The 57,671-nt window shown below is 54.3% G+C and carries 46 protein-coding genes and 1 pseudogene (1 of these 47 running past the window's edge); 28 read left to right on the top strand and 19 right to left on the bottom strand.

Annotated features, from left to right (window positions below; translation table 11 throughout):
• The 5 genes and pseudogenes from malT to yfiB form a co-directional block, all read left to right on the top strand.
• Positions 1-1,551, top strand: partial view of an HTH-type transcriptional regulator MalT gene (malT, locus tag AC6I77_RS20795; protein WP_497817296.1) — the 3' portion only. 1,152 nt of this gene lie to the left of the window's left edge; only the last 1,551 of its 2,703 coding nucleotides appear in the window; its start codon lies off the left edge, out of view; the stop codon is at positions 1,549-1,551.
• A 153-nt stretch (positions 1,552-1,704) separates the two neighbouring features.
• Positions 1,705-1,847, top strand: a pseudogene (locus tag AC6I77_RS20790) (transcriptional regulator); the annotation flags it as partial.
• 258 nt (positions 1,848-2,105) lie between these two features.
• On the top strand, positions 2,106-2,660 hold the full coding sequence (gene yfiR, locus AC6I77_RS20785) for a regulatory sequestration protein YfiR (protein ID WP_140915928.1): 555 nt from the start codon (positions 2,106-2,108) through the stop codon (positions 2,658-2,660).
• A 1-nt stretch (position 2,661) separates the two neighbouring features.
• Positions 2,662-3,870: a diguanylate cyclase DgcN/YfiN gene (gene dgcN / locus AC6I77_RS20780; protein ID WP_497817295.1), complete on the top strand. Its 1,209-nt coding sequence runs from the start codon at positions 2,662-2,664 to the stop codon at positions 3,868-3,870.
• 24 nt (positions 3,871-3,894) lie between these two features.
• The gene (gene yfiB / locus AC6I77_RS20775) at positions 3,895-4,368 is read left to right on the top strand and encodes an outer membrane lipoprotein YfiB (RefSeq protein WP_008924716.1); all 474 of its coding nucleotides are present in this window, start codon (positions 3,895-3,897) and stop codon (positions 4,366-4,368) included.
• A 108-nt stretch (positions 4,369-4,476) separates the two neighbouring features.
• Here yfiB and iolG read toward each other — a convergent pair whose 3' ends face one another.
• From iolG to AC6I77_RS20755, 4 genes are all read right to left on the bottom strand, one after another.
• Positions 4,477-5,487: a bifunctional inositol 2-dehydrogenase/D-chiro-inositol 1-dehydrogenase gene (iolG, locus tag AC6I77_RS20770; RefSeq protein WP_003851488.1), complete on the bottom strand. Its 1,011-nt coding sequence runs from the start codon at positions 5,485-5,487 to the stop codon at positions 4,477-4,479.
• Positions 5,488-5,497: 10 nt separating this feature from the next.
• Positions 5,498-6,325, bottom strand: coding sequence for a TIM barrel protein (locus tag AC6I77_RS20765; protein WP_008924714.1), 828 nt, complete (start codon positions 6,323-6,325; stop codon positions 5,498-5,500).
• A 94-nt stretch (positions 6,326-6,419) separates the two neighbouring features.
• Entirely contained in the window at positions 6,420-7,862 is a 1,443-nt protein-coding gene (locus AC6I77_RS20760) for a sugar porter family MFS transporter (protein ID WP_039661397.1), read from the bottom strand.
• Between the two features lie 319 nt (positions 7,863-8,181).
• Positions 8,182-9,084 carry a LysR family transcriptional regulator gene (locus AC6I77_RS20755; protein ID WP_008924712.1) on the bottom strand — a complete coding sequence of 301 codons (903 nt, stop codon included), beginning with the start codon at positions 9,082-9,084 and terminating at the stop codon, positions 8,182-8,184.
• Between the two features lie 100 nt (positions 9,085-9,184).
• On the opposite strand from AC6I77_RS20755, the gene AC6I77_RS20750 reads away from it, so the two are divergent.
• Together AC6I77_RS20750 and AC6I77_RS20745 are read left to right on the top strand one after the other, a co-directional pair.
• On the top strand, positions 9,185-10,252 hold the full coding sequence (locus AC6I77_RS20750) for an SDR family oxidoreductase (protein WP_140033859.1): 1,068 nt from the start codon (positions 9,185-9,187) through the stop codon (positions 10,250-10,252).
• Positions 10,253-10,338: 86 nt separating this feature from the next.
• Positions 10,339-10,995: an SDR family oxidoreductase gene (locus AC6I77_RS20745; protein ID WP_192378033.1), complete on the top strand. Its 657-nt coding sequence runs from the start codon at positions 10,339-10,341 to the stop codon at positions 10,993-10,995.
• 226 nt (positions 10,996-11,221) lie between these two features.
• Here the strand turns inward: AC6I77_RS20745 and fumA are convergent, their stop codons facing one another.
• Positions 11,222-12,868 carry a class I fumarate hydratase FumA gene (fumA, locus tag AC6I77_RS20740; RefSeq protein ID WP_497817294.1) on the bottom strand — a complete coding sequence of 549 codons (1,647 nt, stop codon included), beginning with the start codon at positions 12,866-12,868 and terminating at the stop codon, positions 11,222-11,224.
• A 156-nt stretch (positions 12,869-13,024) separates the two neighbouring features.
• Positions 13,025-14,533: a DASS family sodium-coupled anion symporter gene (locus AC6I77_RS20735; protein WP_003851475.1), complete on the bottom strand. Its 1,509-nt coding sequence runs from the start codon at positions 14,531-14,533 to the stop codon at positions 13,025-13,027.
• A gap of 589 nt (positions 14,534-15,122) precedes the next feature.
• Between AC6I77_RS20735 and AC6I77_RS20730 the strand changes: the two genes are divergently transcribed.
• Together AC6I77_RS20730 and AC6I77_RS20725 are read left to right on the top strand one after the other, a co-directional pair.
• Complete coding sequence (locus AC6I77_RS20730) at positions 15,123-17,903, top strand: flavocytochrome c (RefSeq protein WP_497817293.1); 2,781 nt, start codon at positions 15,123-15,125, stop codon at positions 17,901-17,903.
• A 63-nt stretch (positions 17,904-17,966) separates the two neighbouring features.
• Positions 17,967-18,929, top strand: a complete 963-nt coding sequence (locus AC6I77_RS20725) for an FAD:protein FMN transferase (protein ID WP_497817292.1) — start codon at positions 17,967-17,969, stop codon at positions 18,927-18,929.
• Here AC6I77_RS20725 and dcuR read toward each other — a convergent pair.
• Both dcuR and AC6I77_RS20715 read right to left on the bottom strand, forming a co-directional pair.
• A complete protein-coding gene (gene dcuR / locus AC6I77_RS20720; RefSeq protein ID WP_003851470.1) occupies positions 18,923-19,642 on the bottom strand; it encodes a two-component system response regulator DcuR in 720 nt (239 codons plus the stop codon). The two genes, AC6I77_RS20725 and dcuR, sit on opposite strands and share 7 nt — an antisense overlap.
• The gene (locus tag AC6I77_RS20715; RefSeq protein WP_497817291.1) at positions 19,639-21,273 is read right to left on the bottom strand and encodes a sensor histidine kinase; all 1,635 of its coding nucleotides are present in this window, start codon (positions 21,271-21,273) and stop codon (positions 19,639-19,641) included. The genes dcuR and AC6I77_RS20715 overlap by 4 nt, the downstream gene beginning before the upstream one ends.
• 306 nt (positions 21,274-21,579) lie before the next feature.
• On the opposite strand from AC6I77_RS20715, the gene mqo reads away from it, so the two are divergent.
• Positions 21,580-23,229 carry a malate dehydrogenase (quinone) gene (gene mqo, locus AC6I77_RS20710; protein ID WP_497817290.1) on the top strand — a complete coding sequence of 550 codons (1,650 nt, stop codon included), beginning with the start codon at positions 21,580-21,582 and terminating at the stop codon, positions 23,227-23,229.
• Positions 23,230-23,300: 71 nt separating this feature from the next.
• Here mqo and AC6I77_RS20705 read toward each other — a convergent pair whose 3' ends face one another.
• A complete protein-coding gene (locus AC6I77_RS20705; RefSeq protein WP_003851462.1) occupies positions 23,301-23,609 on the bottom strand; it encodes a VF530 family protein in 309 nt (102 codons plus the stop codon).
• Positions 23,610-23,816: 207 nt separating this feature from the next.
• Here AC6I77_RS20705 and AC6I77_RS20700 point away from each other — a divergent pair, with 207 nt between their 5' ends.
• Together AC6I77_RS20700 and AC6I77_RS20695 are read left to right on the top strand one after the other, a co-directional pair.
• The gene (locus tag AC6I77_RS20700) at positions 23,817-25,130 is read left to right on the top strand and encodes an MFS transporter (protein WP_497817289.1); all 1,314 of its coding nucleotides are present in this window, start codon (positions 23,817-23,819) and stop codon (positions 25,128-25,130) included.
• 164 nt (positions 25,131-25,294) lie between these two features.
• Positions 25,295-25,444, top strand: coding sequence for a hypothetical protein (locus tag AC6I77_RS20695; protein WP_164913098.1), 150 nt, complete (start codon positions 25,295-25,297; stop codon positions 25,442-25,444).
• Between the two features lie 62 nt (positions 25,445-25,506).
• Here AC6I77_RS20695 and AC6I77_RS20690 read toward each other — a convergent pair whose 3' ends face one another.
• From AC6I77_RS20690 to AC6I77_RS20680, 3 genes are all read right to left on the bottom strand, one after another.
• The gene (locus AC6I77_RS20690; RefSeq protein ID WP_008924702.1) at positions 25,507-26,973 is read right to left on the bottom strand and encodes a pyridoxal phosphate-dependent decarboxylase family protein; all 1,467 of its coding nucleotides are present in this window, start codon (positions 26,971-26,973) and stop codon (positions 25,507-25,509) included.
• Between the two features lie 14 nt (positions 26,974-26,987).
• A complete protein-coding gene (locus tag AC6I77_RS20685) occupies positions 26,988-28,373 on the bottom strand; it encodes a diaminobutyrate--2-oxoglutarate transaminase (protein WP_003851454.1) in 1,386 nt (461 codons plus the stop codon).
• Positions 28,374-28,845: 472 nt separating this feature from the next.
• Positions 28,846-29,421, bottom strand: a complete 576-nt coding sequence (locus AC6I77_RS20680) for a TetR/AcrR family transcriptional regulator (protein WP_110411792.1) — start codon at positions 29,419-29,421, stop codon at positions 28,846-28,848.
• 104 nt (positions 29,422-29,525) lie between these two features.
• Between AC6I77_RS20680 and AC6I77_RS20675 the strand changes: the two genes are divergently transcribed.
• From AC6I77_RS20675 to cspE (AC6I77_RS20660), 4 genes are all read left to right on the top strand, one after another.
• A complete protein-coding gene (locus tag AC6I77_RS20675; RefSeq protein ID WP_110411791.1) occupies positions 29,526-30,419 on the top strand; it encodes an ABC transporter six-transmembrane domain-containing protein in 894 nt (297 codons plus the stop codon).
• A 259-nt stretch (positions 30,420-30,678) separates the two neighbouring features.
• Positions 30,679-31,875 carry an MFS transporter gene (locus AC6I77_RS20670; RefSeq protein WP_003851447.1) on the top strand — a complete coding sequence of 399 codons (1,197 nt, stop codon included), beginning with the start codon at positions 30,679-30,681 and terminating at the stop codon, positions 31,873-31,875.
• A gap of 422 nt (positions 31,876-32,297) precedes the next feature.
• Positions 32,298-32,510, top strand: a complete 213-nt coding sequence (gene cspE, locus AC6I77_RS20665; RefSeq protein WP_003855207.1) for a transcription antiterminator/RNA stability regulator CspE — start codon at positions 32,298-32,300, stop codon at positions 32,508-32,510.
• A gap of 477 nt (positions 32,511-32,987) precedes the next feature.
• The gene (cspE, locus tag AC6I77_RS20660) at positions 32,988-33,200 is read left to right on the top strand and encodes a transcription antiterminator/RNA stability regulator CspE (protein WP_003855207.1); all 213 of its coding nucleotides are present in this window, start codon (positions 32,988-32,990) and stop codon (positions 33,198-33,200) included.
• A 182-nt stretch (positions 33,201-33,382) separates the two neighbouring features.
• On the opposite strand, the gene lplA is transcribed toward cspE (AC6I77_RS20660), so the two are convergent.
• On the bottom strand, positions 33,383-34,399 hold the full coding sequence (gene lplA / locus AC6I77_RS20655) for a lipoate--protein ligase (protein WP_497817288.1): 1,017 nt from the start codon (positions 34,397-34,399) through the stop codon (positions 33,383-33,385).
• 231 nt (positions 34,400-34,630) lie between these two features.
• On the opposite strand from lplA, the gene AC6I77_RS20650 reads away from it, so the two are divergent.
• From AC6I77_RS20650 to AC6I77_RS20630, 5 genes are all read left to right on the top strand, one after another.
• On the top strand, positions 34,631-35,542 hold the full coding sequence (locus AC6I77_RS20650) for a DMT family transporter (protein WP_105099830.1): 912 nt from the start codon (positions 34,631-34,633) through the stop codon (positions 35,540-35,542).
• Positions 35,543-35,688: 146 nt separating this feature from the next.
• Entirely contained in the window at positions 35,689-36,918 is a 1,230-nt protein-coding gene (locus AC6I77_RS20645; protein ID WP_105099716.1) for an MFS transporter, read from the top strand.
• 26 nt (positions 36,919-36,944) lie between these two features.
• Positions 36,945-38,006 (top strand): sugar phosphate isomerase/epimerase family protein, encoded by a 1,062-nt coding sequence (locus tag AC6I77_RS20640; protein ID WP_497817348.1) that lies wholly within the window; start codon positions 36,945-36,947, stop codon positions 38,004-38,006.
• Positions 38,007-38,074: 68 nt separating this feature from the next.
• The gene (locus tag AC6I77_RS20635; protein ID WP_105099717.1) at positions 38,075-39,055 is read left to right on the top strand and encodes a LacI family DNA-binding transcriptional regulator; all 981 of its coding nucleotides are present in this window, start codon (positions 38,075-38,077) and stop codon (positions 39,053-39,055) included.
• Positions 39,056-39,218: 163 nt separating this feature from the next.
• Positions 39,219-39,944: a pirin family protein gene (locus tag AC6I77_RS20630; protein ID WP_003855194.1), complete on the top strand. Its 726-nt coding sequence runs from the start codon at positions 39,219-39,221 to the stop codon at positions 39,942-39,944.
• A 39-nt stretch (positions 39,945-39,983) separates the two neighbouring features.
• Here the strand turns inward: AC6I77_RS20630 and AC6I77_RS20625 are convergent, their stop codons facing one another.
• Genes AC6I77_RS20625 through AC6I77_RS20610 form a run of 4 tightly spaced genes read right to left on the bottom strand, consistent with a single transcriptional unit; the run spans position 39,984 to position 44,771 of the window.
• Positions 39,984-40,805, bottom strand: coding sequence for an alpha/beta fold hydrolase (locus AC6I77_RS20625; protein WP_003855192.1), 822 nt, complete (start codon positions 40,803-40,805; stop codon positions 39,984-39,986).
• A gap of 48 nt (positions 40,806-40,853) precedes the next feature.
• A complete protein-coding gene (locus tag AC6I77_RS20620) occupies positions 40,854-42,482 on the bottom strand; it encodes an MFS transporter (RefSeq protein ID WP_497817287.1) in 1,629 nt (542 codons plus the stop codon).
• On the bottom strand, positions 42,469-42,891 hold the full coding sequence (locus AC6I77_RS20615) for a DoxX family protein (RefSeq protein WP_497817286.1): 423 nt from the start codon (positions 42,889-42,891) through the stop codon (positions 42,469-42,471). Before AC6I77_RS20615 ends, AC6I77_RS20620 begins: the two co-directional genes overlap by 14 nt.
• 2 nt (positions 42,892-42,893) lie before the next feature.
• The gene (locus tag AC6I77_RS20610) at positions 42,894-44,771 is read right to left on the bottom strand and encodes an amidohydrolase (RefSeq protein WP_003855185.1); all 1,878 of its coding nucleotides are present in this window, start codon (positions 44,769-44,771) and stop codon (positions 42,894-42,896) included.
• Positions 44,772-45,057: 286 nt separating this feature from the next.
• Between AC6I77_RS20610 and AC6I77_RS20605 the strand changes: the two genes are divergently transcribed.
• From AC6I77_RS20605 to AC6I77_RS20585, 5 genes are read left to right on the top strand one after another with little or no spacing between them, the layout of a single operon-like run.
• Positions 45,058-45,750: a hydrolase gene (locus tag AC6I77_RS20605; protein ID WP_033742913.1), complete on the top strand. Its 693-nt coding sequence runs from the start codon at positions 45,058-45,060 to the stop codon at positions 45,748-45,750.
• Between the two features lie 60 nt (positions 45,751-45,810).
• The gene (locus tag AC6I77_RS20600) at positions 45,811-46,035 is read left to right on the top strand and encodes a XapX domain-containing protein (RefSeq protein ID WP_105099721.1); all 225 of its coding nucleotides are present in this window, start codon (positions 45,811-45,813) and stop codon (positions 46,033-46,035) included.
• Between the two features lie 2 nt (positions 46,036-46,037).
• Complete coding sequence (locus tag AC6I77_RS20595; RefSeq protein WP_105099722.1) at positions 46,038-46,292, top strand: XapX domain-containing protein; 255 nt, start codon at positions 46,038-46,040, stop codon at positions 46,290-46,292.
• 43 nt (positions 46,293-46,335) lie between these two features.
• Positions 46,336-46,719 carry a response regulator transcription factor gene (locus AC6I77_RS20590; RefSeq protein ID WP_003855179.1) on the top strand — a complete coding sequence of 128 codons (384 nt, stop codon included), beginning with the start codon at positions 46,336-46,338 and terminating at the stop codon, positions 46,717-46,719.
• On the top strand, positions 46,719-52,259 hold the full coding sequence (locus AC6I77_RS20585; RefSeq protein WP_497817285.1) for a trifunctional serine/threonine-protein kinase/ATP-binding protein/sensor histidine kinase: 5,541 nt from the start codon (positions 46,719-46,721) through the stop codon (positions 52,257-52,259). Before AC6I77_RS20590 ends, AC6I77_RS20585 begins: the two co-directional genes overlap by 1 nt.
• A gap of 28 nt (positions 52,260-52,287) precedes the next feature.
• Here the strand turns inward: AC6I77_RS20585 and AC6I77_RS20580 are convergent, their stop codons facing one another.
• Positions 52,288-52,908 (bottom strand): response regulator transcription factor, encoded by a 621-nt coding sequence (locus AC6I77_RS20580; protein ID WP_110411975.1) that lies wholly within the window; start codon positions 52,906-52,908, stop codon positions 52,288-52,290.
• A gap of 833 nt (positions 52,909-53,741) precedes the next feature.
• Between AC6I77_RS20580 and fdhF the strand changes: the two genes are divergently transcribed.
• Together fdhF and AC6I77_RS20570 are read left to right on the top strand one after the other, a co-directional pair.
• Positions 53,742-56,714, top strand: a complete 2,973-nt coding sequence (gene fdhF, locus AC6I77_RS20575; protein ID WP_039661418.1) for a formate dehydrogenase subunit alpha — start codon at positions 53,742-53,744, stop codon at positions 56,712-56,714.
• On the top strand, positions 56,714-57,199 hold the full coding sequence (locus tag AC6I77_RS20570; RefSeq protein ID WP_008924687.1) for a helical membrane plugin domain-containing protein: 486 nt from the start codon (positions 56,714-56,716) through the stop codon (positions 57,197-57,199). The genes fdhF and AC6I77_RS20570 overlap by 1 nt, the downstream gene beginning before the upstream one ends.
• A 16-nt stretch (positions 57,200-57,215) precedes the next feature.
• Here AC6I77_RS20570 and AC6I77_RS20565 read toward each other — a convergent pair whose 3' ends face one another.
• On the bottom strand, positions 57,216-57,626 hold the full coding sequence (locus tag AC6I77_RS20565; protein WP_003855170.1) for a GFA family protein: 411 nt from the start codon (positions 57,624-57,626) through the stop codon (positions 57,216-57,218).
• Positions 57,627-57,671 lie beyond the last annotated feature (45 nt).

The following is a 57,671-nucleotide window of genomic DNA, read 5'->3' as shown; positions in this document are numbered from 1 at the left end:
TTTAATCAGAGCGAACTACCGTTACTGGAGAACTCCCTGAAAGCGCTGCCGTGGGAGATGATGCTGGAGAATCCTATGCTGGTGCTGCTGCAGGCGTGGCTGATGCAGACCCAGCATCGCTTTTCTGAAGTCGATAGTCTGCTGGCACGTTTTGAACAGGCCAGCCGCTGCGAGATTGATGCCGCTCTGCGCGGTGAATTTAATGCGTTGCGCGCCCAGGTGGCGATCAACGATGGCAACACCGACGAAGCGGAGCGGCTGGCGAAAGTGGCGCTCGACACCCTGCCAGCCAGCCGTCACTACAGCCGTATTGTGGCGACCTCAGTACATGGCGAAGTGATGCACTGCAAAGGTGAGTTAGATGATTCACTCAAGCTGATGCGTCAGACCGAACAGATGGCGCGTCGCGATGAGGTTTGGCACTACGCGCTCTGGAGCATGATTCAACAGAGCGAGATTCTGTTTGCTCAGGGCTTTTTGCAGGCCGCCTATGAGATCCAGAGCCGCGCCTTTGTGCTGGTGGAAGAGCAGCATCTGGCGCAGTTCCCGCTGCATGAGTTTCTGCTGCGCATTCGCGCTCAGCTGTTATGGGCCTGGGGCCGACTGGAAGAGGCAGAGCAGGCGGCGCGCGAAGGGATCAACGTGCTGAACGGTTACCAGCCGCAACAGCAGATTCAGTGTCTGGGACTGCTGGTACAGTGCTCACTGGCGCGCGGCAACATTGATAACGCCCGCAGCTACCTGAACCGTCTGGAAAACCTGCTGAACAACGGCAACTGGCACAGTGACTGGATCGCCAATGCCGATAAGGTTCGGGTGATCTACTGGCAGATGACCGGCGACAGCCAGAACGCACGCGACTGGATGCGGCAGACACCCAAACCCGCTTTCGCTAACAACCATTTCCTGCAGGGACAGTGGCGTAACATTGCCCGTGCACAGATCCTGCTGGGTGATGTCAGCCAGGCAGAAGTGGTGCTGGAGGAACTGAATGAGAACGCCCGTGCCCTGCGCCTGATGAGCGATTTAAACCGTAATCTGCTGCTGCTGAATCAGATCTACTGGCAGACTGACCGCAAAGCGGAGGCGCAGCGTGTGCTGATTGAGGCGCTGAAACTGGCACGCAGCACCGGATTTATCAGCCATTTTGTCATTGAAGGCGAGATGATGGCGCAACAACTGCGGCAGCTGATTCAGCTAAATACTCTGAATGAGCTGGACAGTCACCGCGCCCGCCGCATCCTGCTTGAAATTAATAAATATCATCGACATAAGTTTGCCCATTTCGATGAAGGTTTTGTCAGCCGGTTGCTCAACCATCCTGACGTGCCGGAACTGATCCGCACCAGTCCACTGACGCAGCGTGAGTGGCAGGTGCTGGGCCTGATCTATTCAGGATACAGCAACGATCAAATCGCCGGGGAACTGGCGGTGGCATCCACCACCATCAAAACGCATATCCGTAATCTCTACCAAAAACTGGGCGTCTCTCATCGCAGCGAGGCAATGAATCAGGTGCAGGCGCTGTTAAAAATGATGGGCTATGTCTGAGAATAGCGGGCGATTATTCATCGATTGTTGAAAATTGCCCAGGCATAAGGCTGTTCTGATGTAAAACCCGCACAGGAAACCGACGCAGGTTAAAGGCGCCTGACAAGGTCTGGAAGAGTTCTGGAAGAGTAAAGCAGAGCGGGAGTGTGCTGTGGTGAACTGGTTGAAGTGCTTCCCGATCTGCGTCCCGAGCCGCTTAGCGCGTATTTGTGGTCGCGCACCGCCGCAATCTGTCGCGGCGTATCAGGGCTTTTATGCACTGGACAGAAGACATTTTAAAACCCTATTTTGACTGATTACATGCGCGATATTTACGCCAGATACGAAGAGACGAGGCAAAGGAAAAGCTTAATCGTGCAGGTCACGCTGCGCTTTTTCTGATGGTTTGCTTAATCTGATGATAAAATCGCAAATGAGCGTGTAAGCTGAGATAAATATCAGGGCCGCTATAAATTGTAGTGATTGAAGTTTGTTAACATTTGTAACTGCTGCTGTGCTAACATTTCGACGTTTATTCAGGTTTCCTGCCGTGTGTAGTATTACTGGAACGCAGTATGATAGATAAATATCAAACCCATCACGATGTCGCTGTACTGCTTCTGCTACGACACATCTGCACAATCGTCCTGACGTTTCTTCTGCTCATCGTCATTCCTCATTTAGCCTGGGCCGAAATACAGGATGGCAAAGCTAATCGCATTGTCAGTGGTATTATCAGTTTCACCCACTGGCCGGGTGTGAAACGACCAGAATTATGTGTTTTATCTTCAGCGCGACATCTCTCTTTACCGGAAAATACTGCGTCTTCAACCGCGACATTTACTGTTGTGTATCTTGCTTCTGTTAACGACTTCAGTATGCACCGATGCGATGCTGTTTATTTCGGCGATCAGACGCCCCAGCAGCAGGTTGACTCTCTGCAGCATTTTACAGGAAGGGCCGTTCTTAGCCTCGCGGAGAATAATGCGGAGTGTACGGTAGGTGCCGCGTTTTGCATGATTTTTCAGCCTAATCATACGCATTTTTCCGTTAACCTCGATTCCCTTGCCAGAAGCGGTGTCAGGGTGAGTCCTGATGTGCTTTTGCTCTCCCGCGAGGGAGGCGAATAAGATGAAATTTGATAAATTAAGACATGATAAATCGTCCATCCGCAATAAACTGCGGAAGATAAGCACCATCAACGCTGCAGTGATACTCCTGCTGTGCTGGTTATTGCTCTCATCAACGTCGCTGCTGTTTATTAAAAAATATGAGAAACGAAATCTCGAATTAATCGGTTCGACGCTAAGTACTACGCTAACTGCGGCTACCGTTTTTGCCGACAGCTACGACGCACGTAATAAAATCGAACGGCTTGGCAATGAAGGCATGTTCGCTTCCGCGAAGCTGGTTACCCGTGATCACATTGTTCTGGTTCATTGGAATGCACAACAGGAACCGTCGGGTTGGTATTCACGCTTACTGCGCGAGTGGATTTATATCAAACCGCTTAACGTCAATATCATTCATGCTGATGCTGTCGTCGGGACGTTGACGCTGGAAGGCACGGTGACCGGCGCGTTAAACTTCCTTCGTTACTCATTTATGATTCTTAGCAGCGGCATGCTTTGTGTGCTGGTTATCTCGCTTCTGCTGAGTGAATTTCTGCATCGGGGTATGGTTGCAACACTGCGCACCATTACCAGCTCAATTCACTATGTGATTCATTCTGGTGATTTTTCACTGCGAATTCAGGGTGGCCCAATTAAAGAGTTTCAGCTCTTTTCAGACGATCTGAATTCACTGCTTAAGGAAATGCAATCGCTGAAGGCTTCGCTTATGCGTGATAATCGCTCGCTGGCCGCTAAAGCGCTGGAAGACCCGCTGACCGGCCTTGCCAACCGCACTGCATTTTCCGCCCGGCTGACACAACTCCTCGCTCTGCAATCTGCCAATGAGCGCTTTGCGCTGTTATTCCTCGATGGCGATCGTTTTAAGAGCATTAATGATAACTGGGGACATGCCGCCGGGGATGAGGTATTGAAAGCGATAGGAACGCGCCTTTTATCACAGGCATCTGAACAGGATCTGGTTGCCCGATTAGGCGGAGATGAATTTGCCATGCTGGTGAGCAGCCGGACCCGTGATGAGCAATTGCAGCAACTCATGCAGAACATTCATGCTGCGATCAGCGAAGAAATCAGTATTGCAGAAGGTATGCCGATAAAAACCTCAATGACCATCGGATATGCGTGGTCACAACAGGGTGATACGGTTGAATCGATCCTCGAACGTGCTGATATGAATATGTATAAGAATAAGCGAAAAAATAAAGTTTAATGAAGGCCTGAACGAGACGTGAATATGAAAAAGAATATTTCCCTGATGCTCCTGACACTGGCTTTGGTGGGTTGTCAGTCTAAAGAGCATTTTAGTGAGGCACAAATCGCCGCGATGAAAAGTGCTGGATTTACCCGAAATAGTGAAGGCTGGGGGTTGGGATTATCCGATAAAATCCTGTTTGGTGTTAACGAATCAGAACTGACTCCCTCAAGCAAAAGTAATATTCAGGGGATGGCGAAAAACCTGGCATCGACCGGTATTGAGCATGTGCGCATCGATGGACACACTGACAATTATGGCAAACCCGATTATAACCAGCAGCTGTCGTTGAAAAGAGCGAATGCTGTAGCGGCACAGTGGGCGGAAGGTGCGTCGATACCCCGTGGAAATATTGTTACACGTGGATTGGGGATGAGTGCTCCGGTTACCAGCAACAATAGCGCGCAAGGGCGTGCGCAAAACCGCCGCGTGGCCATTGTGATCACTGCACCATGATAAACCAGCAGCCAACGCCTGTTTGTCGGCGGGTTTTCCCGCGCGTGACGCGCCGCTGACTATGGGAAAAGATGAACGCACGGCGGACTCCGCCATGCGTTGTTTTTATCAGCGATAAAACGCCGGTTTAACCGACATCTTAACCGGCACAATCTCGCCAGAGGTTTGTGCCGCGACACAGGCATCGGCCGCGACTGCCGCCGCGTAACCATCCCACGCCGAGGGACCCGTCATCTCACCGCTGATGACGTTGTTGATAAACGCCTGTAGCTCCACGTCATAGGCATCGATAAAGCGTTTTTTCCAGTCGGTCAAAATGGTAGTCGAGAGTTTTGCCGCGCTGCGTGTCTGCACAGAAACGGGCTCCGGCAGGCGGGCAACGCCGCGTTCACCCACCACTTCACACTGAATGTCGTAGCCATATTCACAGTTCACAAAGATTTCGACATCAATACGCGCGCCTTTGGCTGTCTCCAGCAGCACGATTTGTGGATCGCGCAGATGTGACGATGCCTTGCGGGTTTTGCGTGGGAAGATCACCTGTACGCTGGCGTAGTCATCATTCAGCAGCCAGCGCAGCACATCGAGTTCGTGGATAAGCGTATCGGTGATTGCCATGTCGGTGGTGTAACTGTCACCCACTTCCGGATTACGGTGTGCGCAATGCAGCATCAGCGGTTCACCAATCTCACCGCTGTCGATGACCGCTTTTAGCGCACGGTAGCCGCTATCATAAGGGCGCATAAAGCCGACCTGCACCAGCTGCCGTCCCGCCTGAATCTCCGCTTCAACAATATTCATACAGCCCTGAGCGGTGACCGCCAGCGGTTTTTCGCAGAACACCGCTTTGCCCGCTTCGATACAGGCCAGCACAAAGGCTTCATGTGTCGGACCCCAGGAGGTGACCAGCACCGCATTCACCAGCGGATCGTTAATGAGATCCAACGCATTGTCATAAATGCGTGCTTCCGGCGTCAGCTCATTCACAATCTGCTGGCAGTTGTCGCGGTTGATGTCGTTGAGCGCCACCACGCGCGCATTCTGTAACACTGTGCTGCAACGACGGATATGTTCGCGGCCGATTGCGCCGGTGCCGATAACACCAATGTTAATTGTCATGATGATTCCCTTAAGCTGAGTGATTTAACAAACGAATGCTGTCGCGTATTTCGCGGGTGATGTCCGCTTCCTGCCAGCTGTTCATTACCGACGAGAAAGGTTCAAAAGCGTAAAGGCCGCTGTAGCCCATCTTCTCCAGCCGCTCAACCTGTTGCTTACTGTGCAGGCGGTCGTCCGCGCTGAGCATGATGCGCTCTTCGTCGGTGAGCTGGCTGACCGGGCGCGGGTCAGTGACGCCGGAGAGGTGAACCAGCCCGATCTGACCGATATCGATTTCCTGTTCAAAGGTCTTTTCCGCATCCTCAAACAGATGATGATGGAAGGTATCGATCAGTAATCTGAACGGCACGCCTGCTTCATGAATCAGTGTCTGCGCCTGAGTTGCCGAACGTAGTGAGCTCTGAGGAAAGCCCAGCGGTTCTACCAGTCCCTGAATACCTGCGTCGGCGAACAGCGGTGCCAGGGTTTTCAGTGCAGCGACGGTATCGGCTGCGCTGATGGGCGTACCGTCATTGAGCGGACAGAGCACCAGCGATTCCGCGCCAACTGCCTGTGCATCGCTTAATAACTGACGGGCGCGCTGTAGTACCTCTTCATTCAGCTGGTTAAACGGATAGAGCGCATTGATGGTGACAATACGAATACCTGACTCACGCGCCAGGGCCCTGACGTCGTCACCGCTGAGATCGTCGGTAACGCGTCCGCTGGGCATATCATTACGCAGCTCGACATTATGAATACCCAGTTGGCTGACGAGGTTAAAAAATTGCGGAAGGGTGAGGCTGGGCGCTATTTTACGGTTGATGCAAAAGCGCGCGTTGGGAATATTCAGGCTCATAACAATTTCCTTGAACGTAGGGTGTCGGTGTTAATAGCAATCGGGTCGTCAGCGTCATGACGCGGGCCGTTATTTTTTTACTGCGCAGCAGGCACTATTTTTTGCCGTTATAAAGCGCATAGAAATAGTGCTCAACCTGCTCAAGACTTCTTCCCCGGGTCTCGGGAATAAACTTCACAACAAAAACAGAACCGCCGATGCCGATGGCCGCGAATATGAAGAAGGCACCAGCCAGACCAAATGCGGCTAATAACAGCGGGAAGGCCATAGAGATGGCAAAATTAGCGATCCACAGTGAGAAGACCGCGCCGCCCATACAGATGCCGCGCATCCTGGCGGGGAAGATTTCTGACAGCAGTAACCAGGTCACCGGTGACAACGCGCCCTGCTGAAAGCACAGAAACATCAGCATGCCCGCCAGCACCAGATACGCCCGCAGCAGATTGACGGTGCCATTGAGGTATTCCGGCATCAGCCAGCAGACCAGCCCGATAAAGAAAAGGCAGCAGGTGCAGCCCATCTGTCCAATTAACACCAGAGGGCGACGGCCCACTTTGCCGATTAACCAGATACCGACCAGCGTCATCACCACCGAAATCACGCCATTGGCGATGGTGGCAAACAGCGCCGCATCATTGCTCAGTCCGGCAGCGGTCAGCATGGTCGGCGCGTAATACATGATGGTATTGACGCCGGTCAGCTGCTGAATGGCGGCGATGCCCACGCCCAGCAGGAAAATTTTCATCAGCCAGGGCGTCGCAAGATCGCGCAGGCGGCCTTTGCCACGCTGGCGGTTCTCTTCGATGGTTTCCTCAATCTCCTCCAGTTCCCACTCAACATCTTCAGCGGCGCGGGTCTTTTCCAGCACCTCACGGGCGGCCTGACTGCGGCCTTTCATCACGTGCCAGCGTGGGGTTTCTGGCATAAATATCATGCCGATCCAGAGCAGAACGGCGGGAACAATCGATAGCGCGAGCATCCAGCGCCAGGTGTTTTCACCGCCCCAGATGTCGTTAAACGTGGCGTTTGAGATGTAGGCCAGCAACTGACCGCTGACAATCATCAGCTCCTGCAGGGTAACCAGCTGGCCGCGTTTGTTAGCGGGTGCGATTTCCGCGATGTAGACCGGCACGGTGGCTGCCGCGCCGCCCACGGCAAAGCCCAGGAACAGACGCGAGGCGATCATCCAGGTGACGTCCGGTGCCAGGGCTGATCCCACCGCACCCAGAGCAAAAATCAGCGCCAGTGCGATGATAATGCGTCGTCTGCCCAGGCCATCTGCCAGATGGCCGGCCGCCAGTGCGCCGAAGGCCGCGCCAAACAGCAGGGAGCTGGTCACCAGTCCCGTTGTAAACGGTGTGAGATGCAGATCGCCACGCATAAATAGCAGCGCACCCGAGACCACACCGGTGTCATAACCAAATAGCAACCCACCTAAAGTGGCAACCAACGCAATAATCTTCACAAAAGGCTCGGTGCGGGTGGCGCTATTGGGACCGGAGGCCGGGTTCGACGAAATATAAAGTTCTTTTTCCATGAATACTCCTGGTCATTACGGCAAAGACAAAACGTCAGAACATGAAGAAGCCATCACCCTACTGATATTTTTATTTCGGGTTAAATTATATTTGAAACTTAGTTTTCATTATGTGAGCTCAACCCTTTCGCCTTTTTTATTTTGATTGGATTCCATCAGGGCGTAATAAAAATCGTTAGATTAAAGAGGGTTAATATTCACGTTAATAAAAAAGCGATGTTTTTGTCAGGGCGAAATGGGAATAATTTCGGGAAAGCAGAGTGTGACGAATCAGGGTCAGGATGAAATATCCTGACCAGAAGAAAGGGGAATGTTGAGGTTAGCGGATGGTGAGTGCATTTAATGCGGATAACAGCGCGTCTACTTTTGGCAGAAACTGTTTACGCCGTGGCCATACCACGCTTAGCGTCAGCCCGTCAGGTTGTAACTGCGGCAGGATAATCTCCAGTTCGCCGGCTGCTACGGCGCGCTGAATCAGCCATGAAGGCATCTGGGCCACACCCAGTCCGGCGATGACCGCCTGCAGTTGCGCATCAACGTCGCCCACTGCCAGCCTGAACGGCACCTCGCGCCAGTGTGGCTGACCATCTTCAGTGGTGAACAGCCAGGGTTTGGTCGAGCCATCCACGCGCTCATAAAGGATGGCGGGATGATTCAGCAGCGCCGCCTCATTCTCCGGACGACCTTCACGGTCCAGATAAGCAGGAGAGGCACAGAACTGCATCTGCTCGCGGCCCATATTGCGCCATCCCAGGGACGCAGGGAGGTCAGGCGCACCGCCGATCCGTACTGCCACATCCACGCCTTCCTCAAACAGGTCCACAAAGCGATCGGACAAACTCAGGCTCAGCGCCAGTTCCGGGTGCTGCTGGCAAAATGGCATCAAGAGCGGCATGACGTTGAGACGGCCATAGGTCGTGGGCACCGCCAGACGCAGACGACCGGACGGAATGATGCGCTGCGCCGCCAGCACTGCCTCGGCTTCGGCCAGATCCTCCAGGATGCGCAGGCAGGTCTGATAATAGGCGCTGCCCGCGTCGGTGAGGTGCAGGCTTCGCGTGGTGCGTTCCAGCAGCCGCGAGCCCAGTCGCGTCTCCAGGCGGCTGACGCTTTTACTGACTGCCGAACCGGTCACATGCAGCCGCTCAGCCGCGGCGGTAAAGCTGCCGCACTCGACGCTGGCAACAAACGGCAGAATATCTTTGAGGCGATGATCGTGCATTGATTGATGAACTCAGGTTAAGAATGCTATGAATAAATGCCAGAGATAAGAACTGAATTCTCTATTAGGCTTAGAATTACGCAAAACGAGGAGAAATCAAATGAAAAAGCACGCTTTGATTGTTGGCATCAGCGGTGTCATTGGTCGCGCACTGGCAGAGAAATTACAAACAGAAGGCTGGCAGGTCACCGGTCTTTCACGCGGACGCGGTGCGGTTCCTGAAGGCGCAGCCAGTCTGACAGCCGATCTGACCGACGCTGACGCCGTTCGTGACGCACTGAAAGAGGTAAAACCGGATGCGCTTTTCTTCAGCGTCTGGGCGCGTCAGGAAAATGAGAAAGAGAACATCCGTGTTAATGGCGGCATGGTGCGCAATGTGATTGAAGCACTCGGCGATCGCCTCAAGGGTTCACATGTGGCACTGGTCACCGGACTGAAGCATTACCTGGGCCCGTTTGAAGCTTACGGCAAAGGGGCGGTGCCGGTGACGCCGTTCCGCGAAGAGCAGGGTCGTCAGCCAGTCGATAACTTCTATTACGCGCAGGAAGATGAAGTGTTCGCGGGCGCTGAGAAGTATGACTATCGCTGGAGCGTTCACCGTCCGCATACCATCATCGGTCATGCCGTAGGTAACGCGATGAATATGGGGCAGACGCTGGCGGTTTACGCGACGTTGTGCAAAGAGAAGGGCTGGCCCTTTATCTTCCCAGGCTCGCCTGAGCAGTGGAGCGGTATTGTGGATATGACCGATGCGGGCCTGCTGGCTGAGCAGCTGCACTGGGCTGCCACTTCACCAAATGGCGCAAATGAGGATTTCAATGCCGTAAACGGCGACGTCTTCCGCTGGAACTGGATGTGGCCAAAACTGGCAGACTATTTCGGTATTGAAGCTGCGGAGTACCCGGCGCAGATGATGCCGCTGGAAAATCGTATGCAGGAAGCCGCCAGTGCATGGCAGGCGATTGCAGAGCAGAATCAGTTGCGTGAGGCAGATGTGACTAAGCTGGCTTCATGGTGGCACACCGATGCAGACCTGGGCCGTCCGATGGAAGCTTTTACTGATATGAGTAAGAGCCGCAAAGCGGGCTTTACCGGCTATCGCAGCACGCTCGACTCTTTTACTCAGCTGTTTGATAAGCTGAAAGCGGAAAAAGTGATTCCGGACTAACCCAGCAGGCGCCGCATCAGGCGCCTGTTTCGTTTCTGGCAGAGACTATACTCAGGCACTGAATCAGTGAATGGAGGAGCAGATCGATGACAACATGTTTCATTATCGGGGCGGCGGGCAAGGTTGGCCAAAAGCTGACGCGTCAACTGAGCAGCAGAAACCATGCGGTCACGGCGCTGCACCGTAAACCGGAACAGGCTGAAACTCTTCAGGCCGCAGGCGCGAAGCCTGTTGCGGGTGATATTCAGCAACTCAGCGTGACGGCACTGTCCGGTTTAATGACGGGTCACGAAGTGGTTGTTTTCACCGCGGGTGCCGGCGGTGCCGGGATCGAGTTGACCAATGCTATTGACGGTGAAGGGTTGAAGCTGGCGGTAGCCGCAGCAGAGCAGGCGGGTGTCTCGCGCTTCCTGCTGGTCTCGGCGTTTCCGGATGCAGGCCGTGGTAAAACGCCATCAGAGGGTTTTGAGAATTACATGCGGGTGAAACGTCTGGCGGATGCCGTGCTGGTGGCGAGCAAGCTGGAGTGGGTGATCCTGCGGCCGGGAACGCTGACCGATGAAGCCGGGACAGGGCGGGTGCATGCTGATCTCGCTATTCCGTATGGGGAAATCCCGCGTGAAGATGTGGCGGCGACGCTGGTCGGGTTGATTGAGAATCCGGCGATTAAATATCAGATAATCGAACTCACCCAGGGTGATGTGCAGATTGATGTGGCGTTGCAGCGGTTGCAGCGGGTATAGAAAGGTAGGGTTGTTGCTGGATCGAGCCTGCTCAGGGAACGCGGTCAGTTTGGAAAGACGCAAAAGCCGTCATCCATGACACCCTCGGTCCGCACCGTCCCTGGTAAGGGATGCTTTCCTCCTCTGACCGTGCTCCCTGCGCAGACTCTCTGACAGCCAATAGCCCTTACTTTAATCAACAAAAAAGCCCCGAATCAGGGGGCTTTTTGCTTAGCTGACGCAGGTATTACTTCACGCATTTAGCGCAGTGCGCACGCTCAATGTGCTGGAAGAAGTCATTACCTTTATCATCGACCAGGATAAAGGCAGGGAAATTCTCCACCTCGATTTTCCAGATCGCTTCCATTCCCAGCTCAGGATACTCCACGCATTCCAGACTCTTGATGCTCTGCTGCGCCAGCACCGCGGCCGGACCACCGATGCTGCCCAGGTAAAAGCCGCCATGTTTATGGCAGGCATCCGTCACCTGCTGACTGCGGTTACCTTTTGCCAGCATGATTTTGCTGCCGCCGTGGGCTTGCAGCAAGTCCACATAGGAATCCATGCGTCCGGCTGTCGTCGGTCCGAGTGAACCGGACGCGTAACCTTCAGGCGTTTTAGCCGGACCGGCGTAATAGACCGGGTGATCTTTGATGTACTGCGGCAATCCTTCGCCATTATCGATGCGCTCTTTGAGTTTGGCATGTGCGATATCACGCGCCACGATAATGGTGCCGGTCAGTGAGAGGCGGGTAGAAACCGGATACGCGGAGAGCTGGGCCAGAATCTCTTCCATTGGACGGTTAAGATTCACCTGCAACACTTCACCTTCGCCCTGCTGACGCAGCGCTTCCGGAATCAGACGGCCTGGATTTGATTCCAGCTTCTCAATCCAGATACCTTCGCGGTTAATCTTCGCTTTGATATTGCGGTCAGCCGAGCAGGAAACGCCCATGCCGATCGGGCAGGACGCGCCGTGACGCGGCAGACGCACCACGCGGATGTCGTGCGCGAAGTACTTGCCACCAAACTGCGCACCAAGGCCAAGGTCCTGCGCTGCTTTCAGCAGTTCCTGCTCGAGCTGCACATCACGAAATGCCTGACCATGCTCGTTGCCTTCGGTCGGTAAGCCATCGTAGTAGTGCGTTGAGGCGAGCTTCACGGTTTTCAGCGTGCTCTCTGCCGAGGTGCCGCCGATAACAAACGCGATATGGTATGGCGGGCAGGCAGCGGTGCCGAGGGTACGCATTTTGTCCACCAGGTAATTTTTCAGTTTGCCTGGGCTCAGCAGCGCTTTGGTTTCCTGATAGAGATAAGTTTTGTTGGCGGAGCCGCCGCCTTTAGCGATACAGAGGAACTTGTACTCATCGCCATCAACGCTGTAGAGGTCGATCTGCGCAGGAAGGTTAGTGCCGGTATTCACCTCTTTATACATATCCAGCGCGGCATTCTGGGAATAGCGCAGGTTATCTTCAATATAAGTGTTGTAGATACCCAGTGACAGCGCGGCTTCATCGCCACCGCCGGTCCAGACGCGCTGGCCCTTTTTGCCCATGATGATCGCGGTGCCGGTATCCTGACAGGTAGGCAGCACGCCTTTGGCAGCAATTTCAGAGTTTCTTAAAAACTGCAGAGCCACATATTTGTCATTGTCGCTGGCATCCGGGTCATAAAGGATGGAGGCAACCTGCTGCTGGTGGGCCGGACGCAGCATGAAAGAAGCGTCGTGGAAGGCCTGCTGACTCAGCAGCGTCAGTGCCTGCGGGTCAACTTTCAGGATCTCCTGACCCTCAAACTCGGCGACGGAGACATGCTCGCGACTCAGCAAATAGTATTCAGTATCTTCGTGGGACAGCGGAAAAGGGTTCTGATAGACAAAAGGTTTGTTCGACATTTTTTCTCACTTAATGACCGGCTGAACCTCCGCGTGCAGGCTGCGGGGCACAACATCATAGGCGAATTAATCGTTTATTATGCTTCCTCACCGTGGGTGCGGTGAGGAAGTGCTGGAATGGTATCTTATAACGCGTTGATCTGCATGTTGTATCCGTCAGAACATCCACACCATCCACGGATAAGCAATCAGCATCATCGAACCTAAGAAGATGGCACCGAAGATAGTACCCAGACGCCAGTAATCTTTGGTAGGCAGATAGCCGCTACCGTAGTAAATCGGACTTGGGCCAGTGCCGTATGGCGTGATGATGCCCATCACACCCAAAGAGGTACACAGCATCAGGCAGAATACGGGCATATTGATGCCTGGGATTGACGCTGCGATGGTCAGCATGGCCGGTAACAGCGCGGTAGTGTGCGCGGTGGTGCTGGCAAAGAGGTAGTGCAGCAGGAAGAAGGCGATTAACAGCACCACGGCTGAAACCTGCGGGTCATAACCCTGCAGTAGCATGCCACCCTCTTTACCTAACCAGGTGATGAATCCGACACGGGCCAGGCCATCTGCCAGCGCGACCAGGGTTGCGAACCAGGCAAAGGTGTTCCAGGCCGGTTTATTACTGGTGATGTCGTTCCAGTTCAGGACGCCGGTCCACAGCATCAGCACGACAACCAGTAACGCCGCCATCGCGGGCTCAATCCACGAAGTGGCGAAAATCCACATCAGCAGGGCACAGACCACAAACACCAGCAGCAGGATTTCGTTGCGCGTCAGTCGGCCCAGTTTTTCCAGTTCAGCAATAGCCCATTTTGGCACTTCATCGTTGATTTTGACTTCAGGTGGGTAGAACCAGTAAGCCAGTAGCGGCATGGTCAGAATCAGCAGCAAGCCCAGTGGCAGGAAGGCCAGGAACCACATGCCCCATGAAATATCAAAACCGATGATGCTTTTCACCAGCGCCAGCGCCAGCAGGTTAGGAGCCAGTGCAGAGAGGAACATTGAGCTGGTGATACAGGCTGCGGTAATCGCGACCCACATCAGGTAAGAGCCGATTTTACGGGCGCTCGGGTCATTAGGCTTAGAACCATACAGCGGCGGCAGGTTAGCAATAATCGGGTAAATCGTGCCGCCACTGCGCGCGGTGTTTGACGGGGTAAAGGGTGCCAGTAACAGGTCAGCAAAGGTGATGGCATAACCCAGCGTCAGGCTCCGGCGACCCAGATATTTCACCAGAATCAGCGCAAGGCGACGCCCGAACTGCGTTTTGTCATAACCTGCGGCGAACATAAAGGCACCGAAGATGAGCCAGACTGTAGAGTTGCCAAAACCGCTGACCGCCCACTTAAAGGACTCACTGGCGACTTTAAATTTCGGATTAGCCAGTTCAGCCGGGCTGAAGAGCAGAAACTGGCTGAATAGCGCGATGACCACCACGCCAGTCAGACCGATCACGGCACCTGGCAGGGGCTCAAAAATCAACCCGACAATCACGCCCACGAAAATGGCGAAAAAGTGCCAGGCGTAGGGTTCGAGTCCGGCTGGGGTGGGAACAAGCAACAGCAGTACGGCAACGATTACCGGCAGCGCCAGCATGATAGCTTTCTTTTTACCCGCCGCCACAGGATCGGCTTTTGGGGGTTCAGTAACAGCTGAGAGTGTTTTCATAGTGTTTTATCTGCAAGTTAATAAGAATGCGATTTGCGCCCCGGACCTTCACTGATGACTTTCTTTTATATTCTTAATAGTGTGAATAAACCGCGATGCACTGATTTTTTTAATCTGCTGCTGTGATAATGAGCAGCGCTTTTAAATCCATGTAAATATAATGCGATTTCCAGAAATAAGAATTTTGATCCAGATCAAAGAAATTAATTCATTATTCCCGTTTTTTAACATTTATTATTAATTTATTTTTACTGCGTCAGGGATTTGACGACTCTGTGAAGCTGATCAACAACAAAATGACTCTGTAAAGCAAACGTTTTTTCCATAAAGCTATGATTTTAATTGACTTATTTGTTGTGTAAATGAATGGTTGATTTTTGGTAACTGATAGTTAACAATTAATATAACTTCGTTTTACTCTCCCGGCAAATAAAAAATAAAAATCGTTTAAAAGTTATAAAAGTAAAGTTATCGCTTAAGAAAGCAAAGAAAAGAGTATATTAACGTTATGACATCGGACCACTTAATTAAGCGATAATTTGCGTCCGCTAAAAATTTCCAGACTTTATAAATTTTGGAGTTTATCGCAATGAAATCTCTCACTCCCATTCTTAATCCACTTACCCTGCCCAATGGCGCTGTTTTAAAAAACCGGCTGGTCATGGCTCCGATGACCACCTGTACCGGTTTTTACGACGGCACGGTCACCAGCGAGCTGGTCGAGTACTATCGCGCCCGCGCGGGCAGCATCGGTACGGTGATTGTAGAGTGCTGTTTTATTGATAACCGTGGCCCGGCATTTCCGGGTGCCATTGCTATCGACAGCGACAATAAAATTCCCGGACTCAAACGTATTGCGGACGCAATTAAATCTGAAGGCTCAACCGCCATTCTGCAGATCTATCACGGCGGCCGTATGGTTGAGCCAGAACTGATTGGCGGAAAAACACCGGTTGCGCCCAGCGCCATCGCGGCGCCTCGTGAAGGGGCAACGCAGCCTCTCGCGCTGAGCGCTGAAGAGGTCGATACCATGATCACCAAATTTGGTGACGCAGTAAACCGCGCCATCAAGGCCGGTTTCGACGGTGTCGAAATTCATGGTGCCAACACTTACCTGATTCAGCAGTTCTATTCACCCAACTCTAACCAGCGCGATGACAAGTGGGGCGGCAGCCGCGATAACCGCGCGCGTTTCCCGCTGGAAGTGCTGGAAATCACCCATAAGATGGCGGAGCGCTTCGCTCATAACTCGTTCATTATCGGCTATCGCTTCTCGCCGGAAGAGATCGAAGTCCCCGGCATCCGTTTTGATGACACGCTTTATCTGCTGGAAAAACTGGCCGCGCGTGGACTCGATTACGTTCACTTCTCTGTCGGCCAGCTGCTGCGTCCGTCGATTGTCGATACTCAGGACCCGACGCCGCTGATTGAGAAATTCGTCGCGATGCGCTCACCTGAGCTGGCAAAAGTGCCGGTAATCGGTGTCGGCGGCGTGGTGAACAAAGCGGATGCGGAGCTGGCGCTGGAGAAGGGTTACGATCTGGTCGCGATTGGTAAAGCCTGTATCGCCTATCCGAACTGGACCGATCGCATCATCAACAATGAACACCTTAAGCTCTACATCGACAGCAACAAACGCGAAGAGCTGCAGATCCCTGAACCGCTGTGGCGCTTCTCGCTGGTCGATGCGATGATCCGCGACACCAGCGAATCAGGCCGTAAATACAAAGCGGGCGTCTATCAGGAAAAAGTTGAAGCCGAAGCGCTGAAGCTGAAAATCAACGTCACGCTGGATACCGACCGTATCACCGACATCTCGCTGGTGCCGGATGACACGCTGGATGTGGACTTCACCACCACCTTTGAAAGCCTGCGTAGCCGCATTCTGGTGGCGAACAGCCCACACGTTGATGCGATTACCGGTGCAACCACTCAGAGTGAGGCGCTTAAAAAAGCGGTTTCACGCGCGATGACCACCTCCAGTAAGGAACACGTGATCGAGGAAGGCGGTAACCCTAACGCACCACAGAATTATGATGTGGTGATTGTGGGTAGCGGCGGTGCCGGTCTGGCGGCGGCGATTCAGGCGCACGATGAAGGCGCACGCGTGGTGATCATCGAGAAGATGCCGACCATTGGCGGCAACACAATTAAAGCGTCAGTAGGCATGAACGCCGCTGAAACCCGCTTCCAGAAACTCAAAGGCATTGAAGACAGCAAAGAGTTGTTCTATGAAGAGACGCTGAAAGGCGGTCAGTTCAAAAACAATCCGGTGCTGTTGCGTGAGTTTGTTGACCTGGCACCTGAAGCAATTGAGTGGCTGGCGGATAAAGGCATTGAGCTTAACGACATCACTATTACCGGCGGGATGAGCATCGACCGTACGCACCGTCCGGCTGACCGCTCAGCGGTGGGTGGGTTCCTGATTAGCGGCCTGGTAAAAAATATCAACAGCCGCAACATTGAAGTCCTGCTGGAAACCTCCGTCGCCGAGATCCTCTATGAGAATGGGGCAGTCGCGGGAGTGAAAGTGGTTGATGAGTACAACGACAGCCGTATTCTGAACGCCAAAAGCGTGATTGTGGCGACCGGTGGATTCAGTGCGAACCGTGAGCTGGTGGTGAAATACCGTCCTGAACTTGATGGCTTCGTGACGACCAATCATAAAGGCGCCACCGGCAGCGGTATTGCGATGCTGGAAAAAATTGGTGCCGGCACCGTGGATATGGGCGAAATCCAGATTCACCCAACGGTTGAGCAGACCACCTCTTATCTTGTCTCCGAATCCATTCGCGGCGGCGGCGCCATCCTGGTCAGCCAGGCGGGCGAGCGTTTCTACAACGAAATGGAAACCCGCGACAAAGTTTCCGCTCAGATTATCGCGCTGCCAGAAAAGAGTGCCTGGATTGTGTTTGATGAGCAGGTGCGTATGAAAAACAAAGCGGCTGATGAATACATCGCCAAAGGCTTTGTCATCAGCGCGCCAACCGTGGCGGAACTGGCGGTGAAACTCAACATGAGTGAGCATCACACCCTGGAAGCAACGCTGGCCCGTTACAACAACTTCGTCATTATGCAGAAGGATGAAGACTTTGGTCGTCAGACCGCGCTGCGTCATCCGCTGAGTGAAGCGCCGTTCTACGCGATTCGTGTTGCTCCGGGTGTTCACCACACTATGGGTGGCGTAACTATCGACACCACAACAGCAGTGCTGAACAGCCAGAAACAGGTAATCAACGGTGCCTGGGCGTGTGGTGAAGTGGTTGGCGGCATCCACGGTGCGAACCGTATCGGCGGTAACGCTGTCGCGGATATCATCATCTTTGGTATTCTGGCGGGTGGTAACGCCGCCGCTTACGCCCGACGTTAACGGCAGTCTCCGGCATCCGCACCTGCGGGTGCCGGTTTTTTCCTATTCAAAGCAGAGTCGCCTATGTTAACTGATGCGCGTGTCTATGCTTACTCCGCTGTTTTAATGGGTTCGCCCATTCTGCTGAAGCTCTTCGAAGACAACCAGACGCTGGCCGCTCAGGTTTTCCGTCTGATCAAACAGCAGGAGAACCTTTTCACGGTAAATCGTGCGGCGTCTGAAGTGATGGCCGTTAATGACGCGGCCGGTCAGCATCCTGTGGTCGTCAGCCAGCCAGTCTTTGATTTGATCGCCTGCGCACATGCCGTCAGCCTGCTGCCGGACAGCCTGTTTAATCTTGCTATCGGGCCGCTGGTGAAGTGCTGGAATATCGGTTTTCAGGGACACAGCGTCCCGTCAGAAACCGACCTTCAGATGCGCATGGCGCTGACGAATCCCCATGACGTCATCCTCAATGCCGCAAGTCGCAGTGTCATGCTGGCCCGGCCGGGAATGGAGATTGATCTGGGCGCCATCGCCAAGGGCTACATCGCCGACGTAGTACAGGCGTTTTTGCGCCAGCAGCAGGTTAGCAGTGCGCTGATTAATCTGGGCGGGAACGTGCAGACGGTGGGCGCGCCGCCCGAAGAGGCGGGCTGGGCAATTGGCCTGAAAAAACCTTTTGGTGAGGCCGATGAGCTGATTGGCGTGATTGGCGTGAACAACCGCTCGGTGGTGACGTCGGGTGTCTATGAGCGCTATTTCGAGCTGGATGGCATCTGTTATCACCACATCCTCAATCCGCACAGCGGATATCCACTGGATACCGACCTGATGAGCGTCACGGTGATCTCTGATCGATCACTGGATGGTGACATCTACACGACACTGCTCTATGGCTTAGGTGTCGAAAAGGGCATGGCCTGCCTGGCAGATAAACCGGGCATTGAAGCGATCTTTGTGACCCGTGACAGGCAGGTCATCTGCTCGTCACAACGTCACTTTTCGTTTCAGTTACTGGACCCCGGGTACCGGCTGGTTCACTGACAGTACTGTTTGAGTAAGGTGTGATACTCCGGCTGCAGGCGGTAGCGGTAAACCGGACGGCCCGTGACACCATAGTGAATACTGGTGAACAGAATATTAATCTGCGCCAGCCAAATCAGGTATTTGCGGCAGGAGACGCGAGAGATATTCACTTCCGTTGCCAGCTCATCGGTAGAGAACTCGGTGCCAGGATGCGAATCGATCCACAGACAGAGTGTGCGCAGCGTCTGCGGCGTTAATCCTTTCGGCAGGCGTTTCTGCTCGCTGGCACCTGGCGGATTTCCATGCAACAGCTGATCAACGTCTGACTGCTGATAGAACTGGTGGTTATCCATCAGCGATTTTTTCTGTCGCCAGCCGGTCAGCGCCTCTTCAAAGCGGGCAAACTGAAACGGCTTGATCAGATAATCCACTACGCCATAGTTGAGCGAGGTTTTGATGGTGGCGGCATCGGCGGCTGACGAGATGATAATCACATCGACCGGACGTCCGGCACTGCGCAGTTCCGGGAGCAGGTCGAGCCCGTTTTCCTGCTGCATATAAATATCCAGCAGGATTAAATCAACCTGTGGCTCCTCCTGAGCCAGCCGCTCTTTTGCCTGCTGTAAGGTCGAGGCGGTGCCGCAGCACATGAAGCCTGGGATCTGCCCGATATAGCAGCGATTAAGTTCGGCTACCATCGCATCATCGTCGACAACTAACACATTGATCATTGGGTAATCATTCCTCTCTCCCACGGAAGTTGTACCAAGAATTGGGTAAATACACCCGGTTCCGATTCGACACTGACGTTGCCGCCCAGGCTTTCGGTCTGCTGCTTAAGCAGAAATAATCCGACACCACGATCGTCGCCTTTTGATGAAACACCGCGCTCAAAAATGGTACTGAGCTGGTTGCCGTCAATGCCCGGCCCATCATCACTCACTTCGCAGGCCAGCCAGCCGTTCTGATAGTGCAACATGAGGTGAATTTCCCCTTCAGTTTCCGGGTCCAGCGCCTCAAGCGAGTTTTCAATTAAATTGCCCAATACGGTAATCAGAACCGCGTTCTGCTCCTCGCTGCCGCAGTCAGGCAGAAAACTCGCTTCATCAATAATCAGCTGATGGCCTTCATCGGTCACCCGGTTGATTTTACTGAGCAGGAAGCCGGCAATGATCGGCGACTTAATCTTTTGCAGCAGTGAACCGATTTCAGTCTGATAGGCGTTAGCCGTTTTCAGGATGTACTCTTCCATCTGCGCATAATTTTTCATATGCAGCAGGCCCAGAATCACATGCAGCTTGTTCATGAACTCATGGGACCGTTCACGTAATGCATCCACATAGTTTACCATGCCGTCCAGCCGCTGCATCAGCTGGCTGATCTCCGTCTTATCCCTGAAGGTGGTCACCGCGCCAATTATGCGGTCGCGACTGCGAACAGGCACGGTGTTGCTGATCAGGATTCGGTTACCCAGCGTCAACTCCTGGTCGTACCAGGCTTTACCTGCATGCAGTGCATCCTGCTGATGACGATGCATCACACTCTCTTCTGCAATCAAATCGCCGCTTGACGGCATCTTGCGGGTCGTCTCATGTAACAATTGCTGAGCCGCGTGGTTGATCAGGCTGACGCGCGACTGATCGTCTACTGCAATCACACCCTCTTTAATGGAATTCAGAATGGCCTGACGCTGCTCAAACAGGCTGGAAATTTCGTGCGGCTCCAGCCCCAGTAAGATGGTTTTTAGCCGCCTGACCAGAATAAGCATACCCAGCAGGCCTGCCAGACCACCAAACAGGACGGTCCAGACGATATTCCAGCGGCTTTTAGCAATCTGGGCCGCCACATCATTCAGTGCGATGCCGATCGCCACGACACCAATCTGCTGATGCTGTGCGTTATAAACGGGCGTAAATACCCGCAGTGCCTCCACCAGTACGCCGTGATTGACGGCGACATTTTCCCGACCACCCAGCGTGGGATAGATATCATTGCCGACAAAGTGTTTGCCAATCACCGCCGCATTGGGATGTGAAAAGCGAATACCCTGCATATCCGTGACCACCACGAACAGGAGACCGTTACGCTTGCGGGCCGCTTCAGCCAGCGGCTGAATCTGACTGCTGCCGTCCGGCAACAACAAACCACGCTGAACTTCAGGCGTGTCTGCCAGCGTGCGAGCCACTGCCATCGCCTTGTCTTTGAGATGCGACTGAGCAAAGTTATCAATCTGAACGAAATAGAGCACATGGACAGCGATCAATACAGTGATGATAACGGCGGTCATCATCAGGGTGGTCAGAGTACTGAGTTTCATTGGTCGTTTCGGCACGGCATATCGATTCTGTGTTTGGCTTTTCATGAATGTCCAGCACGGATGGGAGATCGCCAGGAAACATACGCTAACTCACCGCATCAGTACAGTTTTAGCGGCCTGCGCGCGGGCAGTCGCACTCAAACAATATTTGTGTTAGGGGATTGTATAATTCAAAGGACACCCTTAATGTGTGGTTAAAATATGTGAGCAATTCAGTAAGCCTTTTGTAATTAAAATAAGGCTAAATTGCTATTTTTAATTTTATAACTATTTTCACATTAACTCACAAATAACATTATTTTAAACTTTGAGGACTTTTTTTAACCAGTACCGTCTGAGCTGTAGATTAAAATGATGAATTCAAAGAAAGTTATTCCCACTCTTTCCCTCGCGGCCTTGTTAGTTTCTTCAGCCCTTCACGCTGAAACCTCACCAGAAAAAACTGACGTCCTGTTAATTGGCGGCGGCATTATGAGCGCCTCAATGGGCACCATGCTGGAAGAGCTGCAGCCTGGCTGGAAACAGATCATGGTTGAGAAGCTGGATGGCGTGGCACTGGAATCCTCTAACGGCTGGAACAATGCCGGTACAGGTCACTCTGCCAACATGGAACTGAACTATACGCCTGAGCGTAAAGACGGTTCTATCGACGTCTCTAAAGCGCTGGAAATTAACGAAGCGTTCATGATTTCTCGCCAGTTCTGGAGCTCACAGGTTAAAGAGGGCGTAATGCACGATCCGCGCTCTTTCATTAACTCAACGCCACACATGAGCTTCGTCTGGGGCGACAACGTCGACTTCCTGACCAAACGCTATGCGGCGTTGCAGAAAACGGCGCTGTTCCAGGGCATGAAGTTCTCTACCGATCACAAGCAGATCGAGCAGTGGGCACCACTGGTCATGGAAGGTCGCGATCCACAGCAGAAAGTGGCCGCAACCTGGACGCCAGTTGGCACCGATGTTAACTATGGTGAAATTACCCGTCAGTTGATCGGCAGCCTGAAAAAGAACGATAACTTCCGTCTTGAAACCTCTTCTGAAGTTACCGACTTCAAACGTAACGGCGACAACTCCTGGCACGTCACCATTAAAGACGCTAAAAACGGCAACGAACGTGCTGTTGACGCGAAATATGTCTTTATCGGTGCGGGTGGTGGTGCGCTGAAATTACTGCAGAAGACCGGTATCCCGGAAGCGGATAACTATGCGGGCTTCCCGGTAGGCGGATCATTCCTGGTGACTGAAAACAATGCGATTGCCGATCGTCACCTGGCGAAAGTCTATGGTCAGGCGTCAACCGGTGCACCGCCGATGTCGGTTCCGCATCTGGATACCCGTTATCTGGACGGCAAACGCGTCGTGCTGTTTGGACCGTTTGCGACCTTCTCCACCAAGTTCCTGAAAAACGGTTCGCTGTTTGATCTGCTGAGCACTACCACGACTCATAACATCGTGCCGATGACCGATGTGGGTATGGATAACTTCGACCTGGTGAAATACCTGATCGGACAGGTCATGCTGAGTGATGAAGATCGCTTTAAAGCACTGCAGGAATACTATCCGGACGCGAAGAAAGAGGACTGGAAACTGATTCAGGCCGGTCAGCGTGTGCAGATCATCAAGAAAGATGCTGATAAAGGTGGCGTGCTGAAACTGGGTACAGAAATTGTGACCGATCAGCAGAAAACCGTGGCGGCACTGTTGGGTGCATCTCCTGGTGCCTCAACCGCAGCGCCTATCTCCCTGAGCGTGATGCAGAAACTGTTCCCGGAAGAGTTCAAGTCACCGGAATGGCAGGCGAAGATCCACAAGATGATCCCAGGATACGGTCAGAAACTGAATGACAACGTGCCGTTGCTGCAGCAGGTCTGGAATGAGACCGCTCAGACTCTGCAACTGACCACGCCGCCCGTGATCAACATGGAAGGCAAAACCACAGATGCGCCGGCCGCACAGCCTGAGAAGGCTGCGCCTTCAGCGAAACACGATATGGCGCTGTAACAGCGACCTGACGTAAAAAAAGCCCGCACAGGTTAACCTGTGCGGGCTTTTTTATTGCCGCCTGATCGGTATTACTCCGGCGTTTTGTCGCGCCAGTTTCCCCAGGGATCTTCAGCAGGGGCCTGATCCGCGTCTGACGGTTCTTCACGCGCTGCCGGTTGCGCACTTAACGAGTCGAGATAAAGCGCTTCGACTTCAGCCCGCGCCCAGGGGGTACGACGTAAAAACTTCAGGCTCGATTTAACGCTGGGATCGCTTTTAAAGCAGTTAATGTTGATCCGTTTTCCCAGCTCCTCCCAGCCATACTGCGCGACTAAACTGTTAATCTGCATCTCCAGCGTTACGCCATGCAGAGGATCTTTTGAGGTGTGTGCGTTCATCGTCTATCCGCCTGATTCAGTCAATGCCGCACATCCTGACAATCGTAAAGCGGTTGTGCAAGGACTGAAGGTGAAAAAGCTCACCCGCGGCGCATCATCGCTGCTTTTATGTGTTCGGGTTAACGTGACGGGCAGAAGAGCGCGCAGGCATGCAGTGATTGTGCTAATCATAAGCAACTGATGATGCTCTAGAAAGGAACGTCGCTCATGTCCGGACCCGTTGGAAATCTGCTCAGCTCTGCCAGCCGTGAACGTGCGCTGCTTGCCGGTTCGGTAGGAAATTTCATTGAATGGTATGAGTTCGCGGTTTATGGCTTTCTGGCTACCGTTATTGCGCAGAACTTCTTCCGGCTGGAAGGGGAATCCGCGCTGACCGGGCTGCTGCTGACCTATGCCTCATTCGCCATCGCTTTTTTCTTCCGTCCGCTGGGTGCGATCATCTTTGGCCGTATGGGCGACCACATCGGGCGCAAACCTGTACTGATCTTTGTGTTGATCATGATGACGCTGGCGACGGCGGCTATTGGTCTGGTTCCCACCTACGCCCGGTTGGGCATCCTGGCGCCGCTGATCGTGACCGGTCTGCGCATCCTGCAGGGGCTATTCGCGGGTGGCGAGTATGGCGGGGCAGTTTCACTGATGACCGAGTTTGCGCCGCGCGGTAAGCGGGGTCTGTATGGCGCATGGCAATCCTTTACCGTGGCGCTGGGTTTGCTGGCAGGCGCGGGCATTGTCGCGCTGCTCTCGGTGCTGCTGACGCCGGAGCAGATGCTGAGCTGGGGCTGGCGCATTCCGTTCTTTGTCGCGCTGCCACTGGGCGTTCTGGCGCTCTGGCTGCGGGTACAGATGGAGGAGACGCCGGCATTTATTCAGCAGCAGGCGCAACCTGTAGCAAAAATCGACGCCAGCCTGGGTGACACACTGAAAACGATTCTGCTGGGTATCTGCCGGCTGATGGTGTGGTCGGCGGCGGGCTATACCTGGCTGGTGATCATGCCGACTTATCTGCAGGCATCGCTGCATACTGGCTTTAACCAGGCGCTGCTGATTGCGGTGATATCCAACCTCGGCTTTGCCGCCACGATTATTCCGGCCGGAATGCTGAGCGACAGGATTGGGCGACGGGCAGTCATGGTCTCGGCGGCGGTACTGCTGCTGGTACTTTCTCTGCCGCTGTTAAACGTGTTGCAGTCAGAGAGCGCCGGATTGCTGCTAAAAGCGCTGGTGGTGTTTATCGCGGGCGGGGTAGTCGGATTGCTCGCCGGGCCAGGACCCGCGATGCTGTCCGAAATGTTTCCGACGCGGGTGCGCTATACCGGGCTTGGGCTGGCCTATTCACTCTCCAATGCGGTGTTTTCCGGCTGCGCAGGATTAATCATCACCGGACTGATTAAGGAGACAGGTAACCCCGATATTCCCGCCTGGTATGTGATGGCGACAGCACTGGTAAGTATTGTGGCTCTGATGACGCTCAATAAAGATGACCATCTGCGGATGCTGGATGAGCCACCCGCACGCTGAGACAGACCAGGGGCAGGGCATCTGGCAATCGTCCAGATCTGCATCAGTGCCTGGCTGTATATGGGGTCAAATGGGACCCGATTCTGTCGCTCATCCGGCAATACGCGCTTGATGTCCCGATATATATCGCCAACCATACTTTCCTGATTCTAACGGGAGACGATATGGAATTGTCACAAGAGGAAAGCGAAGTCGTGGCTTGGTTTCTGAGCCAGCATTGGTCGGAATTTTCGGAGATCGCAGAGGAGTATCTTTCGGCTTCTGCCGTGCATCGGCTGGCTGAAAAGCTGGGACTGGAAAACAGAGCTGCCTGAACGAAAAAACCAGCCTGGCGGCTGGTTTTGTTTTATGCGACGGACTGCGGATTGCGGGTAAATTACACCAGCTTTTGTGCCGTGGTTTCCACCAGCGTCAGCAACACTTTGATATCATCCAGCGTCACTGTCGGGTTCAGCAGCGTCATTTTCAGGCAGGTCACGCCATCGTGCTCGGTCACGCCGACGTTAGCGCGGCCTGACTCCAGCAGAGCATCACCGATACGCTGGTTCAACAGGGCGATATCCGCACTGCTGAAGTGCGCCAGATGCGCCGGACGATAGCGGAACAGCACGCTGGCCAGCTGCGGTTTCATCACCAGCTCCAGCGCTGGTTGTTCATCAACGTACTGAGCAACCTGCTGCGCCAGCGTCACACCGTGATCGATGATTTCGGCATACTGCTTCTGACCCAGCGCTTCCAGGCCCATCCACAGTTTCAGTGCATCAAAACGGCGGGTGGTCTGCAGCGATTTGGACACCAGATTCGGCACGCCCTGCGCTTCATCGAACTCAGAGTTCAGGTAGGCCGCCTGGTAGCGCATCAGCTCATAATGACGTGCTTCCTTCAGCAGGAAAGCGCCACAACTGATGGTCTGGAAGAACTGCTTATGGAAGTCCAGGGTGATGGAGTCGACCAGCTCAATGCCATCCAGATAATCGCGATATTTTTCTGAGAGCAGCAGTGCGCCACCCCAGGCTGCATCGACGTGCACCCAGATGTTCTCTTCCGCCGCCAGCGCCGCGATCTCACGCAGCGGATCGATCGCACCCGCATCGGTGGTACCGGCTGTGGCAACGATCGCCAGAATGTTTTCGCCGTTGGCTTTGGATACGGCCAGCTTGTGGCGCAGGTCATCCATGTCCATGCGGGCAAAGCGGTCACATTTTACCTGCGTGACGGACTGATAACCCAGACCCAGCAGCGCCATGTTCTTCTGTACGGAGAAGTGTGCGTTCTCTGAGCAGAAGACTTTGATCTTCTTCAGATCGCCGGTTAAGCCATCCTGCTGTACCGAATGTCCCTGGCGGGCAAACCAGGCATCACGCGCCAGCATCAGCCCCATCAGATTGCTCTGTGTACCGCCGCTGGTGAAGACACCCGCGTCGCCAGGCTGATAACCCACCTGGGTGCGCAGCCACTCAATCAGCTTCATTTCAATCAGGGTGGCAGACGGTGCCTGATCCCATGAATCCATGCTCTGGTTGGTGGCGTTGATCAGCACTTCCGCCGCCTGGCTGATAACCAGGCTCGGACAGTGCAGGTGCGCCACACACTGCGGGTGATGCACCGACAGGCTATCTTTGAGGAAGTACTCAATGGCGCGTTCAATCGCGGCCTGGTTGCCCAGGCCCTGAGGATTGAAGTCCAGCGTGATGCGCTCGCGCAGCTCTGCGACGGTTTTTCCCTGATACATCTCAGGTTGTTCCAGCCACTTAACGACAGCCGCGCTACTCTGGGCAATCGCCTGCTGGTAGGCCTCGGTACTCTGTGCTGAGGCCGCCAGAATCGGGTTTAACCGGGACATTGCATTCACTCCACTCAAACTGGTTTCACGCCAGCTGACAGCAGGGCGTTTTCAAATTTATCCATGAACACGTCAAGTTCTGCATCCGTGATCAGCAGGGAAGGCAGCAGACGTAATACGCTGCCGTGACGTCCGCCACGCTCCAGAATCAGGCCGTTCTCGAAGCATTTCTTCTGAACCAGCGCAGAAAGCTCGCCGTCTGCCGGGAAGCTGCCCATGTGGTCAGCAGGCTCGTCGGGTTTCACCAGCTCAATGCCGATCATCAGACCCAGACCGCGCACATTGCCGATGACCGGATAGCGCTGCTGCAGCTCGCCCAGTTTGCCTTTCAGCCATTCGCCCTGTGCCGCGACTTTGTCAGCGATGTTATTATCTTTCAGCAGTTTCAGGGTAGTCAGGCCGGTGGCCATTGCCAGCTGGTTACCACGGAAGGTGCCGGTGTGGTGACCTGGTGACCAGGCATCGAACTCTTTCTTAATGCCGAGTACCGCCAGTGGCAGACCACCACCGACCGCTTTGGACATCACAATGATGTCTGGCTCAATACCCGCGTGCTCAAAGGCGAAGAATTTACCGGTACGGGCAATACCCGCCTGGACTTCGTCAATGATCAGCAGAATGCCATGCTCTTTGGTGACTTTGCGGATACGCTGCAGCCATTCCGCTGGCGCCGGGTTAACACCGCCTTCACCCTGAACCGCTTCCAGAATGACGGCAGCGGGTTTGCGAACGCCACTCTCAACGTCATTAATCAGGTTTTCGAAGTAGTAAGTCAGTGCTTTTACGCCCGCTTCACCACCAATGCCCAGCGGGCAGCGGTAAAGGTGCGGATAAGGCATGAACTGCACTTCCGGCATCATGCCATCAACGGCTTCTTTCGGAGACAGGTTGCCGGTGACCGACAGCGCGCCGTGGGTCATACCGTGATAGGCACCGGAGAAGCTGATAATGCCGGAACGACCGGTGTGCTTTTTCGCCAGTTTCAGCGCCGCTTCAACGGCATCTGCGCCGGACGGGCCAGTAAACTGCAGGCAGTACTCTTTGCCCTGGCCCGGTAATAAGGAGAGCAGGTACTCAGAGAACTCATCTTTTAAAGGCGTAGTTAAATCAAGAGTATGTAACGGCAAGCCGCTGGTAATGACATGTTGAATGCTCTGCAAAACATCGGGATGGTTATGTCCCAGCGCCAGCGTTCCTGCACCTGCAAGACAGTCGAGATACTGATTATTCTCGACATCTGTAATCCAGACACCCTGAGCTTTCGCAATTGCGAATGGCAATTTACGAGGATAACTGCGAACGTTTGATTCAAATTCAGCCTGACGGGCTAAATACGTTTCGTTGGTAGCGTTTGCGTTCTGTGCATTCAAACTATCAATACGGACTTTATCCGTCATCATATCTCTCCTACAACCGGGACGGGCGTAGCGTCACAGTTGAATAAATGAATTAAAATGGGTGGCTATGTAAAAGCGCGGCCAATATAGGTGTTTTTAAGGTCCGACTCAATGTTTAATTTCATCATCAGATATCGGATTCTTTACTATAGGAATCAATAATTTGGTGGGGTTCTGAGCGCATCTATTCTTGCCGCTTCGTTAGCTGCTTTCCAATAACTGGCGTAAAAACACCAGCTTACCTGACTCCGGTTGCGCTAAGTCAATGATAATAATCTGTGTAAACAGCTGTTTCCGGGTAAAAACGCTATCAAAAAGAGGCCTTATCAGACAGAAAAGGTATAAGTCGGTTTGACTGCGGAAGCTGCATTTATAGCAGCAATAAACCGCCGACTAATTAAAATAATAAACCTTTTATTAACATTTAATTAATATCTGGTCGGTGCCGTCTCGCTAATAAACCGGTTAATCGGGTTTATGACAGGACAGCATCAATAAATTGATTTAAGTCTGCCAGTGCTTCGCGTGCTTTTTTTTCAGAAGGATTGATGGTCAGCAGGTCGGCATAGCCGTTGAGCATGGCGCTGATCTGTCTGGCGGTACGGGGCACGTTACTGCACTGCAATGTCCCATCCGTGACGCCGTCACGAATAATCGCTTCCATCAAACCCTGCCAGGCATCCGTCATCTCATCGGCCAGCGCCGCATAGGCTTCGTTATGTGCAGCCGTCTGCCAGAACGACGCATAGAGTTGCCAGGTTGCATCCGGTGCGCTCGGCAGATGGCTTTCGATAAGCGTCGCCAGCCGCTGGCGGGGTGTGAGCATCTTCAGGGAGTCAGCAAACGTTTCAAAATCCACCTGCATGAAGCGCTCCAGCGCCGCCAGGCAGAGTGTCTGCCAGTTACTGAAATAGTGGTAGATATGACTGCGTGAGATACCCATTGATTCGGTGAGCTCCCGGGTAGTCACTTTTTCAATCCCTTTTTCAATAAACAGGACTATCGCCGCATCCAGTATCCTGGTTCTCAATGCTTCAGCTGACTCTTTCATTATTCTCCCGATAATGGCTACATTGACTTTGAGCGGTTGCTCAAATAGACTGCTTTTTGTACTTGAGCGACCGCTCAATAATAACTATATCAGAAACAGAAACTATGCATTCCTCAAAAACTATCCTTCCTGTTGCGGCTCCCCGCAGCGCTATTCTGACATTAAAAATGCTTGGCCGTCGCCATAGCCGCAAGCTTTTCCTCACGCTGCTACTGGTGGTGGCGGAGAATGTCATGTATCTCCTCTATCCGCTGCTGGCAGGCTTCGCGATCAATGCGATCATCTCCGGCAGGACCTGGCATGCAGTGCTCTATGCCGCGATGGTCTTTACTATGTGGGCCATTGGCGCAGCAAGACGCAGTGTGGATACCCGCACCTTTGCCCGCATTTACGCTGAACTGGCCGTGCCGGTGATTGTGGCGCAGCGCAGCGAAAACCAGAGCGCTTCAACGATTGCCGCGCGGGTGGCGTTGTCACGTGAATTTGTCGACTTTTTTGAGAAACATCTTCCAGTGCTGATAACCTCGCTGGCGTCGATGACCGGTGCCGCCGTGATGCTGCTGGCTATCGAGTTCTGGACCGGCGCAGGCTGTCTGGCGATCCTGCTGTTCTTTGCCTGTTTTCTGCCGGGGTTTACCCGTAAAAACGACGCGTTGTTTGGTCGTCTGAATAACCGGCTGGAGAAAGAGGTGAGCTTTGTCAGCAATGCGAACGCCGCGTCACTTGGCCGTCACTATGGCGTGCTGGCCATCCTGCGCATCCGCCTCTCCGATAGGGAAGCGTACGGTTATCTGGCGATTGGCAGCGTGGCGGCGCTGCTGTTTGCTGCCACCATTGCAGTGATGTCCAGCCGTGGCGGCACTGATGCGGGTCACATCTATTCGGTGATGACCTATATGTGGATGTTTGCCATGAGCCTGGATGATGGTCCACAGCTGCTGGAGAAATACTCCCAGCTGAAAGACATTGGCCGGCGGGTGAATACAGGCACGCAATGACTGGCCCGTAAAGCAATTATGGGCTCTCCAGGCCTGAATGACCTTCGAATCATGAACGTGTTCCCGGCGGTCTGGTTCCAATCTGCAAAGCAGGCATTGCACGCCACTGAATGCTTTTAGTGATCCAGATCACAAAATGGGTTGCTAAGCACGTTCTTCCTTTTTATAGTCAGACCGCTCTATCCGGACGGGAACATGTTCTGCTTTCTCCCTCCGGCTCACTTCCGTTTTTTTCAGTTCAGGCCATTGGGAATCAATTTTGTTAAGAAAAAATCATAAAACCGACGATGCCGGTTTTGTCCGCTGGGCATTACTGGCCCTTGCGCTGGGCGGCTTTGGCATCGGGACGGGTGAGTTCATCATGATGGGCCTGCTGCCGGATGTTTCACGCTCTCTGGCAATCACTGAGCCGCAGGCAGGTAACGCCATTGCCAGTTACGCGCTGGGCGTGGTGGTAGGTGCACCGTTTATTGCGGTACTGGCGGCGCGGATGGCGCGTAAATCACTGCTGCTGATCCTGATGGCGCTGTTCAGCATCGGTAATGTCGCCAGCGCGATGGCTGATAGCTATCACGGTCTGCTTGTTGCGCGTTTCCTCACAGGCTTGCCGCACGGCGCCTACTTCGGTGTGGCTTCGCTGGTGGCGGCATCGCTGGTACCCATTGAGCGACGTGGCCGCGCGCTGGCGTCCCTGATGCTGGGGCTGACGGTAGCGACCCTGATCGGCGTGCCGCTGGGCTCCTGGATAGGACAACTTTTCAGCTGGCATGTGGTGTTCACCTTTGTGGGCGCGATTGGTCTGCTGACCTGCCTGCTGATTGGTCGTTATGTTCCTTATGTCGCAGGCGATGCAGATGCGCATCCGCTTAGGGAACTGGGCGCGCTGAAAAACCCACAGGTGCTGCTGACCCTGCTGGTGGGCGCGGTAGGCTTTGGCGGAATGTTCGCGATCTTTAGTTATATCGCACCGACACTAATTAATATTGCCGGCATCTCACCCTCGTTAATACCCTGGGCGATGGTGGCATTCGGTCTGGGGATGATCATCGGTAATCTGGTCGGCGGCCGTCTGGCGGATGGTTCGGTACTGAATATTATTGGCTGGACGCTGTTATGGAACGTGCTGGTAATGCTGGCCTTCCCGGTGCTGGTTCAGCATGTGGCGACCGGACTGCTGGCGACCTTCCTGATCGGCACCTGTTCGGTGTTGCTGCCGTCGCTGCAGATTCGCCTGATGGATGTCGCCAATGACTCGCAAACCCTGGCTGCCGCAATGAACCACTCGGCGCTAAACATTGCTAATGCCATGGGCGCGTATCTCGGTGGTCTGACGGTGTCGCTTGGCTACGGCTGGATCTCTACCGCCTGGGTGGGCGTTGCGCTGGGTGTTGCCGGTCTTATGGTGTTTGTCATGACAGCGAGACATGCTGCCCGTCAGCAGACACAACTGGCCTGATATAAAGAGAAGAGGGTGCAGCGATACATTTTATCGCTGCGCGTTATTCACACTATTACTCGTATCATTTTTCAACATTGATTGTCAGCAAGGCCTTTTACTCTGATCGTTCAATGAAGATTATCATTCTGCCTGACTGAAAATTTCAAAAGGCTAAGAAAATCAATAAAGGCGGTCCGGACGTCTGGATGTTAAAAGTAAATTAAAATAATGTTTGCTATAGTCGATAAGGTCTGGCTTAATAGCGTCATCGGTTTGGAACACAGACCTTATCAAAGCAGTTTTAGTAAAGCAGTCCTCAGTGTAAGCGATATCTCAAGATACCCCTTCTTTGTGAGTCTCCTCCTAAAAGCCTGGTAAGTTACCTTCTGAAAGACAGGCCATCTTCGCCACGTAGTGGCTCATAAATTAAGGAAATATCGATGTCTAATAAAATGACTGGTTTAGTAAAATGGTTTGACGCTGGTAAAGGTTTCGGTTTTATCTCTCCTCAGGACGGCAGCAAAGATGTATTCGTACATTTCTCTGCAATCCAGAGCAACGATTATAAAACTCTGGACGAAGGCCAGCAGGTCGAATTCACAATTGAAAACGGCGCTAAAGGTCCTTCAGCGGCAAACGTAGTCCCTATGTAAGCCCTGATTATCAATGATGCTTATAATCGCTACGACGGCAACAGCCTGAGCAGATAAGCCTGAAATTGATAATTAATAAAACCCGCCTTGTGCGGGTTTTTTGCGTTTTATTACGGCTTAATCAATAAAAGTTTATTTTTTATGCTGCTTCATTTGTTGTGCGTTAAATAAGCAGTTAATGAAAGCAATAATAACGGACAGGATCAAATGAGACGGAACACTATAAGGGCTCCGGACGTCTGGATGTTAAAAATAAATTAAAACAATGTTTGCTAAAATAGGTAAAGCGTGGCTTAATAGCGTCATCGGTTTGGAACACAGACCTTATCAAAGCAGTTTTAGTAAAGCAGTCCTCAGTGTAAGCGATATCTCAAGATACCCCTTCTTTGTGAGTCTCCTCCTAAAAGCCTGGTAAGTTACCTTCTGAAAGACAGGCCATCTTCGCCACGTAGTGGCTCATAAATTAAGGAAATATCGATGTCTAATAAAATGACTGGTTTAGTAAAATGGTTTGACGCTGGTAAAGGTTTCGGTTTTATCTCTCCTCAGGATGGCAGCAAAGATGTATTCGTACATTTCTCTGCAATCCAGAGCAACGATTATAAAACTCTGGACGAAGGCCAGCAGGTCGAATTCACGATTGAAAACGGCGCTAAAGGTCCTTCAGCGGCAAACGTAGTCCCTATGTAAGCCTTAGTTATCAATAACGCTTACAATAGCGATGACGGCAACAGCCTGAGCAGATAAGCCTGAAATTGATAATTAATAAAAACCCGCCTTGTGCGGGTTTTTTGCGTTTGTCTTTTACGGAATGCTGTTAAGGAGAAGATGGCCCGCGACAGATTTCTAAACGGGCAAATGAAAACAACTGTTCAGCGTAGGCTGGCGACCAGCCAGTGCTGCAATTCTGTCAGCTCTGCCTGTTGCAACGGGAAATCCGCAACCAGCTGACTCAGTACCGGTTCAAGGGCGTCTGGGCGGTAAGTGACGTTTTGCATCCGTTGCGCCAGTGCTTCAAGCGGCGCAGGATTGAGACTGTCGCTGAAAATCTGACAACGAGTGATCACGCCACGTTCAACATCGAAGTGGATTTCCACACCGCCCCAGGCAAAACGCTGGTCAAGCAGATGCGAGAAGTCAGGTGCCTGACCGAAATTCCACGCCCAGCTACTCTGCCGCGCGAACTGTTCTGTGAAACCCGGCAGGTCGGGCAAGGCTTCAGGCGAAATCATCTCTGGTTCACAACGTTCTCCGTAATGATCGAAAAAGGCGTCAGTCACTGCTGAGCAGATCGCCTGATAGCTGATACCCGGTGCTAATTCTGCCAGATTGGTTACCCTTGCGCGGACCGACGTAATCCCTTTGGCCTGCAATTTTTTCACATCAGGATTAAGGTAGTCCGCCAGCCTGCTTAGATCGGCATCCATCAGGATAGTGCCGTGATGAAAACCCCGGTCCGGTGTTTCGCGGTAGGCGGAACCGGAGATTTTACGCAGTCCCTCAGCGGTGTTGACCACTAAATCGTTACGTCCGGACGCTTCCGCCGGGACATCCAGCGCGTTAAGTGCACGCAGGATAATGGCGGTCGAGACGCTTTTATCATACTCCGGCTTGCCAGCCATGAAGGTAAAACAGCAGTTGCCGAGGTCGTGAAATACCGCGCCACCGCCGCTGCTGCGACGCGCCAGCAGGATACCATCTTCTTCCATACGTCGCGTGTTGCACTCTTTCCACGGATTTTGCGCCCGTCCGATTACCACCGTTTCCGCATTACGCCACAAAAATAGCACGCGCTGGGTGGCGGGCATCTGCCGGAAAATGCACTCTTCTACCGCCAGATTAAACCAGGGGTCGTTAGATTCAGATAGCAGTAAACGCAGCGTGGACATCGGAGACTCCTGTTCCTTAGAGAAGCGGCCCATAGAGCAGGGCAGAAGGAAGAGTGTACCAGCAGGGACGCCGATCCACATGCCAGTTCATGCCGTGACGCGACGGCAAAAAAATATAAAATGCCGTCTGTAACGCAATCACGGCAGATCACAGCATCGCATTGTGCCAGTATGGTGGTTGAGAGTGCTGATTCTCCTGCTAATTTTCCCCATGATGAGATCAAAAACCCTATGAACGCTTCCGCTGGCATAGCGATGAAGATCACAGCTGCGTTAAGTTCAACGCTGATGCTGGCTTGTGTAAAAGGACTGGATGGCGCAATCCCGGTCGGTGAAGTGATATTTTTCCGTTCGGTGCTGGCATTGGTTCCACTGTTAATCTGGCTAGGTTTTCAGGGCAGCATCCTGGATGGCATTCGCACCCGGAATATCCGCGGACATTTTGTGCGAGGACTGGCCGGAACCGGCGGCCTCTATTTCAGTTATCTGTCGCTGCTCTACATTTCCCTGACCGATGCCACTGCGATTAACTATGCTGCGCCGCTTTTTACCGTGCTACTGGCGGCATTGTTTCTGCGTGAAAAAGTCCGGCACCATCGCTGGGTGGCGGTTTTCACCGGTTTTAGCGGCATCCTGGTGATGTTCTCCGGGCATCTTACCCTGACGAGTCAGGCCACATTCTCGCTCTCATCCTCAGTGGGCATTCTGCTGGCGTTAATGGCAGCCTTATGTACTGCCTGTGCGCTGGTTCAGATTCGGTTTCTTAACGGGAAAGAGAAGCCCGGTGCTATCGCATTCTGGTTTGCTGTCACCACGGCGCTAACGTCGCTGGTTACGCTTCCGGGCGGCTGGAAAGTCCCTCAGGGTAACCAGCTGGCATTACTGGTGGGATGTGGACTGCTGGGCGGTATCACGCAGATCCTGATGACTCTGAGCCTGCGGTACGCCGAAGCCTCACTGCTGGCGCCGTTTGATTACACGACGTTGATCTGGTCGGTGGCGGTGGGCTATCTGCTTTTGGGTAATCTGCCGACTTCCACCACCGTTATCGGTGCAATTCTGGTGGTGATCGGCGGTCTCTATTCGGTGTTGTATGAGCGATATCGCTTCCGGAAAGCGCGGGTGGTTGATGCCACCGGTTGACCTCACGACACCGTCGTCTGGCATCGTTGATACCCGGATGATAACGCAGGGTGAATAATTTGTGATCGGGGCAGGAGAACCTGTTACGGTAATCGATTACTTTCACACCATCAAAAAGTAATCGATTACTTATTCACGAGGTTCCCATGATTACAACGGTGCAGGCGCGCGCAGGCCAGCGGGTGCAGCATAAGCTGCTGGTGCCGCGACTCTCTCTCATGATGTTTATGCAGTTTTTTATCTGGGGCAGCTGGTCGGTCACGCTGGGGCTGGTGATGACCCGACACAATATGCCGTTGCTGATTGGTGATGCGTTTTCAGCTGGACCTATCGCCTCAATTCTCTCGCCGTTTGTGCTCGGCATGCTGGTGGATCGCTTTTTCCCTTCGCAAAAAGTCATGGCCGTGATGAACCTGGCGGGCGCAGCCATCCTCTGGTTTGTGCCACAGGCGCTGATTGCGGAGAACGGCGCGCTGCTAATCGCACTGTTATTTGGCTATACGCTCTGCTTTATGCCGACGCTGGCACTCTCAAATAACATCGCCTTTCACAGCCTCGCCAGCAGTGAGCGGAGTTTCCCCATCGTCAGAGTCTTCGGCACCATCGGCTGGATCGTGGCGGGGATCTTTATCGGCGTGACCGGCATTGCTGACAGCGTGGCGGTGTTTCAGCTGGCGGCGCTCTGCTCGATACTGCTGGCGATTTACAGCCTGACGCTGCCGCATACGCCGGCACCAGCCAAAGGTTTGCCGTTGAAAGTCCGCGATCTCTTCTGTGCGGACGCCTTCGCACTGCTGCGACAGCGTCATTTCATGGTCTTTGCTCTGTGCGCCACGCTGATTTCCATTCCGCTGGGCACCTATTACGCCTTCACCGCCTCGTGGCTGGCGGATGCCGGTATCCGGGACGTCAGCACGCTGATGTCACTGGGACAGATGTCTGAAATTCTGTTCATGCTGATCATCCCGCTGCTGTTTCGTCGCCTCGGCGTCAAAACCATGCTGCTGATTGGGATGATGGCGTGGTTTGTTCGCTACGCCCTGTTCGCGCTGGGCATGAGCGATGAGACGCGCACGCTGATCTACCTCGGCATCCTGTTGCATGGTGTCTGTTACGACTTTTTCTTCGTGGTGGGATTTATCTACACCGATCGGATTGCCGGTGAAAAGGTGAAAGGTCAGGCGCAGAGCATGGTGGTGATGTTCACCTACGGCATTGGCATGCTGCTGGGATCCCAAATCTCCGGTTCTCTGTACAACCATCTGGTGGCGGGCAATGCCACAGCCCAGAGCTGGGCGTTATTCTGGTGGATCCCCGCGATTGCTGCAGCGCTGATTGCGATTATCTTCTTCTTCTCGTTCAAATACCGTGATTAGGCAATAGCAGGACACAGGAGTTAATGATGAGAACAATTAAGGGACCGGGCATCTTCCTGGCACAGTTCATCACCCCGCAGCCGCCGTTTAACTCGCTGGAGGGGCTGGGGAAGTGGGCCGCCGGGCTGGGATATCAGGCACTGCAGATCCCCTGTCATCAGCCTGCTATTTTCGATCTTAAAAAGGCGGCGGAGAGTCAGACGTACTGTGACGAGGTGCGAGGGGTGCTGGCCGGTTTCGGACTGGAGATCAGCGAGCTTTCTACCCATCTTGAAGGTCAACTGGTAGCGGTTAATCCGGCCTACGAGCTGGCATTTGATAATTTTGCCCCGGCGGCATTACGTGGCGATCCGGCCCGGCGCACTGAGTGGGCTATTGCCACACTGAAGAGGGCTGCGGCTGCCTCAGAGAAGCTCGGCCTGCGTGCGCATGCCACGTTCTCCGGCTCGCTCGCCTGGCCCTGGTTTTACCCGTGGCCACCGCAGCATGACGCGCTGTTTGATGAGGCGTTTGCTGAGCTGGCGCGCCGCTGGCTGCCGGTGCTGGATATGTTTGACCATCACGGCATTGACCTCTGTTATGAAATTCATCCCGGCGAAGACCTGCATGACGGTGTCACGTTTGAGCGTTTTCTGGCGGAGGTTAATCACCACCCGCGCTGCAATATCCTGTTCGATCCCAGCCATCTCCTGCTGCAACACATCGATTATCTGCAATTCATCGACCTTTATCATTCGCGCATCAAAGCCTTTCACGTTAAGGATGCTGAGTATCAGCTTAACGGGCGCAGCGGCGTTTACGGCGGCTATCAGCCCTGGCTGGCCCGCGCCGGACGGTTTCGATCGCCTGGCGATGGTCAGATCGACTTCAGCCGTATCTTCAGCAAGCTGGCGCAGTATGGCTATGACGGATGGGCAGTACTGGAGTGGGAGTGTTGCCTGAAGGATAGCGAGACGGGTGCGCGTGAAGGCGCGGAGTTTATCCGCCGGCATATCATTCCGGTGTCTGATCGCGCTTTTGATGATTTTGCTCTGGCAGAGAACGGCCCATCAGTACGCCATCAGTTGGGCCTGGATCGTGACACCTGAGGCCATTTTGCAGATTCAGCGGCTGTGTTATGTGGGCGATCTGCACGGATTCAAACAGAAGGAGCGCTATGTCTATACAGAGAATCGCCCGGATGGCGGGCGTCTCGGTCGCTACCGTTTCAAGAGTGCTGAATAACAGCGACAGCGTGAAACCAGCTAATCGCCAGAAAGTCCTCGCGGCAATTGAAGAGAGCAACTATCAGCCCAATCTGCTGGCACGTCAGTTGCGTACAGCGCGCAGTTCAATGATCCTTGTGCTGGTTTCAGATATCTCCAACCCGTTTTGCGCTGAGGTTGTCAAAGGCATTGAGGAGCAGGCGGAGAAAAACGGCTATCGCATCCTGTTATGTAACTCCGGCGCGGACATCGCCCGTTCACGGTCCAGTCTGCAACTGCTCTCCGGCAAGATGGTGGATGGCATCATCACCATGGATGCCTTCAGCAAACTCCCGGAACTGAGTCAGCTGATAGGTTCGGCACCCTGGGTTCAGTGCGCCGAACATGATGATAACGGCCAGATCTCCTGCGTCGGCATTGATGATGAAGCCGCTGCGCAGTCCGTGGTGCACTATCTTGCCAGGCAGGGACGAAAGCGCATCGCGCTGATCAATCACGACCTGAGCTACCGTTATGCCCGCCTGCGTCAGCAGGGCTACACCACAGAGCTTGATGAACAGCAACTGAGCTGGCAGGCCATCGCGTATGCCAGTGCACTGAGTTTCAGTGCCGGTAAAGCAGCAATGAATCAACTGCTTGCTGCTGAAAGCCGGCCTGACGCGGTGTTTGCGGTTTGCGATACGCTGGCCGCCGGTGCGATGGCGGCGATTCAGCAGGCGGGACTGCGGATCCCTCAGGATATCGCCGTGGTGGGGTTTGACGGCAGCGAACTGGCCAGCATGGTCTCACCCCCGCTGACCACACTGGCTCAGCCCTCAAAGGAGATTGGTCGTCGCGCCTGTGAGCTGGTGTTGCAGAAAATTGCCTGGCCCGACGCGCCGCCGCAATCTGTGATTATGCAGGGTGAGCTGGTGGTGCGAGCCAGCAGCTGAACGCCTCACCCGCATACCCTTCATCGGGATATTGTCGCTCATATTGTCCACCTAAATGAGACAGTGATTGCCAGATCAGGTCATTGTGTGGCACTCAGGTTTACTTATATGCTGTTTCCATCGAAGGGCATTCGCACTTCCCGAATCAACGAAGGGGCAGAATATGATTGAGCAAAGATTGTCAGAGCAACGCGGTGTGGGCGATCACGGCTGGCTGAATTCACGTCACACCTTCTCTTTTGCAAACTACTGGGATCCGAAACAGGCGGGCTTCTCCGATCTGCTGGTGATTAATGATGACCGGGTTGCCAAAGGACGGGGTTTTGGCGCCCATCCGCACAGCAACATGGAGATTATCTCTTATGTGCTGGAAGGGGCGCTTGAGCACAAAGACTCAATGGGAACCGGTTCGGTGATTGTCCCTGGCGATGTGCAACTGATGAGTGCCGGTAGCGGTGTGACCCACAGCGAGTTCAACCACTCCGGCACCGAGGGTGTGCATTTCCTGCAAATCTGGGTGGTACCCGCAGAGAAAAACACTCCGCCAGGTTATCAGCAGATCTCCGTCAGCGAAGCAGATAAGCGCGGTAATCTGCGGCTGATTATTTCGCCGGACGGTGAAAATGGGGCATTACGGGTACGCCAGGATATTCGCATCTATGCAGGACTGTTCCAGGGCGATGAGCAGCAGACTATTACACTCCCGGACGATCGCTACGCCTATATTCATGTGGCGCGTGGCAGTGTCAGAGTCAATGGCCTGCAGTTTAATGCCGGAGATGGTGCGCGGGTTCGCGACGAGAAAACGCTGTCGTTCAGTCATGGTGAAGGCGCAGAGGTGCTGTTATTCGACCTGCGTCCGAATGAAGTGAATCATCCAACCCGATAAAACGAAAACTGCGCGGCGAAAGTCGCGCAGTTTTTTGCATCACTGCGCGTTAAGGAACGCCAGCAGATCCTGATTCAGCTGATCCTGATGCGTCACGGCGAAACCATGTGGCGCATTGTCATAGATCCTGAGTTCAGCACCCTCAATCATCTCCGCCGCAACCTTGCCGGTGGTTTCAAACGGCACGACCTGGTCGTTGCTGCCATGAATGACCAGTGTCGGCACATTCACTTTCGCCACGTCGGCACGGAAATCGGTCTCCGCGAAGGCGGTCACGCAATCCACGGTACTTTTGAGTGAGGCCAGCAGCGCGATGTTCAGCGTCTGCGTCATGACACCATCGGAGACGGTCTGTCCGGCATTAGTGCCGTAGAACGGCGTCGCGAACTCTTTGATAAACTGCGCGCGATCCTTGAGCAGGCCATCACGAATGCCTTCGAACACCGACATATCGACACCCTGCGGATAGTCTGCCGTTTTGCCAAAGATAGGTGTAACGGCACCGAGCAGCACCAGCGCCCCGACGCGATCGCTGCCATAGCTGCCGATATAACGCGTGACGTCACCGCCACCCATAGAGAAGCCCACCAGCGTCACGTTCTGCAGGTCAAGATGGGTGATCAGGTCGTTGATGTCCGACGCAAAGGTATCGTAGTTATTGCCGTTCCAGGGCTGATCTGAGCGGCCAAAGCCACGGCGGTCAAATGCAATCACCCGATAGCCATGGTCGGCCAGAAAGTTCATCTGGCTGTCCCACATGTCGGCATCCAGCGGCCAGCCGTGGCTGAACAAAACAGGCTTACCGGTTCCCCAGTCTTTAAAGTAGATCTGTGTACCGTCGGTCGTTTTAAAGGTGCTCATGGTATTGCCCTCTGTATGACGTGATGAATGATGAGAAGGTGTAGCCAGTCACACTGGCGCCACCAGATAGCGAACCTCGGGGAGATTTTCACCCTGATGAAAAGCGAAAACCCGCCGCTCTATCTTTTTGTCGTTGATGGTGTAGCGCTCTTTCTGACGCAGATGCTCGACCCAGGAGCCGACCACAAACGTCTCGACGAAAATACCGGGCTGCAGGATATCTTCATAAAGTGACCAGTTGATGGCGCCACCACGACGTCTGACCCGCCGCATATCCTGCATGCAGACGGTAAAGGCATGTGCATCATCAATAGTAATCCGGTATTCGTAATTTACCATCACTGGCCCTCGTTCATGACGGATATCCAGTGCAGGCGCATTAACGCCATCGCCAACCATATCGAGATTGAGATCGGGATCCTGATCGAGACGCCAGCGCCAGACGGTGCTGCTGGCGAGCACCATCCCCAGCGCGGCGACGCAGAGCGACAGCGGAATGCCGAAGTGCGAGGCGAGCTGTCCCCAGAGGGCGCTGCCTGCGGTCATCGATCCAAAGAACACCGTCAGATAGACCGCCAGCGCACGCGCTTTCACCCATTTCGCGGCGCTACGCTGTGCGCCAAGATTCAGCGTCGACAGCACCGCGATCCAGGCAAAGCCGGTGAAGAACTCAAACGCATTCAGCAGCCAGAAGTGCCGCACAAAGGCCAGCGCCAGCATGGTCAGGGCGAAGAGAAGACTGGCGAGCACCATCAGGCGATCGGAGCTTAAGTGACGACGCAAACGCGGCAGCAGCACCGCGCCGGTAATCGCGCCGACCCCGATGCAGGCCAGCATGATGCCGTAGCCGCCAGGGCCGAGGCCCAGTTCACGACGTGCCACCAGCGGCAGCAATGCCCAGCCCGCGCTGCCAAACAGGAAAAACGAGAAGGTTCGCACCAGCACGTTACGTAAGACCGGTGCCGCATGAACGTAGCGAAGACCTGCCCGTACCGCCGGGAAGAAGTGTTCGGGCGGAAGACGCTGGACGCTCGGCTCCGCTTTCCAGCGCCAGAGCACCCAGGTGACACCCAGCACTGACAGTGCATTAAGCAGGAAGACCATCCAGGGGCCGGCGAACGACAGGATCAGGCCACCCAGTGCCGGTCCGATAGCGCGACTGATATTAATGCCCAGGGAGTTAAGGGCAATGGCAGGCCCGAGCTCCGGTTTGGTCACCAGATCCGGCACGATCGCCTGGAACGGCGGCGAACTCATGGCGGCACCCGCGCTCAGCAAAAAGGCAGCGGCCAGCAGCACGCCGGGTGTCACATGGCCTGTCCACGCCAGTACAGTCAGCCCGGCGGCGGCGGTAAACGTCCACAGTTGGGAAAACAGCAAATATTTACGGCGGTCAACGATGTCCGCCATCACCCCGGAGGGCAGTGCAAAGAGAAACATCGGCAGGCTGCTGGCTGCCTGCACCAGCGCCACGGCCAGAGGATCGGCACTCAGCGTCAGCATGGTCCAGTTCACGCCGACATCATTCATCCATGATCCGATATTTGAAACCACAGTGGCGATCCATAACATACGGAACACCGGCTGACGCAGTGGCTGTAACGGCGAAACCTCATTAGTGGGCCGTACATCAGGCTGTTCCTGCTCAACCTGATGAATATCATTAACCTGTGCCATAACGCCTCCCCTTAGGTTTCGCTGCGCCGATGCGCCAGCCGCCTGGCCCGGTCAGCGCCAGCGTGGTAAAGATAATCAGCAGCAGCCAGCCGAACTGGCCTTCCGCCAGTGACCAGCCAGGGTGGACTACCAGCATTGCAACCAGCAGTACCGCGATAATCGGCAGACAGGCAATCCGGCTTCCCCAGCCGATAATAATGAAAATCGGGCAGATGACTTCCGCCACGATAGCGGGCAGCAGGCTCATCATCGGTCCCAGCCCGAAGGGATCTTCGATGCGCGTCAGTTCTTCGCTGAAATGCAGAATTTTCGGCAGCCCATGTACCTGTAACAACAGCAGGCTGCCGGTCAGGCGCAGGAAGAACAGCCCCGCGTTGATGCGGGGCGAAAGAGCGGTAGCATAGTTCATGATTAAAACGCGAAGCAGCTGCAGCCGAGCGCGCCCCAGAAGGCGTTATCTTCGGCAACGGGTACGCTGGATCCACGGGCGATCTCATGCGAGTGGCGATGAACACCGCACGGGCCGCTGCAGTGGTGGACGGCGGGCATCATGCCTGCACGGCTCTGCGCAACCGGCGGAGCACTGCGATAGTGACCCGGCACATTTACCACCGGTGACCACTCCGGCAGGATCGGAATCGCAGGCGGCGCATCTGCGCTGAACGATCCTGCGGCATAGACGATATTGCCATCCACCACGGTCAGCACTGACTCAATGCCTTTGATCTCCTCTTCCGGGACGCTGAAAAAGTCTTTACTCAGCACCGCCAGGTCCGCCAGTTGTCCAATCTTAAGCTGGCCTTTTTTGCCTTGCTCGCTGGAGAACCAGGCGCTGCCCTGCGTCCAGAGCATCAGCGCCGTTTCACGATCAAGGCGGGCACTGACATCATACATCTGCATGCCGCCCACGGTGCGGCCAGAAACCAGCCAGTAGAGCGCGGTCCAGGGGTTGTAGCTGGCAACGCGAGTCGCATCGGTGCCCAGCCCGACCGGCACGCCGGTCTCCAGCATTTTCTGAACCGGCGGGGTATGGCGGGTGGCTTCTATGCCGTAGCGCTCAGCAAAGTATTCACCCTGGAACGCCATGCGATGCTGCACGGCAATGCCACCGCCCAACTCTTTAATGCGATCGATATTACGCTGAGTAATGGTTTCCGCATGGTCAAAGAACCAGTGCAGGCCATTGAACGGAATATCACGATTCACTTTTTCGAACACATCCAGCATCCGGCTGATCGACTCGTCATAGGTCGCATGCAGACGGAAAGGCCAGCGATGCTCAACCAGATGACGCACCACGCGCTCCAGCTCGTCTTCCATGCCAGGGGCTAAATCCGGACGAGGCTCCAGGAAATCTTCGAAGTCAGCTGCCGAGAAGACCAGCATTTCCCCTGCGCCGTTGTGACGGAAATAGTCGCTGCCCTGACCTGGCGTCAGCATGTCCGTCCACTTTTCAAAATCTTCCAGCTCATGGCCCGGACGCTGCGTGAAAAGGTTGTAGGCGATACGCAGCGTCATCTGCTTTTTCTGATGCAGCTCAGCAATCACTTCGTAATCTTCGGGATAGTTCTGGAAGCCGCCGCCCGCATCAATGGCGCTGGTCAGACCCAGACGGTTCAGCTCACGCATAAACTGGCGGGTGGAGTTGACCTGCTGTTCCAGCGGCAGTTTCGGTCCTTTCGCCAGCGTGGCGTAGAGGATCATTGCATTAGGGCGGGCGATCAGCAGACCGGTGGGATTGCCGTTGCTGTCGCGCTGGATTTCGCCACCCGGCGGGTTTGGCGTCTCTTTGGTGTAGCCCACCACTTTCAGAGCGGCGCGATTGAGCAGGGCGCGGTCATAGAGGTGCAGCACGAAAACCGGCGTGTCCGGTGCTGCTTCGTTGATCTCATCCAGCGTCGGCATCCGGCGCTCGGCAAACTGGAATTCAGTCCAGCCTCCTACTACGCGAACCCACTGCGGCGAAGGGGTACGCAGCGCCTGCTCTTTCAGCATCCGCAAGGCATCCGCAACCGATGGCACGCCTTCCCAGCGCAGTTCAAGGTTGTAATTCAGCCCCCCGCGAATCAGATGCAGGTGTGAATCGTTCAGGCCGGGCACGGCCGTGTGGCCCTTAAGATCGACCACTTTGGTGCCGTCGCAGTGAAATTCCATCGCCTCTGCCAGCGTGCCGACCGCCACGAACTTGCCATCGCGAATCGCAACCGCTTCTGCCACTGGATTACTGCGGTCAACGGTATGAAATTTGCCATGGGTCAGTATCAGTTCTGCTTTACCGAGCGTAACCATAGATGCTCCTCATCGGGGGTGTCCGGCTTAGTGCGGGACAGGAAGTGCCGCAGATAACAGGGCACGAATAAGCCGGATTATGGTGAGCAGGCTAACGGGGCGTCTAGTTATACAGAGGGATACCTATACCTTCGTATAGTTATACGCAGAGATAATAGTTTGCTGTTGCAGGTCGCTCTACACTGCGACCAGACAGCCAGCAGCAGGGCGATAAACCTGCACTGACCGTCATTTTGCACACGCCGGTTGGCGGAAATTTCGTTACATAACCTCTATGGGTGAACGCATGTCCAACGCTAAGCTTGAAGTCCTCACGCCACATAACAGCCAGATCATCTTCATTGACCAGCAGCCGCAGATGGCCTTTGGGGTGCAATCCATCGATCGCCAGGTGCTGAAAAACAACACCGTTGCGCTGGCGAAGGCGGCGAAAGTCTTCAGTATCCCCACCATCATCACCACGGTAGAAACCGAAAGCTTCTCGGGTCACACCTATCCGGAGTTACTGGATGTGTTTCCAGGGCTGGATATTCTGGAACGCAGCTCAATGAACTCCTGGGATGATCAGAAAGTGCGTGATGCGCTGGCCGCCAACGGGAAGAAAAAAGTCGTGGTTTCTGGCCTCTGGACCGAAGTGTGCAACAACAGTTTTGCGCTCTGCGCGATGCTGGAAGGCGGCTACGAAATCTACATGGTGGCAGACGCGTCTGGCGGCACGACTAAAGAGGCACACGACTACGCGATGCAGCGCATGATTCAGGCGGGTGTGGTGCCGGTAACCTGGCAGCAGGTGATGCTGGAATGGCAGCGTGACTGGGCCAATCGTGACACTTATGATGCGGTGATGAACATCGCCAAAGAACATTCAGGTGCTTACGGCATTGGTGTCGATTACGCCTACACCATGGTGCATAAAGCACCATCACGTCAGAAAAGTGAACACCGTACCCTGGCGCCGGTTCACGCACCGATACGCTAAGGCATCCAGCTGATCGGCGGAAAATCGCCGATCAGCTGAGTGGCATAACAGGAGCTGGTCATGAATCCTCTACTTGTTTCCCTGGCTGCCGGGGTGCTTATTGGCCTGCTATATGGCCTGCTAAAGGTGCGGTCACCGGCACCGCCCGCGATTGCGCTGCTGGGTCTGCTGGGGATGCTGTTGGGTGGGGCGCTGGTGCATGCGGTATCTCCCGCACAAAAGCCTGCAATTGCCTTGCTTCAGCCTGATGTTCATCCCGTTTCATCCTTATCGCGGATAAGCTGAACATGTTGAAATCCTGCGTTATTTCTCTCGCGGTGGGCCTGCTCGCCGGGGTAATCTATGCCCTGATCAACGTCAACTCTCCGGCGCCGCCCGTCATTGCTTTGGCAGGGCTGTTTGGCATGCTGGTGGGTGAACAGTTAATACCGCTGGGTAAACGTCTGTTCAGGCGACAGCCGGTGACGCTGAAGTGGTTCCGCCATGAATGCATGCCAAAAATCAGTGGGACACCGCCACCCGAGGGTGATAACACGCCTTAAGTCCTCGCATGCCACGCGGTGAGGCGTTCCAGAGGATACCTGCATGACGTTTCCCCAGCGTATTGTCATCGTCGATGATGAACGCGCGGTCCGCAGTGGACTGAGCAATCTGTTGCATTCGGACGGCTACGTAACCCGATCATTTGAATCCGGTGAGGCATTACTGGCCGATGACGATGCGCTGGTAGAGGCGGGTATGCTTATTATTGATGTTGGACTTAAGGGCATGTCCGGGTTTGAGCTTTTTACCCTTCTCAAGGCGCGGGCTGATCTGCCGCCGGTAATTTTTATCTCGGCAGATGTGGAAGAAACCACGCTGTGGTATGCCATTGGGCTCGGGGCCATGACTTTTTTGCGAAAGCCCATTGATGTTGATACGCTGCTGACACTGATCCGATGCGAGTTATCTCAGGGAGATGTGCGCTGATGAGCCTTCTTTCAGTTACTTCCCTGGAGAGTGATGACGCAGGGATCGCGATTGAAAATTTTGACATCCTGATGCCGCTGGCACAGGAGGGATGTCTTCTCTGGATGCTGGCGCGCCGCCAGTCGGGTGAGTCACTGATCATCGCCACGGGTAAAAGTGACGACGTCACTTTTCAGGCCACCCAGCGGCTCAAAAATGAGCGTGCTCTGGCTGCGTATCTGTCTCCACGCTGGGCCATCACCGCCACCGGCACGACCCGTTATCTTGATCGTTATGCGCTGATTTATCCCACCTTCCCATTTCGCACCCTGGCTAACAATCTTGCTACGCCTCCCGAAAAAATCGCCGATTTCCTGCAGGTGGCATTGCAGCTTTGCTACACGCTGGGTCAGGCACATCATCAGGGCATCGTGCATGGGGATATCAAGCCAGGCCATTTTTTTATTACTGACGATGGACGGTTCCGGCTGGGCGGGTTTGGACTCGCCTCACTGGCGGCGCAGTCGGCAGAGAAAAACAGCCTGCGCGCCTCAGGCGGCACGCTGGCCTATATGTCCCCTGAGCACACCGGTCGCACGCCACATCCGGTCAGTAGCCTCAGCGATCTCTACAGTCTGGGCGTGGTGTTATATGAGTATCTGACCGGCAAGCTACCCTTTGGCTCACCGGACGCAGGTGAAGCAGAGTGGATTCATCATCACATCGCCAGCGCGCCCCGGCCAGCTGAACAGGTCAGAGACGATGTGCCGCCGATGCTCTCGGTGATTCTGCTACGCCTGCTGGCAAAGTCACCCGCTGACGGTTATCAGAGCGTGCAGGGGCTGATGGCCGACCTTCGCCGCTGTCAGGCCACATTGACAGGTGAAAACACCATTGCGCCGTTTACGCCCGGACTGCAGGAGCGTTTTAACACCAGTTTCCGGCCTGAGACTCTGTTCAGTCAGCATCCGCAGGCTCGCGTATTGCTGACGACGCTGGATACGGTCATCCGCACTGGAACACAGAGCCTGGTGATGCTCAGCGGTGTGCCTGGTTCGGGTAAGTCCGCGATTATCGCGAGCGCCCTGAAAACCCTGCAGCACCGACAGATTTTACTGGCCGCCAGCAAGGCCGATCAACATTCGCCGACCGCACCCTTTGCCGCTGTGGCTTCCGCGTTTCGCACGGTCACGCTTTATCTGCTGGGGTTGTCAGCGCCAGAGGTCAGAAAATGGCGGGGCCGGTTGCTGCGTCTGCTGGGCGGCTATGTCGATTTAGCCATTGAGCTGGTGCCTGAATTAAAACAGCTGCTCAATATTGGGAATTTACAGCCAGTGGTGCGCCATGCACTGGACGCCCGCGAGCAGTTCACGCAGATGGCCTCTGCGCTTGTTCAGGCTTTCGCCACGCCGGGCCGTCCGCTGGTTATGCTGATTGATGACGTACATTGGGCAGACCCTGCCACGCTGCAACTGCTGGAAAACCTGATAACCCGAAATGAGCATTTGCCCTTTATGCTGGTGCTCGCCTTTAGGGAGGGTGAATCAATGCCCTGTCCGATGATTGCCGGATTTCTGCTGCGCATCAGGGCCGCCGCACCGCGGGTAGTGGCGCTGACGCCGCAGCCGTTGAGTGTGAAACGCATCGGCCGCTGGCTGGCGCAAATGCTGCATACCCGTCCTGGCGGTAATCGCGAGCTGGCGCAGATCCTTTTCGAGAAAACCGGCGGCAATCCCCTTTCGATGCAGGAGTTCTTCCGGCAGGCGGTAGAGGATGGGGTGATTAACTTTCGTCAAAATCCGCCGAAATGGCATTACGACAGTCAGGCGCTCATGGCGCGTCGTTACACCGACAATGTGGCCACGCTGGTGTTAAGCCAGCTGGCACGGATGCCAGAGACCACGCGGCAGCTCATGGGTTCGCTGGCCTGTTTGGGGGCCAGTGGCGAGCTCTCGCTGTTAGGTCAGCTGAGTGCGATGCCTGTGACGCTGATTCAGCAGCAACTTGAACCGGCTGTCAGCGGTCGTTTTGTCACCCTGACCGGTGGGCACTACGCGTTTACGCACGATCGCGTGCACAACGCGGCGTTATTATTGCCTGACCTGCGGCAGCAACAGCATCTTCACCAGCAGGCAGCGGTCTGGCTATCCGCAGCGGTCGCAAGCGGGGATAACAGTGAGACGCTGTTCCGCGCGGTTTATCACATTGGGATGATTGCTGAGCTGCCACTGACTGTGACAGATCGTGAACGTTATTATCCTCTTTGTCTGCGAGCCGCGCAGGCGTCGAAACGCGCCGGAGATTACCTCTCAGCGCTGCGCTATCTGCGCACCGCCCAGCGACTCAGCCTGCGAATGGTGACCGGTAATGACTTTATGCTGGGCTTTGATGAAGCGGAGTGCGAGTTTCTTAACGGTAATCTCACGTCAGCGCAAACGCTCTGTACCCGGCTGCTACGTGAGCCAGGCACGCTCGGTGAAAAATCAAAGGCAGCCTGTCTTTCTGCTGAAATCCATATGCGCCAGTCTGACAACCATCTGGCGCTGGAAACCGCGCTTGCCTGGCTGGCAGTGTTTGGTGTGCATCTCAAAAGGGATCCGGATGACGTGGAGATCGACGCCGCCTGCCTGGCGATTCGGGCGCGAATCGGCGATTCACCGCAGGATACGTTGAACCGGCTGCCGCTTAACAGCGATCCTGATGTTGAGTCGGTGCTAAACCTGATGGCCAGCACCATATTTGTCTCCGCCTATGACTGCCCAAAGCTCCATTTAATCCTGGTCTGTCAGATGCTGCAGATGACGCTGGACCACGGCATAACCGGTGCCTCTGCGTTTGGTCTGGCCTGGTTCAGCGTGCTGACAGGAGAACGGTATCAGACCTGGCATTTTAGTTATGCCTGCGGTCGGGTGGCCCGCGAGCTGGTGGAGCGGTATGACTTTACCCGTTATAAAGCCCGTACTCTGCTGCCGCTGGATCAGGTGGGGATCTGGACACAGCCGCTGGACGTCGCCATTGAATGTGCCCGAGAAAGTTTTCGCGTCGCGGTGAAGTATGGCGATCGCTCTTTTGCCTGTCTTTCGTTGCGTCATCAAATCATGAACACGCTGACACGCGGCGATCACCTGGAGTCCGTGATGACCTCACTTGAGCGCGGACTCGCCTTTACGCGTAAAACGGGTTATCCCGACGTTGAGAACGTGCTGCTGATGCAAAAGCAGCTGGTGATGCAACTGCGTAACAGCAGTGGGTTCAGAGCAGGCGAGCGCGACCAGGCTTTGCCGCTGGTGGCCGGCAGTGAGCCAGGTCCGATCTCCGGCCATAAGGCGATGGTGCAGTTCTGGGCGGGCCTGTATCGGGGAATGGCCCATTACTATGCCGGTGAATATCGTGATGCGCTGCGCTGTCTGGAAGAAATCCAGCCATTGATCAGCGCGGTGCCTGCTTATATCTATATGATGGATATGCATTTTTATACTGCACTCTCCCTGAGTCAGCTGTCTGAAACCACTGATAGCAGCGCGCTGCGCATTCATCTCGACAAGTTTGCTGGCTGGACGGAGCTTAATCCCGGTTTGTTTGCAGACAAATATGCCTTGCTGAGGGCAGAGTGCGCCCGGCTTGAGGGCGACACGGGTGAGGCGCTGAAGCAGTATGAAAATGCAATCCGTCTTTCCCGGCAGTCTGGATATCTGCACATTCATGCGCTGGCCAATCAGCTGGCGGGCCGCTACTGCAAAGCCTTGCAACTCGATACCGCGGCAGATGCCTACATCAAAGTAGCAATGACAGGCTGGGACAACTGGGGAGCGCAGGCGATGGTGCGCCAGATGGAGCAGCACTATCCGCACCTGGCCGCACCGGTGCAAAACAGTGCGCTGGCGACGATTCCGTTTACGCAGGATGCCGCTTTCTACGATCTGGAAAGCGTGCTGACCGCCGTGCGCGCCCTGACGGAAGAGATCAATCTTGATCGGTTGATTCACACCCTGATGCGGATGCTGCTGGAGCGGGCAGGTGCCCAGCGCTGTCGCCTCATCCGGATTCTGGATGGCAACCTGCCAGAGACACAGGCCTGGGCAGAAAGCACGGCTGATGGCGTGCGGGTTCAGATTGTCAAAGAGCGGCCTGACGCAAATGACCTGCCGCTATCGGTGCTGTCAGCAGTGATCCGCACGGGTCAGGAGATTCGCACCAGTAAACCGGAGGTATTCAGTCCGTTCAGTCAGGACCCCTATCTGGTGGCTTCAGGCGCGGCGGTGCTTTGTGTGCCGATGTTCAGGCAGGCCAACATGGTCGGGGTGCTCTATCTGGAAAATCGCCTGATGCCCGATGCGTTCACCGCTGAGCATTCCCACATTGTAAAAACCCTGAGCGCGCAGGCGGCTGTTTCCCTGGAGACGGCGCGACTCTATGCGGAACTGCTGGAGGAGAACAACCATCGGCGTCGGGTTGAGAAACAGCTGCGTGCCAGCAAGACTTCGCTGATGCTGGGCGAGAAAATCAGTCATACCGGCACCTGGCGCTGGGAAGTAGCCGAGGACATGATGATAGTCTCTGAAGAATATGCCCGGATACTGGGGCTGCCAGCCGAACAACATGGACTGTCGATGGCAGACTTCCTGACCCGCGTTCATCCTGATGATTATGAATCTATCAGCGAACTGGTGACGCACAGCGTCAGTCAGGGACGCAGCATGCAGGCAGAGTTTCGGGTAATCAGGTCAGACGGTGAATGTCGCTATATCAAAGGTATTGGGGAGCCGGTAAACAATTTCCCTGAGGTGAAAGAGTACTTTGGCACCATTTCAGATATCACCTCGCAGCGTATGGCGGAAGACAGTGCGCGCATGGCGCAGGCAGACCTGGCGCGTGTTACGCGCGCCACTACCGTCGGGCAATTGACAGCCTCCATCGCTCACGAAATCAGCCAGCCGCTGATGTCTATCGTGGCCAATGCGGGTGCCAGCCTGCGCTGGTTGAAGCGTGAGCCGCTGATGCTGGAAAACGCCAGCAGCGGTTTAGATGAGATTATTAAAGAGGGCAAACGTGCCGGGGAGATTATTCGCGGCCTGCAGGCGCTGACCCGTAATCATGAATCGTGCTTTGCTTTGGAAAACCTCCATCTGATCGCCCGTGACATTCTGGCGCTTTCCCGTGTAGAGCTGGAACGGCGGGGTGTCTCGCTGGAACTTAAATTCAGGGCTGCTAAAGCAGAGATTTTCTGCGACCGCGTTCAGATCCAGCAGGTGCTGCTGAATCTGGTGATCAATGCGATCGATGCTATGTCCGACGATCTGCCGCGCGCGGCGCTATTGCGCCTGACGTCAGAGAATCCCACCCCAGATACGCTGCGGTTTGAGGTGCTGGATAGCGGCTGCGGATTAAGTGATGACGTGCGGGAACGGCTTTTTGAGTCATTCTATACCACCAAAAAAAGCGGTATGGGCATGGGATTAACGATCAGCAAAGGGATCATCAAAAAGCATTCTGGTGAGTTAGGCGCAGAAAACCGGCCGGAAGGTGGCAGCCGTTTCTGGTTTACTCTGCCATTGGGTTGAGCGAGAGGAACAGGTCGACTGCCGGGTTTCAGCGGCGTCGGCTATGTTCAATATTGAGCCGCTCTGCCGCCCGCACCAGATCGGTGAGCGAACGCGCATTCATTTTTTCCATTACCCGTCGCTTGTGGACTTTAGCCGTAATTTCACTGACGCCCATCTCTGCAGCAATCTGTTTATTCAACAGACCGCTAATCGCCAGCAGCATCACCTCGGATTCACGCGGCGTCAGGGTCTGATGCCGCTGCACAATTTCCCGCCGTTCCTGAGAAGAGGCCAGATTCTGCTCTGCAATCTTTAAGGCTTCCGCGACCGCCTGCAAAATACGCTCAGGTTCGACGGGCTTAGTCAGGAACTCATAAGCGCCAGTTTTCATCGCCCGCACGGTGACCGGAATGGTCCCGAAGCCGGTCAGGAAAATCGTGGGAATAGCATAGCCACGATCGATCAACGCCTGGGCGACATCAAACCCATCTGCGCCAGGCAGATTAATATCCAGAATCAGGCAACAGGGAAGGGGCGTTAACGCGTGAGACAGGAAATCATCAGCTGAAGAGAAAGAGATAACCGTGTAATCGTCGGCGATGAGGAGATTAGTGAGTGCAGAAGTCACCGCGGCGTCGTCATCAACGATATATACGATGGAATTCATAAAGACCTCATTTCAGCCAGCGTTTTAATGGTCACGGAATTAAGCATGACGCGCAAAGAGACCCGGATAAAAGGGCATCGGGCGGGGTTAAGAGGATATTACCATAACGAAAATCATTATCATCTTATAATTAACAGCTTGTTAAAATTCGGATAACTCACTGATTGAAATGGCTAAAATATACACTAATTACCGTGGCGTGGCTCAGGGCTTTCTGGCTAGAGAACGCATACGTTTTTATTGAAACGCCATATCATTGCAATGTATTCATGATCGGATAATGACAAGGAAAACTGTGCAGGTCAGGTGCGTAATTAATCCATAAGCTGTTCAAACGGGTTAAACCGTTTCAGCATGCCTTAATACCCAATTCAATGGGGACGGCACTGAATGGATTCAGATATTAACTGGTACAAATTCCAGAGGGATTCGATAGTGGATTAATCGACAGGTTTAATGAGAGAGAACCAGGTTAATGCTGATGTTTGTACGGGGTCAGAAAGGAATATCAAACTGCTCACCATATAGTTACAACATACAAATCATTTCATAGTTAACCTTATCATCAGCCATCGGGTGCTTATCGCTTAGCAATACAAAAATGCCGATAACGGTGATTCCTGCCGTCCTGCCGTAAGGGAAAACATGACGTGGTTCACGTGGTAAGAAGTCATTACATTTAAAAAACCCTTAACAGTCAGTAAGTAACCCTGATAAGCGTAGCGGTATTCATGGTGCGGCTGCTAATCCTCACTAAGCTTGTGAAGCAACCCTCTAAATTCAGGGATATTTTTCCAGCAGGACGCTATTCGCAATGACGCCATGAGGCTTATATGAGTGAAAATTACTGCACCATTCTCTTTAATGGTGAACGGTTAAAAGGGTTAGCTAATCAACCGCTAATCGACTTTCTGGATGCTCACGGGAAAAAACTACCTCATGTCTGTTACCACCCGGCGTTGCCGCCGCTGCAAAGCTGTGATGTCTGTTGGGTGGATGCCAATGGCGAGCGGGTTCGCGGCTGCACGCTTCGCACTGAAGAGGGGCTCTCGGTACAGAGTGAAGGTACTGCGCTGAGGGCCGCGCAACAGGAGGGAATGGATAGACTGCTCAACCGTCACGAGCTTTACTGCACCGTCTGTGAACACAACACCGGTGACTGCACGCTGCATAATACCGTGGCTGATATGCACATTCCGATTCAGTACTATCCTCATCAGCCCAAACCCTACGCCAAAGATCACTCTAACCCGTTTTATACCTACGATCCTGACCAGTGCATTTTATGCGGTCGCTGCGTCGAGGCGTGCCAGAATGTGGAGGTCAATGAGACACTCTCTATTGACTACACCCAGGCACATCCCCGCGTGCTCTGGGATGGCGGCACAGAAATCGCCGGTTCCAGCTGCGTCAGCTGTGGACACTGCGTCACAGTGTGTCCGTGTAATGCATTACTGGAAAAGACCATGCAGCCTGATGCGGGTCCGTTCACTGCAATGGATGAGGGGTTGAAGCGCCCGCTGATTGATTTTGTCAAAACGATGGAAAACAGTATTGGCATGGGGCCGATTACTGGCGTCTCCAACATCGATGTGGCGCTGAGGCAGTCGGAGATTAAACGCACTAAAACGGTCTGCACCTATTGCGGCGTGGGCTGCAGCTTTGAGATCTGGACTCGCGATCGTCACATACTGAAAATTCAGCCGGTGGCGGACGCGCCCGCTAATGGCATTTCTACCTGCGTTAAGGGTAAGTTCGGCTGGGATTTTGTTAATAGCCCGGCGCGTCTGACGACGCCCTTGATCCGCGAAAATGGCCGGTTCCGGCCCGCCAGCTGGGATGAGGCGTTGCAGCGGGTAGCTGAAGGATTGCAGGGCATCGCGCAGAATTATGGTGGCGATGCGATTGGCTTTATTGGCTCCAGCAAAGCCAGCAACGAAGAAGCCTATCTTACTCAGAAAATCGCCCGCTTAATCTTTGGCACTAACAATGTCGACAACTCCTCGCGCTATTGTCAGAACCCGGCGACAGAAGGGCTGTTTCGCACCGTGGGCTACGGCGGTGATGCGGGAACGATAAAGGATCTGCAGGAGAGCGAACTGATTGTGCTGGTCGGCAGTAATCTGGCCGAGAACCATCCGGTGATTGCGTCCCACATCAAACAGAGCCACAAACATCGCGGTCAGAAACTGCTGGTTGTCGATCCGCGTCGTCATGAAATGGCGGAACGGGCGGACTGCTATCTGCGCATCCGACCTGGCACGGACCTGGTCTGGGCCTCGGCGATGGCGAAATATATGTTCGACCACGGTTATGCCGATGATGCGTTTCTGGCACAGCGGGTTAATCAGCTAGAAGAGTATCGCACCTCGCTTGATACCTTTACGCTCGACTATGCCAGCGAGATTTGCGGTCTGAGTGAAGCCGAACTCAAAGAGTCGGCGGAGATGATCGGACACGCGGGTAGCGCCTGCATATTGTGGGCGATGGGGATTACCCAGCACAGCCACGGAGCAGACACCAGTACCGCGCTATCGAATTTGCTGCTGGTCACCGGCAACTATGGTCGGCCTGGCACGGGCGGCTATCCGATGCGCGGTCACAACAATGTGCAGGGCGCCAGTGATTTCGGCTGCCTCAGCAATCGCTATCCGGGCTATGAAAAAGTCACCGACGCGTCGATCCGGGAAAAATGGGCGCGCGCGTGGGGCGTCTCTCCTGATGCGCTTTCCGATAAGGCTGGCGCCGATAACTTCAAAATGGTGCAGCAGGCCGGTGAAGGTAAAATCCGTGCAATGTACATCACCGGGGAAGAGACAGCGTTTGCGGATGCCGACGCCACATCGGTGCATGCCGCCTTCAGCAAGCTGGAATTTATGGTGGTTCAGGACATCTTTATGTCGCGTACCGCCGAATTTGCCGATGTCGTGCTGCCCGGTGCGCCCAGCGTGGAGAAAGAGGGCACCTTTGTGAATACCGAGCGGCGCATTCAGCATTTTACTCCTGCCATGAAGCCACTGGGTGATTGTCGTCCTGACTGGCAGATTTTTACCGATCTCGCGGCGCGTCTTGGACATCCATGGCATTACCCGAATCCCGGCGCGATTATGGCCGAAGTGGCGGGCATTGCAGAGATTTTCGCGGGTGTGAGTTATGAGCAACTCGCCGGCTGGCAGTCGCAACTCTGGCCGGTCAACGCTGAAGGTGAAAGCACACCCCGTCTCTATACAGAACGGTTCAATTTCCCGGATGGTAAAGCGCGCCTCTATCCGCTGAGCTGGCAGCCGCCCGCTGAGCAGGAGGATGCCGAATACAATCTGCTGCTGAACAATGGCCGAATGCTGGAGCATTTCCAGTCAATGAATCAGACCGGGCAGGGTGGCCGCATGATGTCATTGTCGCCTAATGCCTTTGTTGAGATCTCACCGGAACTTGCAGCCTCGCGCGCGCTCATTGAAGGTGAGTGGGTACGGATTACCTCGCGTCGGGGATCGCTGGATGTGCCAGTGGTTATTACAGACCGTGTGGCGGGTAACGTGCTGTTCATGCCAATTCATCATGGTACTGATGGCGTTAATGCACTGACTGGTGAACATCACGATCCTGACGTCAACACGCCCGCTTACAAAGAGATCGCTGTCAACATGACGCGTGTCGATCGACGCCCGCAGCCTAATCCGGTGCCGCTACACAATTTCCGTCATGGTAGCCGAACACCCCTGGATCACCTGCCGATTGAGCAGAAATGGCAGCAGGCAGGCTATCGTGAACCGCCTGAACATGTCGAAAAACCGGAGAAATTTTAATGGCAGAACGGATGAAGTATCAGGTCCCGCCCACACGCACCGAGCCCACTGCCCGGGAGGCAATGGACGAGTTGCTTGAAAATCTCCACCAGCACGGTTTTCTGCGGCTGGCGAACGATCTCGTTAAATCAAATAATGACGTGGGGAAAATTCTGGTCTCAGGTCTCAATCAGCCCGGCACCCAAAATGCGCTGCAAAACCTGTCACTGTTGATGATGACGCTGGGCAGCGTGCCGCCAGAGCGTTTTAATCACTTGCTGCTGGCGGTGCGTGATGCTGCAATGGCCGTTAAGCCGGCTCGGGATGAGGCGCGGCAGGAAAAAGCCGCGCCGGGCATCCGTGGCATCATCCGCTTACTTAATGATGAGGATCTGTGGCGTGGACTGCGGCCACTCTTCGCGGCACTCGAGGTTTTCTCTCAGCAGATTGACCGTGAAGAGGAGAAGCCAATCACACGCTTTAGCGGCAAGCCTAGCCGGGAGTAGTAAAGGCAGCGGTAGTTCAGGATTGCGTGGGGGTATAGACCAGATGACCGGCTACACCGCCCGCGCCGCCATCTTTAGGGTGGTTGATACCATCAGAGACCGGCACATCCGTGAAATCAAACGGTGAAACGCCCTCAAGACAGGCGACATTAACCCCAAATTGATCGGGCTGTGAGCGGCTCTGATGAAAAGTATAAATGCCGCAGACGGAGCAGAAGTAGTGGCCCACCTCTTTGCTGTTGAAGCGATATTCTGTGAGGTGCGCTTCACCCTGCGTCAGCTCAACGTTGGTTGCAAACACCACTACCGCGCCGCGCATCCGGCAAAACGAGCAGTTGCATCGGCGCACCGTGTTAAAGCCATCCTTTAGCGTCACCTTATAGGCAACGGCACCACAGTGGCATTGCGCTGTCATTTCATTCTGCATAATGATCTCCTGTGTAATGAAACACCCAGCTTTCAGCCTACGCCA

It is taken from the genome of Pantoea sp. X-Soil-ISGK-259 (genome assembly GCF_059730705.1).
Note: the sequence above shows the minus strand (reverse complement) of the source record. Positions and strands in the feature narration are given on the sequence as shown.

Coding starts and splice junctions, on each gene's coding strand:
- AC6I77_RS20755 (WP_008924712.1), bottom strand. CDS start 9,084: ATGCACGATCATCGCCTCAAAGATATTCTGCCGTTTGTTGCCAGCGTC.
- AC6I77_RS20695 (WP_164913098.1), top strand. CDS start 25,295: ATGGAATTGTCACAAGAGGAAAGCGAAGTCGTGGCTTGGTTTCTGAGC.
- yfiB (WP_008924716.1), top strand. CDS start 3,895: ATGAAAAAGAATATTTCCCTGATGCTCCTGACACTGGCTTTGGTGGGT.
- AC6I77_RS20600 (WP_105099721.1), top strand. CDS start 45,811: ATGAATCCTCTACTTGTTTCCCTGGCTGCCGGGGTGCTTATTGGCCTG.
- AC6I77_RS20610 (WP_003855185.1), bottom strand. CDS start 44,771: ATGGTTACGCTCGGTAAAGCAGAACTGATACTGACCCATGGCAAATTT.
- AC6I77_RS20580 (WP_110411975.1), bottom strand. CDS start 52,908: ATGAATTCCATCGTATATATCGTTGATGACGACGCCGCGGTGACTTCT.
- mqo (WP_497817290.1), top strand. CDS start 21,580: ATGATGAATTCAAAGAAAGTTATTCCCACTCTTTCCCTCGCGGCCTTG.
- iolG (WP_003851488.1), bottom strand. CDS start 5,487: ATGACAATTAACATTGGTGTTATCGGCACCGGCGCAATCGGCCGCGAA.
- yfiR (WP_140915928.1), top strand. CDS start 2,106: ATGATAGATAAATATCAAACCCATCACGATGTCGCTGTACTGCTTCTG.
- AC6I77_RS20735 (WP_003851475.1), bottom strand. CDS start 14,533: ATGAAAACACTCTCAGCTGTTACTGAACCCCCAAAAGCCGATCCTGTG.
- AC6I77_RS20615 (WP_497817286.1), bottom strand. CDS start 42,891: ATGAACTATGCTACCGCTCTTTCGCCCCGCATCAACGCGGGGCTGTTC.
- AC6I77_RS20620 (WP_497817287.1), bottom strand. CDS start 42,482: ATGGCACAGGTTAATGATATTCATCAGGTTGAGCAGGAACAGCCTGAT.
- AC6I77_RS20675 (WP_110411791.1), top strand. CDS start 29,526: ATGCATTCCTCAAAAACTATCCTTCCTGTTGCGGCTCCCCGCAGCGCT.
- AC6I77_RS20730 (WP_497817293.1), top strand. CDS start 15,123: ATGAAATCTCTCACTCCCATTCTTAATCCACTTACCCTGCCCAATGGC.
- AC6I77_RS20605 (WP_033742913.1), top strand. CDS start 45,058: ATGTCCAACGCTAAGCTTGAAGTCCTCACGCCACATAACAGCCAGATC.
- AC6I77_RS20595 (WP_105099722.1), top strand. CDS start 46,038: ATGTTGAAATCCTGCGTTATTTCTCTCGCGGTGGGCCTGCTCGCCGGG.
- AC6I77_RS20565 (WP_003855170.1), bottom strand. CDS start 57,626: ATGCAGAATGAAATGACAGCGCAATGCCACTGTGGTGCCGTTGCCTAT.
- AC6I77_RS20590 (WP_003855179.1), top strand. CDS start 46,336: ATGACGTTTCCCCAGCGTATTGTCATCGTCGATGATGAACGCGCGGTC.
- cspE (WP_003855207.1), top strand. CDS start 32,298: ATGTCTAATAAAATGACTGGTTTAGTAAAATGGTTTGACGCTGGTAAA.
- AC6I77_RS20725 (WP_497817292.1), top strand. CDS start 17,967: ATGTTAACTGATGCGCGTGTCTATGCTTACTCCGCTGTTTTAATGGGT.
- AC6I77_RS20680 (WP_110411792.1), bottom strand. CDS start 29,421: ATGAAAGAGTCAGCTGAAGCATTGAGAACCAGGATACTGGATGCGGCG.
- AC6I77_RS20760 (WP_039661397.1), bottom strand. CDS start 7,862: ATGGAAAAAGAACTTTATATTTCGTCGAACCCGGCCTCCGGTCCCAAT.
- AC6I77_RS20640 (WP_497817348.1), top strand. CDS start 36,945: ATGAGAACAATTAAGGGACCGGGCATCTTCCTGGCACAGTTCATCACC.
- AC6I77_RS20715 (WP_497817291.1), bottom strand. CDS start 21,273: ATGAAAAGCCAAACACAGAATCGATATGCCGTGCCGAAACGACCAATG.
- dgcN (WP_497817295.1), top strand. CDS start 2,662: ATGAAATTTGATAAATTAAGACATGATAAATCGTCCATCCGCAATAAA.
- AC6I77_RS20650 (WP_105099830.1), top strand. CDS start 34,631: ATGAACGCTTCCGCTGGCATAGCGATGAAGATCACAGCTGCGTTAAGT.
- dcuR (WP_003851470.1), bottom strand. CDS start 19,642: ATGATCAATGTGTTAGTTGTCGACGATGATGCGATGGTAGCCGAACTT.
- fdhF (WP_039661418.1), top strand. CDS start 53,742: ATGAGTGAAAATTACTGCACCATTCTCTTTAATGGTGAACGGTTAAAA.
- AC6I77_RS20625 (WP_003855192.1), bottom strand. CDS start 40,805: ATGAGCACCTTTAAAACGACCGACGGTACACAGATCTACTTTAAAGAC.
- AC6I77_RS20585 (WP_497817285.1), top strand. CDS start 46,719: ATGAGCCTTCTTTCAGTTACTTCCCTGGAGAGTGATGACGCAGGGATC.
- AC6I77_RS20700 (WP_497817289.1), top strand. CDS start 23,817: ATGTCCGGACCCGTTGGAAATCTGCTCAGCTCTGCCAGCCGTGAACGT.
- cspE (WP_003855207.1), top strand. CDS start 32,988: ATGTCTAATAAAATGACTGGTTTAGTAAAATGGTTTGACGCTGGTAAA.
- AC6I77_RS20685 (WP_003851454.1), bottom strand. CDS start 28,373: ATGATGACGGATAAAGTCCGTATTGATAGTTTGAATGCACAGAACGCA.
- fumA (WP_497817294.1), bottom strand. CDS start 12,868: ATGTCGAACAAACCTTTTGTCTATCAGAACCCTTTTCCGCTGTCCCAC.
- AC6I77_RS20630 (WP_003855194.1), top strand. CDS start 39,219: ATGATTGAGCAAAGATTGTCAGAGCAACGCGGTGTGGGCGATCACGGC.
- AC6I77_RS20635 (WP_105099717.1), top strand. CDS start 38,075: ATGTCTATACAGAGAATCGCCCGGATGGCGGGCGTCTCGGTCGCTACC.
- lplA (WP_497817288.1), bottom strand. CDS start 34,399: ATGTCCACGCTGCGTTTACTGCTATCTGAATCTAACGACCCCTGGTTT.
- AC6I77_RS20745 (WP_192378033.1), top strand. CDS start 10,339: ATGACAACATGTTTCATTATCGGGGCGGCGGGCAAGGTTGGCCAAAAG.
- AC6I77_RS20690 (WP_008924702.1), bottom strand. CDS start 26,973: ATGTCCCGGTTAAACCCGATTCTGGCGGCCTCAGCACAGAGTACCGAG.
- AC6I77_RS20750 (WP_140033859.1), top strand. CDS start 9,185: ATGAAAAAGCACGCTTTGATTGTTGGCATCAGCGGTGTCATTGGTCGC.
- AC6I77_RS20705 (WP_003851462.1), bottom strand. CDS start 23,609: ATGAACGCACACACCTCAAAAGATCCTCTGCATGGCGTAACGCTGGAG.
- AC6I77_RS20645 (WP_105099716.1), top strand. CDS start 35,689: ATGATTACAACGGTGCAGGCGCGCGCAGGCCAGCGGGTGCAGCATAAG.
- AC6I77_RS20570 (WP_008924687.1), top strand. CDS start 56,714: ATGGCAGAACGGATGAAGTATCAGGTCCCGCCCACACGCACCGAGCCC.
- AC6I77_RS20765 (WP_008924714.1), bottom strand. CDS start 6,325: ATGAGCCTGAATATTCCCAACGCGCGCTTTTGCATCAACCGTAAAATA.